Consider the following 54181-nt stretch of genomic DNA (forward strand, 5'->3'; position numbering starts at 1 on the left):
ATGAGGCTGGGACAAAAGTCCTAGCCTCTCAATTGTTTTTGGATTGTCGAGCAAGACGCAGTGGTTGAGTGGGCTCTACTACGCTGATTTCATCAGCTTTTACAGCCCTACTCAACTGTGCGGAGGTGGGACGACGAAATCGAATTCTAACGAATTACCGATTTCTGTCCCACTCTCTTTTCTTTTGGATTTTATGAAGTCGCCACTGAAAGAGAATGCCACTTGTAACCAAACTGGCAATTAGACCAATCCAATACCCATAGGGGCCTAAGCTGGTAAAATGATCCAAGAAGAGCCCCATAGGCAGTGAGACACCCCAATAAGCAATCAAGCCCAAGTAAAATGGCACTTGAGTATCCTTGTATCCCCGTAGAATGCCCTGCAAAGGAGCCGCAAAAGTATCTGCCAGTTGGAAAAAGAGGCTGTATGTCATAAAAATAGAAGTCAGTCGGATAAAATCTGGATTAGAGCCATACAAGGCTGCAACTCTACCTCGGAAAATATAGAGAAAGCTCAGCGTAAAAATAGCAAAAATCAAGGCTGCAACTCGGCCTAATTTACAGTATTTTTTCACATCCTCGTATCTCTTAGCGCCCAGCTCATAAGAAACAATAATCGCCATAGCGGTGGAGATACTCATAGGAAAGGCATACATTAAGTTTGAAAAATTCATGGCCGCCTGATGGCTGGCAATGATTAAAGAGGAGAATTTTGCCATGACCAAGCCAACAACTGAGAAAATCACAACTTCTGCAAAGACTGTTCCCCCTATTGGCAACCCTAAGAGAAAACCTTCAGCTAATCCTGCTTTGTTCAGGGGACGAGTTTTCCAGAGCTCATATGCACGGACTTTGGGATGTTTGACTGCTAAGAGCAAGGAAATGAACAATAAGGCCCAGTAGGACAAAGAAGTTCCTAGTCCAGATCCAGCTCCGCCCATTTCTGGAAAGCCAAAAGCTCCGTAAATCAAGACATAATTAAAGATACCATTTAAGGGCAAAAGTAAGAGTATGAGATACATAGAAAGCTTTGTCAGCCCCAAAGCATCAAAAAGCGAGCGAATAACGCTAAAGAGCAAAAGTGGGATGATACCTAGCCCCAGATACCAAAGGTAATGCTTGGCTACTCCTTCTACCAAAGGCTCTAATCCAAGGCGAGCCAAAACCAGAGGAGCCCCCAGAAATACTAAAGTAAATAAAACAAGTGACAGCCCCAAAGAAAGATAGATAAACTGATAAAAATCTGAGGCAATTTTTCCTGCTTTCCCCTGTCCCAAATGATGTCCGATTATCGGCACTAAGGCAGACACAATTCCCGTCAGCAAGTCGAAAAATGGGATCCAAAGACTGGTTGCCATGGACACTCCAGCCAAATGCAACGTATTATACTGCCCAGTCATGGTGGTATCGACAAAAGATGCTGAAAAATTTGCCAGCTGATAAATCAGGATAGGAACAAAAATTGAGACAAACAAGCGCAGCCGCTGCTTTAAATGATAAGTCTGATACATGATAATTCCCCTTTTATTATCTACTTTAACTATACTACAAGCTGGCTGAATAGTCAAAAAAAGCTGGAAAATCCAGCTCTTTTCTTATTTATTTTTGCGATTTAAGATAGCGTTTAGGACAATGGCAATCAGACTGGCCATGACAATTCCGTTTGAGAAGAACATCTGAAGACTGGTCGGTAAGCTGTTGAAAAGACTGCTACCATTGAGTCCGACACCTGCTGAAATAGAAACTGCTGCAATGAGGAAATTGTGTTCATTGTGCTCAAAGTCAACACGCGCTAAGATTTGCATCCCCTGAACGGACACAAAACCAAACATGACCAGCATGGCACCACCAAGAACTGGACTTGGGATAATCTGCGCCAAGGCTCCGAATTTTGGCAAAAGGCCGAGGAGAATCAGGAAACCAGCGGCATAATAAATCGGCAACCGCGTCTTGATACCAGATAATTTGACCAAGCCAACATTCTGAGAAAATCCTGTGTAAGGGAAAGTATTGAAGATACCACCCAACAAGACCGCAAGTCCTTCTGCTCGGTAGCCATTTCGTAAGCGGGTGCTGTCAATTTCATCTTTGGTAATGTCAGAAAGAGCTAAGTACACCCCTGTTGACTCTACTAAGGAAACCGTTGCGATGATACACATCATCACGATAGAAGAAAATTCAAATTTTGGCGCCCCGAAATAGAAAGGTGTTGGCACATGAACCAGCGGAGCCTGTGCGACTGGCGTCAGATCTACCAAGCCCATGGCACCGGCAATGCCCGTTCCGACAATCAAACCAATCAAAATAGAGATGGATTTGATAAAACCTTTGGTGAAAATGTTAATCAATAGAATAATCAGTACCGTCACAGCTGCTAGAATCAGACTTTGGGCGGTTGGTTTGTCTACGTTATTTCCCATATTACCAATAGCTACTGGAATCAAGGTCAACCCAATAGTCGTAATGACCGAACCAGTCACAACCGAAGGAAATAGATTGGCGATTTTTGAGAAAATCCCTGCAATGGCAACAACATAAATCCCTGATGCAATCAAGGCACCAAACATGGCACCACTACCGTGACTCTGCCCAATGATAATCAAGGGAGCAACGGACTGGAAGGCCACGCCCAGCACGACTGGCAAACCGATACCAAAATACTTATTTAGCTGTAGCTGCAAAAGGGTTGCAATACCACACATGAAAATATCGGTCGAAATCAGATAGGTCAATTGCTCAGCCGAATAGCCCAAAGCCCCAGCGATCATAATTGGCACCAGGATGGAGCCCGAATACATAGCCAACAAATGCTGCAAACCTAAAACGGCTGCCTGTGAATGTTTTTCTTCGTTGTAGTTCATCTTATAAGTCTGCCTCTCTAAATACAACTTTCCCATTTTCGAATCTGTCAATTCGAGCCAGCGAAAGAACTGTTTGTCCTTGCGCTTCTAGCAAGCTTCGACCATCTTGGAAGGATTTCTCAATCACGATTCCAACAGCTGCTACCTCAGCGCCCGCTTCTTCAATGATTTTAACCAGGCCTTTGGCGGCTTGGCCGTTTGCCAAGAAATCATCGATAACCAGAACCTTGTCTGCAGGGTTTAAGAATTTGCCTGCGATGGAGACCGTTGAAGTAACTTGCTTGGTAAAGGAATACACTTCTGCTGTTAAAATCCCTTCAGTCATGGTGATGTTCTTAGATTTTTTAGCAAAAATCATCGGAACACCCAAAGCTTCCGCCGTGTAGACAGCCGGTACAATCCCCGAAGCCTCAATCGTTACAACCTTTGTAATGCCTGTATCCCTGAAATGCTCAGCAAATACCTGACCAATTTCTTTCATGAGCGAAAAATCAACCTGATGGGTCAGGAAAGAGTCAACTTTGAGAATATTTTCTCCCAAAACGTTGCCGTCTTGCAGAATTCTCTCTTCTAATTTTTTCATATTTTCTCCTTTTTAATAGTCCCAATAAATCGAAAAAGGACCTACTATATAAGCAAGTCCCTCTTTTCAACGACAAACAGCCTGGCACTGAAAGTACCAGAAAGTCATTAGACTCACTTATTGTTAGATGTTTGGCATCTTGTAGAGACCTTGCCCCAATCATTAGCAAGATAAATAAGTTTCTTATATATTCAATTAATGGGCATCGCCATTCCAGATGGAATTTTTGACGATGACATAGTCCACGCGAGTTAGGCTATGCAAATCACGACCCCCCGCATAGGAAATCGAGCTCTGCAAATCCTGCTCCATTTCAGTTAATGTGTCTTGCAAATGTCCCTTGGCTGGCAGCAAAATTTTCTTGCCTTCGACATTTTTATAAGCACCCTTTTGATACTCGGATGCAGAACCATAGTATTCTTTAAACTTATCACCATCTACTTCAATGGTTTCACCTGGGCTTTCAATGTGGCCAGCAAAGAGCGAACCAATCATGACCATGCTGGCTCCAAAACGGATAGATTTGGCAATATCTCCATGCGTCCGAATTCCACCGTCCGCAATAATAGGCTTGCGGGCAACCTTTGAACACCAACGAAGCGCAGACAACTGCCAGCCGCCCGTACCAAAACCTGTCTTGACTTTGGTAATGCAGACCTTGCCTGGGCCGATGCCAACTTTAGTTGCATCCGCGCCAGCATTTTCCAGCTCCCGCACGGCTTCTGGAGTTCCAACATTTCCTGCAATGACAAAGGTATCTGGCAATTCTTTCTTGATGTGTTGAATCATTTGAATCACACTGTCTGAGTGCCCATGCGCAATATCAATCGTAATATATTCTGGCGCGTCATCTTTGAGGCTGCTAACGAAGTCATATTCATAGTCTTTCACACCGACTGAAATAGAAGCAATCAGGCCTTGCTCATGCATTCGTTTGACGAATGGTTTGCGACCTTCCTCATCGAAACGGTGCATGATGTAGAAATAGCCCCCTCGAGCAAGCTCTTCAGCGACAGATTCATCAATAATCGTCTGCATATTGGACGGTACGACCGGCATCCGAAACCTATGTTTACCGAATTTCACACTGGTGTCAGCTTCCGAACGGCTTTTCACAATACATTTCGCTGGGATTAGTTGAATATCTTCATAGTCAAAAACCTGAAAATCATTGAGCATGGAAAACTCCTTATCAATACTTAAAAATGACCTACCTATGCTATTCAGCATCGCTATATCTATCCAGACATTTCCAGAAAAAGTATATCACAAGGTCCAGGTTTTGTAAAACATTTTAGTCGAATTATAGAGTAACGTTCGTAAATTAAGAAAAAACACGGGTGCCCGTGTTTTAATCTTTCTTATCTGTATTTGAGTTGGAGTCTTCTGCTCCTCCATCGACTGCCTTTTTAAACTCTGAAAACATTTTTCCAATCGACTGCCCTAGCTCTGGCAGACGTTTTGGTCCAAAAATCAGCAAGGCTCCTAGAACGATAACGATAAGGCCCGGTAGTCCGATGTCTTTTAAAATTCCCATTACGATATTCTCCTTTTCTCAATCATTTTACTCAGTAGGATACTGACTTCATACAGCAAAATCAGCGGTACTGTCATTGACAAGTCACTGATAAAATCAGCCGGCGTCAAGATTACTGCTAATACCAATAAAATGAAATAAGCATAGCGTCTATATTTTATCAAAAATTGCGGTTTGAGCAAACCGATTGATGTCAGAAAGGTCACAATGACAGGCAATTCAAACAAGCAAGCAATCGGAATGGTCGTGTGAAATAGAAAGGATAGGTAGTTCTGCGCTGTCATCTGAACGACAAATAAACCATCTCCTAAAGAGAGCAGAACTTGCAAAATAGCAGGGCTGACAAAGTAAAAACCAAAGGCCAAGCCCAAGACAAAGCTGAAAAATGTAGCTGGTATATAAGCAAAAATCGCCTTGACCTCACTATTTCTAAGAGCAGGGCGGATAAATTCCCAAATCTGATAGACCATAAAAGGCAGGGTCAGTGAGAAAGCCACAAGACTAGCCAGGCTAATATAAATCCAAAGAATGTCGTCTGGTCCCAATACAATCAGCTTCTGCTCAAAAGAAGCGGTCAACCATTTGTAAATATTCGCTGCAAAAAGCAGACTGACCAGAAAAATCAAACCGAACCAGATTAAAACAGCTATAAAACGCCATCTAAATTCCGTCAAGTGCTCAACAACGGTCTGTTCCTTACTAGACATCTGCTCGCTCCTTTTGCTGATTTCTAAAGGTCACATAAAGGACAACGACAAGAAAGATGGCTTGACTTAGAAACACTTCTAGGCTCGGATAAATCCCCAGCCAATCAATGGTTGGAAGATGAGCAAGCAAGTGACTAGGGAAAATAGCTGTTAATTGCAGGGCATGAATGCTGACACCCAACATCTTAAAGGCCAAGGCATAGATCAACCAGGTCAGACCAAAGAAAATCCGATGAGGCCGAATGAAACTGCTGGCCTTGGTCATTAGAATTGCGAGCAAGACTAAAACCAAAATAGCAAGTCCCAGTCCTAAAAAGAAGTCTAGAGCAGTAATTCGTGGCAAAATGCCTGCATAGAACAAGATGGTCTCTGCTCCCTCACGGAAAACAGCGAGAAAGCTCAGGGCAAACATAGAAATAAAGCTACCACTGGCTGTCACTGCCTGCATCTGACTTTCCATGAATTCATTCCACTTCTTGACAGAGGACTTGCTGTGGAGCCAAATGCCGACCAAAATCATCATGACGACTGCAAAAATCCCCACTGCCCCCTCAATAATTTCACGATTGGAGCCAGAGGCGACAGCTGGAAAAAGAGTCTGCAGCAAAATAGCAATGGCCGCACTGGCTAGTACGCCCAAGCCAGCACCAGTATAGACCCATTTGAGGCCTTTTTTCATCTTGGAGGCCTTGAGCGTCGTGACAAGTGCCATCACAATCAGCAAAGCCTCAACGCCCTCGCGCAACAAAATCAGCATGGCATCAAAGAAAGTATAAGCTCCGCTAGTATCAATCTGCTCTAGCTCACCAATCAAGGCTTCGAGCTGGTCTTGATAGTCCTTATCCTTGCCCTTCACCATGATGACAGGCGACTGGCTTTCTACTTTTGTATAGAGGGAAGGATTTTTAGTGCTGACATCTCCTTCAACGCTTGGCCAAATCATGATAAATTTCTTCATCGCAGCCTTGCCCTGCTTTTCGTCTCCTTTTTGGAAAGCAAGCAGAGCTTTTTTCAAAAGACCAATACCATCTGCCAGTGTAAGATTTTCACTGCTAGCAGACGCTTCCTCTCCCTTGACAAAGCTATCAATCGCTGCCGTCAGGTCATCATAGGAAGTTTGAATGGCTTCAAAATCCGTTGGCTCTGTCTCGATGGCACTCCGTAAAAAGGAAATGGCCGTCTCCACTTTGCCATAATGAGCCGTACTATGATCCCGCACCACGCCTTCATTGGCGGTCCAAGTCGAATTCATTTTTTTATAGGCTTCACGAATCTTTTCAAGATCCTTGGTCTCAATCACTGCCTGAAGAGCTTGAAACTTTGATTCTAGTTTATTGACTAGCTTGGTTTTTTCCGCCTCAAGATCAACGGGATTCTGCTCCTTTTCAAAAGCTAAAAGAGCAGCTGAAACCTTGGTCAGCTTGTCCTCTGTTACATCGCCCGAGATAGTCAATGCCTTGCTGACTTCTTTCCCTGCAACTGAGTCATGATTGCTTAAAGTTGCAAATTCAGTCTGGATTTCCTCCAGCAATTGTTTGGCACTGGCTTGGTCACCCTTTTGAACAGCGGTGCTAGCATCCGTAATCTTGATAAAGAGATTGCTATAAGAATCCTCAGCTGATACAGGCTGAACTAGTAGCAAGAGAGTCAGGAGCAAAAACAGGAGTTTATTCAAATAATTTCTGACCAAGATATTCTCCTTTTTTGACACCGCCGAAGCAAGCAAACAAGCCACTGCCTACATGGGTGACATATTCATTCATCTTATCCTGTGCTCCAAGATTGGTCTGGACTTTGATAAAACTGTCGGGATCCTTTTGGAAAGAGATAAAAAGCAAACCTGTATCAAATTGACCGGTTGTTTCGTCAATACCATCTGAATAAGAATAGGAACGGCGATAGAGAGGCTTGTCGACTTCTTTGGCCAGTCGCACATGTGCATCAACTGGAAGCAAGTCCAAGTCTACCTCGTCAAATTCATTCGTCTTGCCAAAGGGCGCTCCGCTCTCCTTATAACGACCAAAGGTGTTTTCCTGCTCTTGCAAATTGGTCCGATCCCAAGTCTCAAGAAACATCTGGATTCGGCGGACAGCCATATAAGAGCCACCCTTCATCCAGTCCTTGCTGTCACACCAAACCACCTTGTCAAAATCTTTCTCCTTGGTTACATTGGCCGTGCCGTCTTTAAAACCAAATAGATTGCGGGGAGTGGACATACGATCGCCAATGGCAGCAAAGCCAGCCTGACTCCATTTCATGGTGACAGCATTTCGCGCTTTACGAACCAGATTGCGAACAGCATGAAAAGCCACCTGTTCATCATCCGCGCAAGCTTGAATAACAATGTCACCGCCAGTATATTTCTCTTTTAGTTGTTCCTTAGGGAAAGGAGGCATATCGCGAAATTCCTTGGGCTTTTTATCCTCCAAGCCCATTTTTTTCAGGAAAGAGGCGGAGACGCCAAAGGTCAAGGTCAGTCGATAAGGGTTGAGGCCGACCGTTTCTCCAGTATCCGTAGGAGGCAAGAGAGCATTGGCGCCGTCTTTTTTGACCAGCTCTCCATTGACCAACTTTTCACTGTAAGCGGTCCAGTCCTTGAACATCTGAATAATGGTCTCCCTATCCATCGTATGCAAATCCAGAATGACAAAATAGATATTCTTTTGCATAGCTGTCGTAATGCCAGCTTGATGTTCACCGTAAAAACTGATTTCTTCCCCACCATCAGCAAATTTCTTGTCTTCCTTCGCTTGATTAGCGAAAAAAGCAGATGCACTGGAGACACCCAGCGCTAAGCCTGCGCCTCCAATCCCTGCTTTTTTAAGAAATTCCCGACGATTCATTTTTTTATTAAACCATTTTTCGTCCTTGGTCATCTTCTTACTTCCCATCTAGGATGATTCCCATTTGCGAGAGAGGTTCGCCCAGTTTTGTGACAGCTTCTCCTAGCTCTTTGGTATCTTCCTTGCTCAATTCGGTATAAAGTTTATAATTTTCAGAGTCCGTCATCTGCTTGTCTAGTAGACTATTGACATTCTTGAACTCAGTTTCTATACTTTTTACCAGTTTTTCATCTTTCTTCGCAATCAAAGGTTTAAAGAGTTCAAAAATCTTTTCTGCCCCTTGGATATTGGCACGGAAATCATATAGATCCGTATGGGAAAAGATTTCTTCTTCACCAGTAATCTTGCTGGTCGCCACTTCGTTGAGCAGGTCAACTGCACCAGTCAGCATGATGTCTGGCGTAACCTCAACAGTCGCAATTTTAGCCTTTAATTCTTTAATGTCATTGACCAGCTGATCTGCATATTTCTCTGTCCCCGCCGTTGTGTTACTTTCCCACAGAATTTTTTCAATCCGGTGGAAACCCGACCAGCCTTCTTCGGTCTTGTTTTCATCCAGATAGTCAGCTAAGCGGAAGTCAATTTTCACATCAGACTCTCCGAAGCTCTCGGCAATCGGCTCTGAACGCTCGTAGCTCATACGAATCAGCGGATACATTTTCTTGGCTTCGTCAAGCTTGCCTTCTTTGAGCGTATCTCTGAACTTCTCCGTATCCGTCAGTAATTGGTCGATTTCTTTCTGTACAAAAGCCTTATACTCTGTTGTTGCCTTATCCAAAGCTTTCTGGTCAGAAGCCGAAAGACTCGTTTTAGCTTCCGAACTGCTGGCACTTGTAGTTGAGTTTTGATTGACAGTACAACCAGTCAGTAAAATAGCTATTGAAAATAGGGCAATTCCAAGTTTTTTCATCTTGACTCCTTTATTTTCCCTCAAGGGGGCGAATTCTTACAAATTATAACAGTTTTTTTCTCATATTTCAACAAATTGTCAGATAATTATAATAAAACTCATCTTTCTGAGTCAATAAACAATTATTTTAAAGCAAGATATCTTTAATTTTGCCAATTTCCGTTTTCTTAACGACTACATAAATCGTATCTCCTAAGTAAAGACGACTGGCTCCGTTGACCGTCTGGGTCTTGCCTTTATGGATATTCATGGTGATTAAAACGCCATGTGGCAGCTCCAATTCATGCACTTGTCGCCCTGCAATTTTTTCTGAAACAGGAATTTCAATCAGGGTTGTCTCACCGTCATCTTCAATCCGATGAGGCAGCATTTTTTCAAGCATAGCTTCATAAACAGGCGCTCCTTTTAGCAGATCCATGGCAATATAAGCCATCAGAGTGACCAAGCCCAGTGGCATAAGGTTACGGATATCTCCAACCATCTCCGTCACGAGAATCATAGCCGTTAGTGGAGCCTTAGAAATAGCACCAAAATACCCGCTCATTCCCAAGATGATAAAGATTGGAAATTGTTCCGACGTGATAAAGCCAGCCTCTACACAAAGGGCTCCAATTGCTGCGCCTAGTAAAGAACCCAAAGCCAGAATGGGCAGAAAAATACCGCCTGGTAGACCACTACCATAACTTATCATACTCCATACAAAACGGAGTAAGAAAAAGAGAAGCAAGGTTCCCACTGTATAATGAGCACTCGTCAGAGACAGAATCAGCTGATTGCCACCCCCCAGCAAATGAGGAAGAAAATAACCAATCGGAACGATCAAGACAAAGGCAAAAATCGAATAATAATTTTTCGGCAACCTAAAAAATTTTCCCAGAGCTTCATAAACCACATGAATATTAAGAACTGCTTTTTCATAGACAAAGCCAGCCAAGCCCAGAAATAAGCCCATTAAAATATAAATCCAGTACTGCTCCAAGCCCATGAATGGAATATTATCTGGCATATCCAAAACAGGAGTCAAGCCAAACATAGACAGCGAAATGAAATTTGCCACCAAACTTGCAGCCAAAGTTGAGACCCAAAAAACTCGAGAAAAATGATGGTAAACTTCCTCAACCACAAAGAGCAAACCTGCAATCGGTGCATTAAAAGCTGCGGCCAGACCCGCAGCTGCACCGCTGGCAATCAAGGCACGTTCTTCCAATGGACTCAACTTCAGCCACTTTGAAATACCTTTTCCGCTCATAGCACCCAGTTGAATACTTGGTCCCTCTCGTCCCAGCATCAAACCACTGGAAATCGCCAACGTACCAACCAAGAATTTTTTCCAGAGAATGCTCCACCAAGAAAGTGACATCAAGCCTTTCAGCTCAGCCTCAACCTGCGGAATCCCCGAACCTTTTATATCCCTTTCCGTACGTACTAATCTAGCATTTATGAAGACAATAAAAGCATACAAGAAAAGCAGTGCCATCAGCCAACCCCACTCGCTCCTGCCCTTTACATAAGCCGCCTGAACCAAGTGAAAACTTTTCTCAATCAAAAAACGAAATGCTCCCACTACTAATCCCGCAAAAATGCCCACCAGAATCCCCCTGGACACTTGGAAAATAATGGAGCTGGACATAAAATTAAATTCTTTTTTCGTATCAGAAATTTGTTCTTTTTGTTTTATCATCATTTCTCTCCCAAAGACCTTATAGCAACATTTTAGCACAAAATATAGCCCAGAAACAAGGTAATATCTATTATAGTTTTTCTTTCATCTCTTAAACTTTACAGACCAGCTATCAAAAACACGACCTTGAAGGTCGTGTTGCGTTTATATTGACAAATCTTCCTGCTCGATTTTCTGAGCTGTTCGGTAGGCTTGGCAAAAGATAAAGACAGCTACAGCAGTCATGGCTGGCGTGATGATCAGAATATCTGTTTCAATAGAAGTCAACGGAGAGTTCCATAGGAAATGGAGTACAAAAGCTGACAAGAAATAAAATAGTCCAGCTTTAAAGTAGGCCTTTTGTGTCTTGGCAAATCGGAACATCAGGGCTAAGCCGATAGTGGTCAAAGCAGTGTAGAGCCAGTGAGAAGCTACCCCACCAGTGATACGACCTAAGATACCAGAGATAGTGAAGGAAAAACCTTCAGGCAGATCAGAAAGGATATATGAGAAATCTTCACTGATTTGGAAGCCCATACCAGCTGTAATTCCTAGCAGTAAAAAGGCTCTCAGTTTCTTGACTGGCACTAGATAGACAGCGAAAGCAACTGCTAAGAGCTTGAGTGGTTCTTCAACCAGAGGAGCAGCGAGGGCATTCTCCAGATAACTAATCACAGTATTTGGAAAGCTCGTGCTGACCCACTCATGGATATAGGTATTGGCCAAGCCAGAAGTCCAGCCAGAAATGAAAAGACCACCCAGCAGAGCTACACCTAGGCTAAATGCAGGCGTCTGCCATTTTTTACCCAAACTGCGAATCAAAAGCAGAGCTGGGATGATATAAAGCAGCGCCAAGAGGGCTGACAGTCCGACAATTCCATAAGCAGTACCTGACATACTGCCAGTGGTATAAGCTTGTGTCTCGTATTCCAAGCCGATCGCGCTCAGAAGGAGAAAAGTGAAAAGAACAATATTTTTCTTCATATAGCAACTTTCTAAAATTTTATTTTCATCTTAGTATAACAGAAAAATACAAAAGATAGCTATTTTAGATACTAATTAGAACACTACTGCTGATCTATCTTCGTTCTGGAGACTTAAAGTGTTTATCGCTTATGTTGAAGTGGAAGAGAAAATGAAGCAAGTCAATTTCCGGTGCTCAAAAAATCAAGATGACACTAGAAAAAGAAGGACTAATTCTATATTCTTGTCGTATCATGGCATCATGATAAAATTTGGATTGATTGCTCTCTATCAAAAAGCATAATTCATGTTATTTCATCTGGGGCACAGAGATTTCGGAAAAAGAAAAGACAAAGCAACCGAAAAGGCTACTTTGTCTTCGATTTTGAACCCCCCTCATTGGGACTTTTCGAGAATTATTTTTCAGCTGTAAGTGCAGCCATTGTGATGTAGTTGTATGGTTTGTTGAAGTGTGGCAAGAAGAAGATATCTGTCAAAGCCAACTTATCAATGGTTACATGTTCTTGAATTGCCAGTGAGAACATGTGGATTCCCATACCGATTGCAGGATCATGAGATACCATTTGCGCACCAAGGATTTCACGGCTGTCTTTATCAAAGACAATCTTGATGGCTACTTCGTGGTTGTCATGTTTCATAAATTCTGGTTTTTGAAGGTCGTTAAAGCCAGTTTCAGTTGCGTTGTAGCCTGCTGCTTTTGCTTTTTCAAGAGTCAAACCAGTTGAAACCATGTGAAGGCCGTAGATAGAGATACCGTTTGAACCTTGCACACCGATGCCTTCAAGTTCATGACCGCAAGCGTTGTAAGCACCAACGATACCAGTACGTACAGCATTTGACGCAAGAGCGATGTAGCTTGTGTCTTTACGAGCGTTGTCATAAACAGTCGCACAGTCACCTACTGCGTAAACGCCAGGGATGGATGTTTCTTGTTTCTTGTCTACAAGGAAGGCACCGTTGCGGAAGAGTTCAATCTTACCATCAGCAAGAGCTGTGTTAGGACGGAAACCAACTGCAAGAACAACCATGTCCGCATCAAATGTTTCTTTGTCTGTTACCAAGCGTTCAACTTTGCCGTCACCTTGGATAGCTTTTACAGTTTGGCCAAGAGCCAAGCGGATGTTGTGGTCTTCCAAGTTCTTAGCCATCAATTGAGTGAAGTCCTTGTCATAGTAGCCATTCAAAACAGTATCTACGATATCAACAAGCACAACTTCTTTTCCAAGACGTTCAAAAGCTTCAGCAAGCTCAACACCGATGTAACCACCACCAACAACAGCGATACGCTCAAGGTGTTTGCTCTTGTCAGCAAGTTTGTTGATCACTTCTTCAGCATTTTGGTACAACTTAACAAATTGAACATTTTCAAGAGTTGTCTTGAATTCGCGGTTGCCTTCGACAATTTCAACACCTTCGATTGGTGGCAAGATTGGAGTAGATCCAGTCGCAAAGATCAATTTGTCGTAAGATTCTTTGTGTTCTTGACCTTCAACTTCTGCTGTAACAACCTTGTTGTCATAGTCGATTGAAAGAACAGGTGAATTCATGTAAATTCTAGCGCCTTTTTCTTCCAATTTTTCTTTGTTAGAGTAGAATAAGCCTTCAGGTCCGTCGATTTGTTCACCGATCCAAAGCGCCATTCCGCATCCTAGGAATGAGATGTTTGAGTTTTGGTCAAATACAACGATTTCATTTTCATGACCAAAGTTGTCCAACATAGTGTTGATACACGCAGTACCAGCGTGGTTAGCACCCACTACAACGATTTTACTCATAGAAATATTTCCTACCTTTTTCTAAATAAAGTTTTACCCGACTATTATAACAGAAGCTGGGAGCGTTTACAATCTATTTGCTCATAGATAGTAAAAAACGTGAAAGAAGAATGAAAATCTATGGAATCATGGTAGGAAACAACCTTTCTTTTACCTTAAATTTTCCGAAGTTATTTTCTGAAATTTAATAAAATAGAATTGCAAAAACGCTATCTTTTTGTTAAAATAAGATAGTCATAGAAAGAATAAGAAGGGTTACAACTATATGGATTTTACTTCTCGCTCGCTCCAACTGATGGGAAGCACAATCTGTATCTCACTTCTTCATGAAAGAGCTGAAACAATACTGGACGAGGCGATTAGTCTGCTTCATCTTTACAAAAATCGTTTTAGTGCAAACGATGATGATTCAGAATTGATGAAGATCAATCAAATGGCTGGAATTGGCTGGGTTCAGGTTCATCCTGATTTATTTGAATTAATTGAATTAGGAAAATTTCATAGTTTGAGTGAGACCAGTCATTTAAATATTACCATTGGTCCGCTTGTTCAGACTTGGCGAATTGGATTTTCCGATGCCCACCTTCCAAGCCCAGAGCAAATCAAACAAGGGCTCAGCCTGACAGATCCACATTTCATTCAACTGGATAAAACACGTTCCAGAGTGTTTCTGGAGAAGAAAGGCATGAAGCTTGATCTTGGTGCTTTGGCTAAGGGCTACATAGCTGACAAGATTAAACTCTATCTTCAAGGTGAAGGAGTCACCTCGGCTTTGATAAATCTGGGAGGGAATGTCCTCACTATCGGAGAAAACAAAGCTACCCATCGTGCTTGGAGAATTGGGATTCAGAATCCAAAACTTTCTAGAGGAAAACACTTGGCTGTCCTGTCGATTACTAATCAATCGGTCGTTACTTCTGGGACTTATGAGCGGACGCTAAAAGTTAAAGGCAAGACCTATCATCACATTTTAGATAGAAAAACAGGTTATCCGATTGAGAATCAGCTGGTCAGTCTCACGATCGTATCTGATAAGTCGGTAGACGGTGAAATCTGGACAACAAGACTCTTTGGAGAAACTCCTGCTTCTATCTTGGCGCAAGTTGAAAAACAAAGAGGAATCGAGTGCCTAATTGTTACTCGAGACGATCATATTTTTTACAGTTCAGGACTTGTAAAGAATCTATTGCAGTAATTAAAAATAAAAAAATATTTTAATTTAGGAAAGGAAATTCTATGTTAAAACTTATTGCGATTGTTGGAACAAATTCCAAACGTTCTACAAACCGTCAGCTTCTTCAATATATGCAGAAGCATTTTGCCGACAAGGCTGAAATCGAGCTGGTAGAGATTAAAGATATCCCTATGTTTAATAAACCTGCTGACAGGAACATCCCTGAGTTGGTATCAGAGATTGCGGAGAAAATCGATGCTGCTGATGGTGTACTCATTGGTACGCCTGAGTATGACCACTCTATCCCAGCTGTGCTTATGAACGCTCTGGCTTGGCTTTCTTATGGTATCTATCCACTGCTGAACAAGCCCGTTATGATTACCGGTGCTTCTTTCGGTACGCTTGGTTCCTCTCGTGCTCAACTGCAGCTCCGTCAAATTTTGAATGCTCCAGAACTCAAAGCAAACGTTCTTCCAGACGAGTTCCTACTTTCACATTCTCTCCAAGCCTTTGACCAAAATGGAGATTTAGTAGATCTTGATGTCATTAAAAAATTGGATGCAATTTTCGATGACTTCCGTATCTTTGTCAAAATTACAGATAAATTGCGTAACGCACAAGAGTTGCTTCGCAAAGATGCTGAAGAATTTGACTGGGAAAATTTGTAAGATAGGAGAGTAACAGAATGAAATTTATTGGACTTGTAGGATCAAACTACGAACAATCATATAACCGAAAATTATTGGAATTTATCCGTCGCCAATTCAAACTCAAATTTGAATTGGAAGTGCTAGAAATCGATGAAGTCCCAATGTTTAACCAAGATGAAAAATGGGATGAAAGTTTCCAATTGCGCCTTTTGTATAACAAAATTACACGGGCAGATGGTGTTATCATCGCTACTCCTGAGCACAACCATACTATCAGCGCCCCTTTGAAAAGTGTCTTAGAATGGCTTTCTTACGAAGTTCATCCTTTTGAAAACAAACCAGTTATGATTGTTGGCGCTTCTTACTACGATCAAGGAACTTCTCGTGCTCAAGTACATTTGCGTAAAATCTTAGATGCTCCAGGTGTCAATGCTTACACCCTTCCAGGAAATGAATTCCTGCTGGGCAAAGCCAAGGAAGCTTTTGACAATGATGGCAATATCACCAACGAAGGAACTGTGAATTTCCTTGAAACATGCTTAGATAACTTTATCAAATATGTAGAGGTCGTTTCAAAATTGAAAAAACCAAAACCAATTGAACCTGAAGACTTAGATGTGACAAACCCAATCGCTACAACCATTCAAGGTGTTGACCCTGATGATCCAGAGTGGGTTGAAAAAGCTGCAGAAATCGTTGGTGCTGTGTCTGGTGATACTTATGTCAAACTTGACCATGGTATCTTGACTGTTAACCAAATTGACATGTTCTTGAAGGCTATGCCATTTGAATTAACCTATGCAGATGACAACAATCAATTTCTTTACTACAACAATGCTCACCAAGATCCAGATACAATGTTTGCGAAACGTGTCCCATCTCAATCAGGTGGCCGTCTCTCAACGCTACACAACTCTCTTCCTGCTGCGCGCATGAAGAACGTTGAATGGGTAGTTGGAGTCCTTCGTAATGGTGACCAAGAGTACGTTCGTACAATCGTTCCAGGCTCACCTGCAGGTGTTATCAACACGCACAACTACCAAGCGATGTACTATCCTGATGGATCATACGCTGGTATCAATGAAATCGTCTTTAACTTCCAACCGTGGCTTAACTGGTATTTGCAAGCAACTGGCCAACGTTTGGTTGGAGGTAGCGGACCATTTGCTCCTGCTGCTGGAGGTCATGGAGATGCAGATGCTACTTCTGGTGCTTCAGATGCTGGTGGTCATGGAGGCGGAGACGCTGACGCGACTTCAGGTGCCAGTGCGTAAGAATACAATCTACATATAGGATTCTATTACACAGATTACTTCCCAATCTGTGATAAGAAAAAGGCTTAAAACCGTGGTTTTAAGCCTTTTATCCTGCTTTCTTTACGATTCAATAATTTCAATGATTTCCTGTGCTTCTGCTTCAGTACATGCTACCAAAGGCAGACGCAGTGGACCAACATGAAAGCCTTGATGATTAAGAACTGCTTTCAATGGAGCTGGGCTGCTGACGGAGAAGAGGGCATCAACTTTAGGTAAGAGCTGACGATGGATCCGTGCTGCTTCTTGGATATCCCCTTGATCCAAAGCAGTAAACATATTATAAAAATCATCTCCATTAGTATGAGCCGCTACTGAAATAACGCCTTGCGCACCGAGTGCTTTAGCATGAAAGGCTTGGCCATCTTCGCCTGTATAGACCAAGAAATCTTTTGGCGCATTTTCGACTAATCTAGCAATTGTATCTACTCCCGTGCAGTCTTTAATGGCAATGATATTGGGTAAATCAGCTAGACGTAAGGAGGTTTCTACAGTTAGTCCAGCAACCGTCCGACCGGGGATATTATAGACAATAATGGGGAGATTTGATGCTTCGGCAATCGCCTTATAATGCTGATAAAGTCCCTCTTGAGTAGGTTTGTTATAATAAGGTGTGACGGCTAAACCAGCAGCAAAGCCACCAAATTCATCTACTTCTCGAGCAAATTGAATTGAATCTCGCGTGTCATTGGTCCCAATTCCGGCAATCAAAGGCACACGTCCTGCTACAATACGCTGGACTTCTGAAAAGAGCTCAAGTTCTTCTTCGTGAGTCAAGGTTGGGCTTTCCCCTGTCGTTCCAGCTAGAAGAATTCCTTCTGTATGATGCGCTAACAGATGCTCAATCAGTTTTGGAAGAGCTTCAAAGTTGATACTTCCATCTTCTTTGAAGGGCGTGACTAGGGCAGTAATGATTCTTGCGTCTTTTAAATCTGTAATGGACATGTCTCTCCTCCTTTAGTTGCGAAGCTATAAGAAAATATAGGAAGAGCAGTAATCAGCTATAGGCTGCTCGTACCCCTTTCCTATATTTTTAGTAGATAAGTTTTATTTTAGTTCAAAAATAACTTCTGCCGTAGGACGAACCAAGCCGCGCTCGTGCAGAGTTTCTGCGATTTGGACAGAATTCCAAGCTGCTCCTTTAAGGAGATTATCTGAAACTACCCACATGTGAATCCCTTTTTCTGCATCTAGATCCTTGCGAATCCGGCCGATAAAGGTTTCTTTCTTACCAACTGCATTAACCGCTTGCGGATAGATTTGATGAGCCACATCATCCTCCAGAACAGCTCCTGGGAAGGCTGCGATAGCCGCCTTGACTTCTTCAATTGGTGCTACTTCTTTGGTCTCGATGTAAACAGACTCAGAGTGGGCAGAGAGAACAGGAATCCGGACGCAAGTCGCAGAAACAGCAATGGAATCGTCTTCCATGATTTTCTTAGTTTCCTTGGTCATCTTCATCTCTTCGTAAGTGTAGTCGTTGTCAGTGAAGAGATCGATTTGTGGAAGGGCATTAAAGGCAATCGGATAATGCTTCTTATCGCCACCAGATGGCAGGATATTAGCCTCTACATCTTTAGGATTAACACCATCATTGAGGATAGAGCGTAACTGCCCCTGAGTTTCAAGAATTGCCCCCATACCAGCACCAGAAACAGCTTGATAGGTGGACACGATGATACGCTCCAGTCCCCATTGTTGACGGACAGGCTCCAAAGCCACCATCATCTGAATAGTCGAACAGTTAGGGCAGGCAATAATTCCCTTGTGTTGATCCAGCGCGTGGGCATTGACCTCAGGAACGACCAGCGGCACATCAGGATTTTGACGGAAATAAGAGGTGTTGTCTACCACCACTGCGCCAGCCTTAACAGCGTATGGAGCGTATTTTGCTGAGGTAGAGCCACCAGCTGAGAAGAGAGCAATATCTACACCTTCAAAGGCTGTCTCAGTTGTCTCTTCGATGGTAATATCCTGTCCCTTGAACTGGAGAACTTTACCAGCTGAACGAGCAGAAGCCAAATAGCGTATTTTATCAATCGGAAGGCTAGATTCTTCCAGCATTTTAATCATTTGAGCGCCAACGGCACCAGTGGCACCAACAACAGCAACTGTATATCCCATGCGATAACCTCTCTGAATTTTCAAAAAATTTGTGTATTGTTAGTATTATACTATTTTTAAGGAAAAATGCAAATATTTCTGAAGAATATGATGTGCATTTTTAGGCAAAATGTTTCTGCTGTTCTAAGCTCAACTTTGACTATAGCGCTCACAACGCTGCGCCTATCAGTATCAATGCCTCTAAGCTCGGCTGCGACCAATGGGTTCGTCTCTCTAGGAGAACTTTCAAAGTTTACAGTTTTTGTCCTTGCGGACAAAACTGCATCCACTGCTCTACGACTCAACTGCCTTCTGCGAAGTTGTTTCATCAAGAGCACTAGCACTCACGACGCTGCGCCTATCAGTATCAATGCCTCTAAGCTCGGCTGAGACAAACCGTCTTGCCTCTCTAAGAGACATAGAAAAATCCCCAATCCGTAGACTGGGGATAAGGGCACTTTCGTGTGATCAGCAGGTTCACACAACTGATCAAGGTCCGCTCCTGCGTTATGACCTCCCATGCTTCAATTTGCAGAAAATCTGCATATCGACTCATCGCACTTATCTATCATAAGCTATCACATAGAAAATGTCAAGAGACAGATTATTAGAATTTTTATAAATACTTACTTCCCTCTCGAATACTAAGCGCAGCCATTTCTGCCCGATGTCGCTGGATAAAATCTCTGACCCAGTCTGGATTGGTTTTGGAATAATCTCTCAGCGCCCAACCGATGGCCTTGTTAATAAAGAATTCTGTTTGACCAAGATTATTCACTAAAATTTTCTCCAAGAGTTCTATGTCTGTTTCCTCTTTTCGAAGCAGCTGATGATCAATAGCCAAGCGCCGCAGCCAGATATCCTCATCGCAACTCCAGGATAAAATAATCTCTTTGGTTTCTGGAAATCGGGCAATGATTGATCCGACCAAGCGATCCAAAAAGTCAATAGTATCCCACCAAGATTTTGTTTGGGCTAACTTTTTCAAATGTGGCAAGTCAGATGGAGTCAAGAGTTTCTTGCGAATCTCCAGATAATCCAACGCAGCATACTGTAATTCTCGATAGGGATTATTCCAAGCTTCATTTATAAAATTCCAGTCAATGACTGAGTCCATCTGATGTTTGAAAAAAGCCTTTGCGAGTTTCCGCCTGGCCGGAGTCTTGACTCCTAGAAACTCAAATTTATTTTTCATATAGGCTTTCATAGCTACCGCATCATCAGGTTTGGCTACCATTTTTAACTCTTCTGCTAATTCTTCTACATTCATAACTTACTCCAGCAATTCGCGGTCATAAATAGTGTAGTCACAGCGGTAAATCACTAGCCGCTTACCGTCAATCAGCAATTCAGAAGTTTTGGGAGCATCGGATTTATCAAGAGAGACGCGGTCACCGGCATAGGCGGCCAGCGGAGTACCATTTTGCGAGCGAATCAGAATAACCTTTTTCTTACCAGTAAACTCGTTTTTAAAAGATGAAATCATGCGATTCAAAACGGGAACTGCATGGCTATTTTCCTCAACATCTGCCGTCTTTTGATATTGAGCAAACACATCTTTCAAGCCTTTTTCTTCTGCAATCAAGGAAGAACCCACATGATCAATCTCATACTTACCCAAGGTGATTTTTAGCACAGAAGAGTCCTCCTTGGAATTTCCTTCCGCATCAACTGAGTCAAACTCCTCGTTACGCGAGATGGACAAGGACTTGCCCGACATCTGGTCAATGAGCTGAGAATTTTCATCGTAGGTTCGAACTGTCATCTCCAGCCCCAGCCATTCTTCCTTGGCATTTTTAAACCAATTTTCAACGGCCTGACAGCCGGTCAAGGTCAAAAGCCCAATACTTAAAAGAGCTATTAACAAGTATTTCTTTTTCATCATTTCCACTCCATTTTTTTTAAAAGTTTAATAGGTTCAGTTACCTTGTCCAAGGACTTTTGCAGCCAAACAATGTCATGCCAACGTTCGAATTTATAGCCAATTTTAGGTAAATGCGCAACTTGCTGATAACCTCGCTTGGCATGAAAAGCTAGGCTATCTTGGTTAGGCAAAGAAATACAGGCTAGAAAATGGATATAACCCATCTGATCTAACATGTCTTCAAGTTTATCATAAAGCTTGCTGCCAACTCCTTTTCCTCTAGCATCTTGGCTGACATAGACGGATAATTCTACCGCCCAATCATAGGCTGCACGTGCATAATAAGTCGAAGCATAGGCATAACCTAAGACTACACCGTCTTCTTCCGCTACCAGATAAGGATATTTTTCCAATATTTTTTCGATCCGATTTGCGAAATCTTCTACGGTCGGAACATCATATTCAAAAGTGATGGCTGTATTCTCTACATAAGGCGCATAGATGGCTAGCAAGGCTGCTGCATCCAACGGCTTAGCTAGTCTAATATTCATAATACCTCCATATTCTTAGCATTTCCACTATTATACCAAAAAAGACTCGTAACGAGCCTTTTAAACCAAGATTAAAATAGACCAATCGCTGTGCCGTCTGCCGCAACATCCATATTGAGTGCCGCAGGACGTTTTGGCAGACCTGGCATGGTCATGACATCACCTGTCAGAGCCACGATAAAGCCTGCCCCAAGTTTTGGTACCAATTCACGAATTGTAATTTCAAAGTTTTCTGGTGCGCCCAGCGCAGCAGGATTGTCTGAGAAGCTATACTGTGTTTTGGCCATACAGATTGGCAGCTTGTCCCAGCCGTTCTTAACAATTTCCCGAATCTGAGTCTGCGCTTTTTTCTCAAAGTTCACTTTTGAACCACGATAGATTTCAGTGACAATCTTCTCGATCTTCTCTTCAATCGTTGAGTCATTATCATAAAGGCGAGTGTAGTGCGCTGGAGTTTCATCAATAGTTTTGACTACAGTCTCAGCCAGAGATACACCACCTTCGGCACCATCAGCCCAGACACTAGCTAACTCAACTGGAACCTTAATTTCTGCACAAAGGTCCTTAAGCGTAGCAATTTCAGCTTCCATATCTGAAATAAATTCATTGATGGCTACTACCACTGGAATACCGAACTTACGGATATTTTCAACGTGACGTTTGAGATTGGCAAAGCCAGCACGTACCGCCTCAACATTTTCTTCAGTAAGTGCATCCTTAGCCACACCACCATTCATCTTGAGCGCACGCAAGGTTGCCACAATCACGACTGCATCTGGAGAAGTTGGTAAGTTTGGAGTCTTGATATCCAAGAATTTCTCAGCACCTAGATCCGCACCGAAACCGGCTTCAGTCACTGTATAATCAGCCAAGCGCAGCGCTGTACTAGTCGCCAAGACCGAGTTACAGCCATGGGCGATATTGGCAAACGGTCCGCCATGAACAAAGGCTGGTGTGCCGTAAATAGTCTGAACTAGATTTGGCTTAATCGCATCTTTCAAGACTAAAGCCAAGGCTCCTTCTACCTCAAGGTCACGAACATAGACTGGTGTGCGGTCATAGCGATAACCGATGACAATGTTAGTCAAGCGCTTTTTCAAATCTTCAATGTCCGTAGCTAGGCAAAGAATCGCCATAATTTCAGATGCAACCGTAATGTCAAAACCATCTTCGCGCGGAATACCGTTCATCGGACTGCCCAGTCCAACTGTCACATGGCGCAGTGCTCGGTCATTTAAGTCAACCACCCGCTTCCAGATGATGCGACGCTGATCGATTCCCAGGACATTTCCTTGATGCAAATGATTATCGATAAGAGCAGACAGAGCATTATTAGCAGTCGTAATGGCGTGCATGTCACCAGTGAAATGCAGGTTGATGTCTTCCATCGGTAAAACTTGCGCGTGACCACCACCAGCTGCGCCTCCTTTGATTCCCATAACAGGCCCCAAAGACGGTTCGCGGATAGCAATCATGGTTTTCTTACCAATTTTGTTGAGTGCGTCAGCCAGCCCAATGGTAATCGTGGACTTGCCTTCTCCAGCTGGAGTTGGATTGATCGCTGTCACCAAAATCAGTTTGCCAACAGGATTTTTTTCAACCTCATGAATTTTATCAAAGCTGAGCTTAGCCTTATACTTACCATATAATTCCAAGTCGTCATAGTTGATGCCAACTTTTTTCACCGCATCAACAATAGGCTGTAATTCAATACTTTGAGCAATTTCGATATCTGTTTTCATTAGGAACTCCTCTATTACTTAATATAACGATTATAACAAAAAATACTTAAATCTGCACGATTAATTTCCATTACATGTATAATGTTCGGTAATTACGTCTTTTGAGTTCTATTGATTTATCATCGTCCATATTCTTTCAAAGAAAAAATTTTGTTCATACGAGACTATTTTGAATGAATTTTATTTTACTTAATTCTTTTTTTCTTGTAAAATAAGGCTATGAACATATTGATTACTTCTGGCGGAACTAGCGAAAAAATCGATCAAGTCCGCTCTATTACCAATCATTCGACAGGCCAGCTTGGAAAAATTATTGCTGAGCATTGTTTAGCTAACGGTGCCACAGTGACTTTACTAACGACTGAAAAAGCTGTCAAGCCTGCCCCACACGAACAATTAACGATTAGAATGATCGAAAATACCAACCAGTTGCTATTGGCTATGAGGGAGCTGGTGCCAGCCCATGATGTACTCATTCACTCCATGGCTGTTTCAGACTACAAGCCAATTTATATGGCAGGATTTGAAGAGGTTCTTGCTAGTTTAGATATGACAGAATTTCTGGATAAAAGCAACTCTCAAAGCAAGATTTCTTCCGCTGATGACTATCAGGTGCTTTTTCTCAAGAAAAATCCCAAAATCATTAGCAAAGTCAAAGAATGGAATCCTAACATTCGATTAATTGGCTTTAAACTATTGGTGGATGTTTCGCAAGAAGAACTGCTTACTACTGCAAGATCCAGCCTAATAAAAAATCAGGCTGAACTGATTGTCGCCAATGATTTGACTGAAATTTCAAGCGGTCTTCACCATGCCCATCTCGTAGGGCAAAACACTGTCACAGAAGCTTTTTCCAAGGAAGATATTGCTGAAAAGCTGCTAGACCATATCCAGAAAGGAGGCAGACTATGATTCAGATCACCCTCGCAGTCACAGGTAGCATTTCTGCCTATAAAGCTGCGGATATTACTAGTCAGCTTGGGAAGTTGGGCTATACCGTGTCTATTCTCATGACGGAAGCTGCCAGTCACTTCATCACCCCACTGACCCTGCAGGTACTATCAAAAAATCCTGTCACCCTTGACATTATGGAAGAACCTTGGCCAGACAAGGTGAACCATATTGAAATTGCCAAGAAGACGAATCTCTTCTTAGTCGCTCCTGCTACAGCCAATACCATCGCCAAACTGGCCAATGGCCTAGCGGACAACATGGTAACCGCTACTGCTCTTGCTCTACCCTCTCATGTCAAAAAAGTCATCGCCCCGGCTATGAATACCAAAATGTACGAAAATCCCTTGACCCAACACAATCTGGAAAGATTGAAACAATTTGGCTGGGAAATAATTGAACCACGTGAAGCTGTTCTAGCTTGTGGGGACCACGGGACAGGTGCTCTGGCCGATATAAATACGATTATAGAAAAAGTAAAGGAAATTATAAATGAGAAAACAATCTAGTGTTGCCCAAATTGCCATCTTTTTTGCCATTATGCTGGTACTCCATTTGCTGAGTTCCGTCATTTTCAATCTGCTGCCAGTTCCGATTAAGCCGACCATTATCCACATTCCGGTCATTATCGCCAGCATCATCTACGGACCGCGCATCGGAGCTATACTAGGAACCTTGATGGGATTGATCAGTGTCGTGACTAATACTCTGGTTCTTCTGCCGACTAGTTATCTTTTCAGCCCTTTTGTACCAAATGGGAATCTTAATTCCTTAATGATTGCTATGGTGCCACGAATTCTGATTGGGATTACCCCCTACTTCGTCTATAAATGGATGAAAAACAAGCCGGGGTTAGTGCTTGCTGGTGCAGTAGGCTCTATGACCAACACCGTCTTTGTTCTTGGTGGAATTTTCATCCTATTTTCAGCTGTTTACAATGGAGATATTCAAGCGATGCTCGCACTTGTTCTATCAGCCAATTCTATTTCTGAAATGGTCATTTCTGCCATTCTTACCGTCGCTATTGTGCCCGCACTTGAAAAGTTCAAAAAATAATCACCCAGTGTGGTTATTTTTCTTTTGCGCTACTATTCATTTTTCAAAAGTATTTCAGGATTTTTTAGGTCGACACTTTCAAAAACTATGAAAATATGTTATAATGAAAGCGATTAAATTAATCAGAAAATCCCTGTGCTCTATCTCAAATCTGAGAAAAGTCGCAAGTTGATTTTCTATCTTAAATATAAAGGAGACTCCACCTATGACTTATCAAGATAACTTCCAAAAATGGCTTGATTTCGCTGAACTTCCTGACTATCTTCGGGAAGATTTAGAAGGCATGGACGAAAAAACCAAGGAAGATGCATGTTATACAAACCTTGAGTTTGGTACTGCTGGGATGCGTGGCCTGATTGGAGCTGGTACAAATCGGATTAATATTTATGTTGTTCGTCAAGCAACTGAAGGATTGGCTCGCTTGATTGAAGAAAAAGGTGAAGAGTTTAAGAAACGCGGTGTAGCCATCGCCTACGATTCCCGTCATTTCTCACCAGAGTTCGCTTTTGAATCCGCTGCTGTTTTGGCCAAACACGGCATCAAGTCCTATGTCTTTGAAAGCCTACGCCCAACACCAGAGCTTTCATTTGCAGTGCGCCATTTGGGGACCTTTGCTGGTATTATGATTACAGCCAGCCATAACCCTGCTCCGTTTAATGGCTATAAAGTTTATGGCGAAGATGGTGGTCAAATGCCGCCTCATGATGCTGATGCTCTAACAACTTATATTCGTGCCATTGAAAATCCATTTACTATTGAAGTAGCTGATGTTGAAGCCGAAAAAGCATCTGGATTGATTGAAATCATCGGTGAAAACGTTGATACTGAATACCTTAAAGAAGTAAAAGACGTGAATATCAATCAACAATTGATTGATGAATATGGAAAAGACATGAAAATCGTCTACACTCCGCTTCACGGTACAGGTGAAATGTTAGCACGTCGAGCGTTTGCCCAAGCTGGTTTTGATTCTGTTCAGGTTGTTGAAGCTCAATGTGTGCCAGATCCAGACTTTTCTACTGTCAAATCACCAAACCCAGAAAACCAGGCGGCTTTCTCTCTCGCTGAAGAATTGGGACACAAAGTTGGTGCGGACGTCCTTGTCGCAACAGACCCAGATGCTGACCGTGTTGGTGTTGAAGTTCTCCAAAAAGATGGTAGCTATCGCAATCTTTCAGGAAATCAAATTGGTGCAATTATGGCTAAGTACATCTTGGAAGCTCACAAGACAGCTGGAACACTTCCTGCAAATGCAGCACTTTGCAAATCCATTGTCTCTACCGATCTTGTAACCAAGATTGCTGAAAGCTACGGCGCAACCATGTTCAATGTCTTAACTGGTTTCAAATTTATCGCCGAAAAGATTCAAGAATTTGAAGAAAAACACAATCACACTTACATGATGGGCTTTGAAGAAAGCTTTGGCTACTTGATTAAACCATTTGTACGTGACAAAGATGCGATCCAAGCGGTATTAGTTGTTGCAGAATTGGCTGCCTATTATCGTTCTCGCGGCTTGACTCTGGCTGACGGTATCGAAGAAATTTACAAAGAGTATGGTTACTTTGCTGAAAAGACTATCTCTGTGACCCTGTCTGGTGTTGACGGTGCTGAGCAAATCAAAGCTATCATGGGCAAATTCCGTGACAATGGTCCAAAAGACTTCAATGCTACTGCCATTTCTGTCACAGAAGACTTCAAGGCTCAGACTTCTACCGCCGCAGATGGTAGCGTTACAGCTTTGACAACTCCACCAAGTGATGTGCTTAAATACACCTTGGCTGATGGCTCATGGATTGCTGTCCGCCCATCTGGAACAGAACCAAAAATCAAGTTCTACATCGCTGTTGTCGGTGATTCAAATGAAGATGCTCATGCCAAAATTGCGGCTATCGAAGCAGAAATCAATGAGTTTATCAAATAAGACTATGCGATAACTAAATTAACCAGAGACCGGATTTTCCTTTCTCTGGTTTTTCATTTCCAAATCAAGCATTTTTTTGTATTTTATGGCATACTAATTCTATCAAAAGAAATGAGGATTTTTATGCAACAATTTGCTCAAAACATTAAAGATTTAGAACTTACAACTGTAGACCGAGCCCGTCAGGCGATTGCTGACAAAGAAACAGCCACCTTCTTCGTCGGTCGTAAAACTTGCCCTTACTGCCGTAAATTCGCTACTACTCTTGCTAGCGTTGTCGCTGATACTAAGGCGCATATTTTCTTCATCAACAGTGAAGAAAGCGGTGAGTTGGATAAACTGCAAGCCTTCCGCTCTGAATATAGCATTCCGACCGTACCAGGATTTCTCCACACTGAAGGCGGTCAAGTCACTGTGCGCTGTGATTCATCCATGACAGCTGAGGAGATTAAGGCTTTCGGCAACCTATAAAATGCTCAAAAAAACTGAGACCAAGTGGTTCTCAGTTTTTTAACTTCGTGTTTGTCTCTGCTCAAATGCTTGCCACATCTTCTGCTGAGGTTTGGCAAAGGGGTAATTGACAAAATCTTCTGGATGAAGCCATAAGAACTCCCCATCTGCTGCATATTGGCTTTCTTTGACCCGGCCATAAGCCAGCTGGATATGCCACTTGCGATGGCTAAACACATGTTGCACTTTTGGAAACGACTGCTGCTGCCAATCGACAGTCAAATCATAATCTTGTTCAAAACTTTCCTGGGGTGATAAACCCAGACTAGGCTGATTTTCAGCAACCTCAAAAAGTGACAGCTGATCTTCCGTTTGAAATTCCTCGACTTCAATCAAGGGAAAATGCCAAAAACCAGATAGCAAACCAGCCGCCTCATTCTTTTCAAGCAAGAATTGTCCCTGTTCATTTTCGATAATCAAGCCCTGCAGATAAACTGGAATCGGCTTCTTTTTAGGTGCCTTAATGGGATATTTGTCCATAGTTCCGTGCAAATAAGCTGCGCTGAATTCTTTAACTGGACTGTCTTCTGGATGAGGATTAACAGGAGATTCGATATCTGACCCCAGATCCATCAGAGCTTGATTAAAATCTCCAGGCCTGTCTGGTTCAATCAATATTTCCATCATCGCCTGAAAAACCTTACGATTGCTAGGTTGACCAATATCTAAGTCTACTTCAAACAATCGGCTCAGCACCCTCATGACATTGCCATCAACTGCGGGCTCAGGCAAACCAAAAGCGATGCTGGCAATCGCTCCCGCTGTATAAGGCCCGATTCCTTTGAGACTGCTGATTTCCTCATAGTTAGCTGGAAAAGTCCCACCAAAATCAGACATAATCTGCTGGGCGGCCACCTGCATATTGCGGACCCGGGAATAATAGCCCAGTCCCTCCCATGCTTTCAGAAGTCTGTCTTCCGGAGCCTGAGCCAGATCAGCTACTGTTGGAAAGCACTTAAGAAACCGCTTGTAGTAAGGGATGACTGTATCTACCCGAGTCTGCTGCAGCATAATCTCAGAAACCCAGATACGATATGGGTTGCTTGTCCGTCGCCAAGGCAAATCACGCTTATGCTCATCATACCAAGCTAATAATTTATGGCGGAAGGAAACAATCTTGTCTTCCTCCCACATCTCAATTCCGTATTTTTTCAAGTCTAACATATCATCTAGTATAGCATAAGAAATTGAAAAAAGGAGTGGAACAGAACTAAACTTTTTTAATTCAGTTCGTCGTTCCACCCCACAAGAGTCAAACAGTCTTTCAAACTGTTTGAGGTTAGAAATGTAGAAAATTTGTTTTCCTCTTTTTGATGCTTTTCCAAGATTGAAAAGCGACGGAAGAGCACCATCAGCACTGAATCATTAGTTTGTTAGATTACAAACTTTGAAGCAGCATATTTTTCCCAGAATCTTTTTCTTAATAGTGACCTACCGCTTGGCTAGCAGTGATCAAAGTCAATTTGTAAACATCATCTGAATTACAGCCACGAGAAAGATCGTTCACTGGATGATTGAGACCTTGAAGAATCGGTCCGACCGCAGAGAAGCCACCCAGACGCTCTGCCATCTTGTAGCTAATATTCCCAGCTTCAATATTTGGAAAGACAAAAACGGTTGCTTGACCAGCTACGGGGCTTCCTGGAGCTTTCAGATCAGCAGTTTCCGGCACAAAAGCTGCGTCAAATTGTAACTCACCATCAATAACTAAATCAGGACGCATTTCTCGGGCCAATTTCGTAGCTTCAACCACCTTGTCCACTTTTTCCCCGAAACCAGATCCTTTGGTAGAATAGCTAAGCATAGCTACCTTAGGATCAATGCCAAATATCTGAGCCGTCAGCGCTGAGTTAACTGCGATTTCAGCTAGAATACTAGCATCTGGATCAATATTGATAGCACAGTCACTGAAGACATAGCGCTCATCACCACGCACCATCAAAAAAGCACCAGATGTACGAGAAACCCACGGAAGAGTTTTTATAATTTGAAGAGCTGGACGGACAGTTGCAGCCGTAGAATGGACAGCACCTGAAACCATTCCATGTACTTTTCCAAGATAGACCAGCATAACACCAAAATAATTGACATCTTCCGTCAGCACTTTTCTAGCTTCTTCAGTTGTCATCTTGCCTTTACGGCGTTCCACCAAAGCAGCAACCATTTCTTCAAAACAAGAGCAGTTTGACGGATCGATAACTTCATAGCCTTCCGTAATTCCTTCGATTTCAAGATAAATGCTAATTTTATCAGGATTTCCCAAAAGGACTGGTGTAATGCTCGTTTCTTTCACAATCCGTTTTGTTGCCTGCAGAATACGAGGTTCTTCCCCTTCTGGTAAGACAATTCTCACTTCCTTGTTTTTTAATGCTTCACGAATAGACTCAAAAATTTTCATTATTTATTAAAACTCCTTTTTCTTCTTAATTTTTAAAATTCTGAATAACCTGTTTAAAATCTTCTGGCAAAGGACTGGAGCGACCGATCTGTTGTCCGGAAAATGGATTATAAAAGTTTAGTAAATGACAATGCAAGGCTTGCCGAGTAATCCCCGCTTCCAAAGTTCCACCATAGAGATCATCCCCTAACAACGGAAAGCCAAGATGAGCGAAGTGCACACGAATCTGATGGGTTCGTCCAGTATGCAGACAAATATCAACCAAATAGATATCACCAAACTGCTCTACAACTTTGTAGCTGGTATGAGCATATTTGCCATCCTTTGTCACACATCTGGTGATGATGCTATCAGGGTCGCGACCAATCGGCGCAATAATATCTCCTTCTGGTTCAAGCTTACCGCTTCCTTTGACCAGCGCATAATAACGCTTTTCAATCATTTTTTTCTGCGGTTGCTTATCTAGTCTTGCATGTGCATAGCCATGTTTCGCAAAGAGCATGAGACCACTAGTATCACGATCCAGCCGTGTCACGATGTGAACCTGCTGATTTTCGTAATGTTGCTGAATATAGTAAGCTTTGACAAAGTTTGCCATCGTATTGGAATGATTGACACTGGGAATACTGGCTAGCCCAGCAGGCTTATCCAAAACTAGAAAATGCTCATCTTCATAAATGATGGATAAATCGCGATTTACGGCTTCTAGAGTTTCAAAGCCTTTTTCAGACGGAATATCTACCGTCACCTTATCGCCAATATCTAGTAAATAGATAGCGTTTTGAGGCTGATCATTGACAAAGATATTACCACCTGCGAACTTCACCTTAGCCAGAAGGCTTTTGGAAATTTCTTGCTTTTTCAAAAATGTTTTAACTTTGACATGCTCATCAGCAATAAATTCAAATCTCATTCCTGACACTCCCCGATAAAGGAGTCTCTTACACGATTCCAGAAACTGGTGTGACTAGGTGAGGCGACAAAGTTGATCTTATGATTATCAATCTGGTATTCAATCCGGACGATATTGTTACAAGAAAATGTCTGGTTGTCAACCGCTACAGTATAGTAATCATTGCGCGTCGGCACCAGCTCAATCTTATCCTTTTTAGGAACGATGACCGAAGAGCCCAAGGTGCGGTAAACTCGATTATTAAGACTGGCAATCTCTGTTACTTGCAAGGCTTCAATCGTCGGGTGCAGGACTGCTCCTCCCAAAGATTTATTATAAGCTGTGCTTCCAGTCGGCGTTGAGACAGAAATCCCATCTCCTCTGAAACGCTCAAAATGAACATTATTAATAATCACATCAACTACCATGGTTCTGTCGGAGCGTTTAATCGTTACTTCATTGAGTGCGCGAATCGTCCGAGTTTCACCATTTTCAAAAGTAAGCTTGACATTTAAAATCGGATAAGAAACCTTTGCTCCTGTGTCCAATTTCAGATTTTCCACTAATTTATCCAGTTCAAAATCTCGATAATCAGTATAGAAACCCAGATGTCCTGTATGAACACCGACGAAGCGGACCTTATCCAGTTGATCTTCATATTTATGAAAAGCTGATAGCAGCATCCCATCTCCGCCGACAGAAATCACGATATCCGGATTTTTCGGTGTCAGGATAAAACCTGCCTTTCTCAACTTTTGCATCAGAGTTTGGAAAACTTCCTCACTCTGTCTTTTGCGATTGCGGATAAGTGCTATTTTTTTACCTGTATTCTTCATCTGTATCGTCACTATTTCCAACACCGTCATTTAGTTTGCGGTGCAGAGGGTCAAAAAGAGCTTGCGCTTCTTGAATGGCATCACGAATGGCTCCCATCTCTTCATCAAGCTGGTAAGCTAGATTGGCCGTTATCTCCAATCGTTTCTTTATTTCCTCTGGAAATTCTCCCTTGTACTTATAGTTTAAAGAGTGCTCAATCGTTGCCCAAAAGTTCATGGACAGGGTACGAATCTGAATTTCTGCTAGAATAACCTTGTTCCCACTAATCGTATCTACCGGATATTCAATAATGACATGATAGCTGCGATAGCCACTGGATTTTTTATGGGTGATATAATCTCTCTCTTGGATAATCCGCATATCTGTCCGCATTCGCAGAACATTTAAGACTTCATTCACATCATCAACAAATTGAACCATGATGCGCAACCCAGCTATATCCTGCATCTCCTGGGCTAGGTTTTCCTCCCGAATCCCGCGAGCAGTCATTTTTTCCTTGATGCTTTCAACATGCTTTACCCGACCAGTTACAAATTCAATCGGAGAATGGCGCTGCTGTTTGCGGTATTGCTTACGAATACCTCGAAGCTTGATTTTCAATTCTCCAACAGCCTGAATATAGGGATCCAGAAAATTTTCCCAATCTAATGTCATATACATACCTTGTCATATTATCATTTTTTGTATAAAATAAACACAATAGTAATTATATCATAAATCGCTTTCAAAAAAAAACGAAAAGGGACTGAAAATGGATTATTTAGAGATTGAATTTAAAACCATGCTGACCGAAGACGAGCATAAAAAATTACTCCCGTTTTTCAAATATATCGAACCTGTTACCCAAATCAATTATTACATTGATTCTGCCGATTTTGCACTTCGTGATGCACGCATAGCATTGCGAATCAGAACCACTCCTTCTGCTACCGAATTTACTTTAAAGATTCCTCAAGAAATCGGAAATCTGGAATACAATCAACTATTGACTAAGCAAGAGACGCAAAAAGTTTTACAAGAAAATCTTTTCCCAGATGGGAAAATTTTAGAATTACTTCGGAAGCAGCAGATTCCTATTGATAAATTGAGAATCTTGGGCTCGCTCAAAACCATCCGTTATGAAAAACAGCATGAAATTGGTCTTTTCGCCCTAGATGAGAACTATTATTTTGATAAAAATGACTTCGAATTAGAAGTCGAAGTCAAGGATTTTGTTGCTGGTAGACAGAAATTTGCAGATTTTTTACAAGAGAAGCAAATTGAATACAAAACAGGAAAAAGCAAAATCGCAAGATTTGCCGAAAACTTGTCAAATAGCTGAAATAATCCTATTTTTTTGGTAGAATAAGAGTTGTAAATCAAAAGAGTCAAAAAGAGGACGGTCAATCTAATGTCAGACAAAAAAAATATGAAGCTTTTTTCCCTCAATTCAAACCACGCAATCGCTGAAAAGATTGCTAAAGCAGTAGGAAAACCTTTAGGTAAGCTATCATCACAGCATTTCTCAGACGGTGAAATTCAGATTAATATTGAGGAGAGCGTGCGTGGCTATGATATCTACATCATTCAATCTACCAGCTTTCCGGTGAACAATCACTTGATGGAATTATTGATTATGGTGGACGCTTGTAAACGTGCCAGCGCCAATACTGTTAATGTCGTCATGCCCTACTTCGGTTATGCGCGTCAAGACAGAACAGCTGCCCCACGAGAACCGATTACTGCTAAGCTTGTAGCAAATATGCTGGTTGGTGCAGGCGTAGACAGGGTTGTTTCTCTGGATCTTCACGCAGTTCAAGTCCAAGGTTTCTTCGATATTCCAGTTGATAACCTTATTACCATTCCGCTCTTTGCCGACCGCTACTGCAGTATGGGATTGACTGGTGAAAATGTGGTTGTTGTCAGCCCTAAAAACTCAGGTGTAAAACGTGCCCGCAGCCTGGCGGAATACCTAGACGCTCCAATCGCCATCATTGACTATGGAGAGGATGAAGCAGGTCGTTCTGAAGGTTATATCATCGGTGATGTTGAAGGCAAAAAAGCTATTTTAATCGATGATATTTTGAATACTGGTCGAACTTTCTCAGAAGCTGCTAAAATTTTGAATCGTGAAGGCGCTATCGAAATCTATGCTGTAGCCAGCCATGGACTTTTTGTTAAAGGAGCTGCTGAATTGCTGGACAATGCTCCAATCAAGGAAATACTTGTTACCGATTCCGTTGACACAAAAGAAAGAATTCCTGAAAATACAAAATATATCACAGCAAGCGAATTGATTGGTGATGCTATCGTACTGATTCAGGAAAGAAAGCCAGTCAGCCCGTTGTTTGCTTATCAAAAAAAGTAGGGGAAAAACCTTGTGATTTATTTAGATAATGCTGCTACGACTGCCTTGTCGCCTGCTGCGATTGAGTCCATGACTAAGGCAATGGCGATCTTTGGTAATCCTTCCAGTACGCACAGCCACGGTCGGGAAGCCAATAAACTTCTCAGACAAGCCCGCGAAGATATTGCTAAAGTTCTGCATACTCAGAGCAAAAATATTCTCTTTACCTCAGGAGGAACCGAGAGTAATAATACCGCTATTAAAGGCTATGCTCTGCATCATCAGGCTCAAGGCAAACATATTGTCACCACTGCTATTGAACACCATGCCGTTTTAGAACCGGTTGAATATCTGGTTGAGCGCTTTGGATTTGAAGCAACGATTGTTCAGCCGGTGGATGGCCAAATCCGAATTGAAGATATAAAAAGTGCTCTCAGACCTGACACCATCCTTGTCTCTGTCATGGCTGTCAACAATGAAACAGGATATATCTTGCCAATTCAAGAAATTGGAGAAATGCTTAAGGATCATCCTGCTGCTTTTCACGTCGATGCTGTTCAAGCCATTGGTAAGCTCCCCGTCTATCCAGAAGAATGGGGAATCAATTTTCTGAGTGCATCAGCCCACAAATTCCATGGACCAAAGGGTGTCGGCTTTCTCTATGCTGACAAGATGGATTTTGATAATTTTATGCACGGCGGTGATCAGGAAACCAAACATCGGGCAGGCACAGAAAATCTTGTCTCCATCATCGGAATGGCAACTGCACTTTCTGAAAGTTTTAATCATTTAGCGGAAAACCTTGAACATGCCCAGCTGTTAAAAGATACTTTGTTGGACGACTTATCAGATATAGATTTTTACCTAAACGAAAGTCAGCCCAGCCTGCCTTATGTTATCAATATCGGATTTCCAAATCACAAGAATGATCTCCTTTTACTCCAAATGGATTTAAATGGATTTTCAATCTCAACTGGCTCTGCTTGTATGGCTGGGGCTGTTCAGCCTAGTCATGTTTTGCAAGCCATTTATGGACAAGACTCTGAACGCTTAAATGAATCCATCCGAATCAGTGTCTCAGACCAGACCACCATCGAAGAAATTAAAGATTTTAGCAAAAAACTGAAAGAAATACTAGGAGGATAAGATGGCTTTTCAAACATCTGTTAGTCTACCAAACTGCGACTTCAACTACTCGCTTCATCCCAATGTTAAGAAATTTACGCTACGCGACAATACATTTGCTGAAACAAAGGTCGGTAATTATGAGCTTTCTCGCTTACTTGAAGCTGTTCCTAACAGCGGTAATGGCTTCCTGCTCAAAATCATCGTAAACAAAGATTTAACTGGATTCAAAATCAACATTACAGACAAATCTGGTTTAAGATTGGTTAATATTTTCAAATCTGAAGACCATCACATTATTCAGCAAAAGTTTTATTTCCTGATGGATAGCTTAGTTGAAAGACAAATTTTTGAAAAAACGCCCCAATAAGCAAAATTCTCGCAATTTTGCTTTTTTCTATTCCGTTTAATTTCCTCATAAGTTAGCTTAATGTTTTACCTATCAAATTAGTTGCATTTTTCACAAACTTTCTATAGAATAGAGATAGAAAGGTCGTGATTTTGTGACAACTGAAAAAAGTAATCCTATTCCCCGTGCTACAGCTAAGCGGCTCTCGCTTTACTATCGGATTTTTAAACGATTTAATTCGGAAAATATTGAAAAGGCCAATTCAAAACAAATCGCAGAAGCTATCGGTATAGACGCTGCCACCGTTCGACGAGATTTTTCTTATTTTGGTGAATTAGGTCGCAGAGGTTTTGGCTATGATGTCAAAAAGCTGATGAATTTTTTTGCCGATCTCTTAAATGACACCTCTATCACCAACGTTATGATTGTCGGGGTCGGAAATATGGGAAAAGCACTTCTCCACTATCGTTTTCATGAACGAAATAAAATGAAAATCGTCATAGCCTTCGATACAGATGATCATCCTGATGTCGGTACAACCACCAGCGATGGTGTGCCAATTTACGGCATTTCAGAAATTAAAGAAAAAGTACAGTCAGGAGATGTACAAACAGCTATCCTAACTGTACCGAGTCTCAAAGCCCAAGAAGTTGCTTCTGTATTAGTCAAAGCAGGAATTAAGGGAATTCTCTGTTTTTCACCTGTTCATCTCACTCTTCCAAAGGAAGTTGTTGTTCAATACGTTGATTTAACAAGCGAATTACAAACTCTCCTTTATTTCATGAAAAAGAAAAAAAGTTGATGCTAATGCTAGAGTAACATAGATTATTTTACAAGTAGACCATTTATTGGAATAACAGGAAACAAAAGAGTGACTTCCAATGTGCAAGTTTTTCAAATAATTTTATCCTGCTTCTGTGCTTAGCTTCGTTTCTCTCAGTGCGAAGTCATCTCCTATAGTTTACGTGCCAAAGGGATTGATATCATTGAACCTCAATTGATGGGTGGCTATTTTTCCAGTGTTCCAAACATAGCTCCCCGAATCTCTGTTTGGAACAATTTGACTATATTTGATGATGCAGTTAATAAACTTTAGATCAAATCAGTTTCTTCACGGTAGCTATAATAATTATTTTTTGAGACAATTAAATGATCTAATAAAACCAAGCCCATCAGTTCGCATGCCTCCTTCATGTGTTTGGTGACCTCATCGTCATTCCTACTAGGCAGAGTCATTCCCGAAGGATGATTGTGCACAAGGATAATTGATGTCGCCAAATGTTTGAGAGCATAATGTAGAATCTCACGCGGCTCAGCGATACTTCTGGTCACCGTTCCCATAAAGATTGTCTGCTGATGGATAATCTGATTTTGACTATTAAGATAAATAGCAACCAAACATTCCTGCTTTTTATCCCCTAATTCGACCTGCATTTTTCGAGCCAGTTTTTGACTTCCAATAATTTGCTCCCTCTGCATCACTTCTGCTTTATTGATGCGGCACCCTAGCTCAATAATGGCCTGAAGCTCAACTGCTTTCACAGGGCCAATCCCTGAAATAGTCTGCAATTCTTGCAAAGTCATATACTTTAAATCATTCAAACTAGAAATAGATGATAAAATCCTTTGAGAAACTTGAAAGACAGTTTCTTTTTTGCTGCCTGTTCGTAAAAATATAGATAGCAATTCCTGATTACTGAGTTTATCCGCCCCTTCTCTTATCAGCCGTTCACGCGGCATGATGCTAATGTCATCCTGAAATGAAATACGATACATAGAAACCTCCTTATTTACTTATTCGAGATTTAATGAAAAAAGAACCCAAATAAATGAATTACATCCAAAAAGTTAGACACAAAATCTATCGATTGGGAGGAGTTCATTTATTTAGGCTATTTTATTCTTAATTGCTAAATGTTATCATATTTATCGCTTGCTGTTGTAACAGCCTCTCTAACGGATTTTGACCATTGTCCCTTAATGGCACTATCTAAGGTATCATTAATTCCATTAATCACCGACTTTCCCTCCTTTGCAATTCTACTAATTGCTCTCTTAGATTTGGACTTAATCGCATCTCGTTTACTAAGGGCATATGGAGCATAGATATTTGTTATCAGAGATTTTTCAATCTGTTTTTGAATAGCAAATAGGCGAGTTCCTAAATCATCGTAGCTTCCTACAGCAAGTACACCTGTAATATCCTCAGTTAATGTTGTTGTCATTTCATCATCACTTTCTTTTACTCTCTAGTTTAATTATTGTCATCTGCAGCTATTCTCCTACGCAGATAAGCCGCCTCTAACTCATCGTCTAGATATCTCCTTTCTCGTCGGAAATCATCATTCTCTTTTAAAAATTCTAGTTCTAATTTTTTTGCGTCCTCATCAAGGCATCTTCCGATAACATTTGATAAGATTCCATCTCTCTATTAAGAATCCCATAAAAATCCTGATCAGCATCCGTAGTTCTCAAATAATGCAATGTTTCTTCGTACTTTTCATCAAGAATATTTTGTATGGCACGACGTGCAGTTTGAAAATAATCATTTCTTTCCTCAAATTCTTGCAACTTTTCTCGATGCCGCTCTTCCAATTCTTCTAATTCTTTAGTTTTCTTTTCGACTTCACGTTGTGCTAATTCAAATTTCTCCATTGATTGAATTCCCCTGCCAAAGATATATCCTCTTCAAGTTTTTTGTTTATACCAGCTGCAATTTTATCTTTCAATTTAGTCATTTCATCTAATATTTGGCTCGCTTTGTTGAGCTTATTTTGTAGAGAGCTTTCTACATTTTCAACCACACTAGTATACGTGACACCACCAGCTTCAAAAGCCGACCTAATCTCATCAGGACTGAGGCTACTGACCATAAACGGAGACTTGGTCGTTTCAAATAGAGACTCTACTTCTTCTACTCCTCTTTGTTTCTCAATCTTAATCTGATCCAAAACTTGCTGAGCAGCATTAACAAGAGCATTTGCACCAATGGTAGCCTGCTCACTGTCTAAAAAAATTTGTTCGTTGCTATTTAAGCCACCTCCGCTTTCTGTGAGTAAGCTTTTCATGCCATAATACCGCAACATTCTAGTTTTTGTTTCTAGGATGAGGGTATTCGCATTTCCTTTTGCAGTATTGGTCACAACATTGCCATTTTCATCAATGAGCTGACCTTTATTATTAAATCTCCAAGTATTATAACTGTGATATTTATCCCCCAGACTATAGATCTTATCTGCCTTTTCTTTCCAAGAAAGTTTATCATCCTGTAAAATTCGTAAAGATTCATCAATAAAACTAGCATCTGTCATATTGACATAAATGCCAACGCCTGTTTTATTCCCCAAAATGTTCCCCAAAAACATATCATTTGGATTTCTAAAGTTACGAAATTGCTCTGGATGCGCCTGCATATATGCTATTTCTTCTTCCGAAAGGATATTATGAATATCTGGACCATTAAAGCCAACATTATTCCATCCCATTTTTAAGGCAGTATAAAGAGCCATAGACTCTCCCAAAGAATGACCATTCGTTGTTATAATGGCATTGGGATTTTCTTTACGAACCTTTTTTTCTACTCTTCGAGCAAACTCTACTGCTGTCTTTGACTGAACATCTACAATGTTTTCGACAAATTCCTTTTTAACACTATCGTTAAAATGTCCTTCTAGAATGCCTTTTCCCATCCCTGAAACCGAGGGGAGACCTGTTATCATTTTATTCGTAAAACCCATACCTAGATTTTCAAGGTCATTCAGAACATCTTTTTTATCTCCAAAATTGGTTCCAACATAAGAAACCACTACCTGACTGTAGTCTACGTTCCCTTTATCATCAATAGGAGCAACAGCCATAGCTTGCATACTATTATCCGTTGGTTCAGCAGAGTTCCCAATAGCATCAATGACTCGGAATTTTCGACCATTAATATTAAAAATATCTCCGATTACTCTTTGATCATCTAAATCTGTTTGTTCTTTGGGATTAAGTTTGTAGGCCTCTTTTGCTAATTTATTATAATCTTTATCTGAAATGGAGGTCATTCTTCTATCTCCTCATAATATTTAATCTTAATATTCTTTAGATTATTTAATTGAGTTGGAACATTCTTTTCATTCAGATGAAATTCCTCAGGATTATAGCTAATAATATACGCGCCACTTGGATCTCCTAAAGTAATTGGTTTTATATAATTATTTGAATTTACCTTAACAGATATAGAATCCCCCGTCCCAAAACCACCTTTATGAAAATTTACAAATTCTATTTTTTTCACATCTTGATAATGATTTACCAGATACAAAGCAATTTGCTCTTCTTCTGTACGAAGTTTCTTTTTATCTTCTGCTGTTAATGTGAAGTCATACTTTTTTTCTACTGTTTTGGACCGGCTATAGGCTGTGATAGTTCCTAAATATAAGAATCCTATCAAAAATATTAAAAGTGATTTATATACTTTCATGATAATTTCCTTTCCTGACTAAAAAAGTACCATACTAACACAAGTATAGCACAATCTAATAAAGAAGGAAGAATATTTGGAAGCCTTCTCATAGTTGTTTTGAATATTTTTATAACTATTATAATCAAAAACGAAGCAACCTTAGATTACTTCGTTTCAACATTTTATATTATATCTGCATTTGATTATATGATTTACTGAAAGCATCTAAAATATCTTTTGGCGCTTTGTCATAATCAATCGTACTTTCGAGGTTTCCTTTGACAATAGTCCGACTGGTTGCAGCTGCGTCTTCGCATGTGACTAAGGTAATTTCTGCTAGTCCTTCTGTATCATTAATTACATCAACACGATCAGGGGTGACATTTTCGATACTGGAAATGATATAAGTATAGATTTTTTCTTTATCTGTAATGTAAATCTTCATTCCTTCTTTAGCGCGATCAAGCGGTGAAAAGAGCATATCGCTGGCACCAGTGATACCAAAAACATGGTGGCTAGCCAAAGCATAGTTTCCTTCGCCCATCTGTTGCTCTGCTTTCATGGTGCCTGCTCCGTAGTAGAGACCAACATTGTCTAAACCTTTGAAAATTGGTAAATTCATGGATATTTCTGGGATAGCAATCCCCCCAATGACTGGCAATTGCTGCGCTTGCCATTGGGCATTGATAACTGCTTCAGTCGATAAAGATTCAACCCCTTTGAAATCAAAACTCGTTTTGGCATTTTTATTCTTTTCGATTGATTTTTGTGATACCTTGCTGATCTGATATTGATTGGTGTGCCAAACCATAATCATATTCCGAATAGACGAATTAAAGATAAGGGCCAGTGCGATAAGAATCAGAAGAGCGGAAATAATATTGATAATGAAATTCCTGATACTGAATTTCTTTTTTTCTTTAGGCAACTTCATTCTCCTTCTAATCTTCTTTACTTTCTTCAATCTCATCTTTTTCGTCTGGAGAAACCGTTGTAAATGTTACAATCTGTGCATTTTGGTCCAGACGCATAACCTTAACACCCATCGTCGCGCGGCCTGTCTGAGAAATATTAGCAACACTGGTCCGGATAATGACACCTGTATTGGTGATAATCATCAAATCTTCCTCACCAGTAACGGTCATCAGACCCGCCAACGGTCCGTTTTTATCCGTGATATTAGCTGTCTTAATCCCTTTACCACCACGGCCCTTGGTAGGATATTCGCTGGCAAGAGTTCGCTTCCCATACCCTTTTTCAGTAATGACAAGCACTTCATCTCCCTCAGCAATTACACTCGCCCCAACAACCTGGTCGCCATCTCGCAAATTAACCCCGCGGACACCAGTCGCAATACGGCTCATATTCCGCACAGCTGTTTCATTGAAACGAACAGAGTAACCAAATTTGGTACCGATAATAACATCTGCTGCACCGTCCGTCAGAAAGACGTTGATGAGTTCATCTTCATCCTTCAAGTTCAGAGCCTTCAGACCGTTCTGACGGATATTAGCAAATTCCGTTACGCTGGTCCGTTTAACCACACCAAGACGGGTTGTAAAGAAAAGGTAGGAATCATCACTGCGGTCCTGTTGGACATTGATAATAGTTTGGATCGTCTCACCTTCATCCAGCTTCAAGAGATTGACCACAGGCAAGCCCTTAGCTGTCCGACCGTACTCAGGGATTTCATATCCTTTGAGGCGATAGACTCGACCTTTATTGGTGAAGAAGAGCAATCTGTCGTGGGTGCTCGTTGAAACCAACTCTTTGACGAAGTCATCGTCTTTAACACCCGTTCCTTGAACACCGCGGCCACCACGTTTCTGAGCAGTAAATTCAGCCTGATTCAGACGTTTGATATAGCCTTTATTAGACAAAGTAATCAAAACGTCCGCTTCCTCAATCAAATCTTCATCTTCAAGAGAAAGGACTTCTCCCACCATCAGCTCAGTTCGACGGTCATCTGCAAATTTACGTTTGACCTCGTCTAACTCTTCTTTGATAATAGCACTGACCCGCTCTGGCTTAGCCAAGATATCAGCCAAGTCCGCAATCAAAGCAATCAATTCGTCATATTCTGATTGAATTTTATCGCGTTCCAAACCGGTCAGACGACGCAGACGCATGTCAAGTATAGCCTGACTCTGGCGCTCAGATAGCTCAAACTTAGCCATCAATTCAGCCTGTGCTTCTGCATCTGTCTCGCTATTACGGATAATGCGAATGACTTCATCAATGTGATCCAGCGCAATCAGCAAACCAGCTAAGATATGAGCTCGTGCTTCTGCCTTTTCTTTATCAAAAGCCGTCCGGCGAGTCACCACTTCTTTTTGGTGCTCAATGTAGGCCAACAAAATCTCACGCAGAGAGAGAATTTTCGGCACACCATTTTGAATAGCCAGCATATTGAAGCTGAAATTGGTCTGCATCTGAGTCAGTTTGAAAAGGTTATTTAGAATGACATGAGCAGAAGCATCACGACGAACCTCAATAACAAAACGCACTCCTTCTCGGTTGGACTCATCGCGAACAGCTGTGATACCGTCAATGCGTTTTTCCTGCACTAGACGAACAATATGCTCATGAACCTTCGTCTTATTAACCATGTATGGAAACTCGGTTACGACAATCCGCTCACGGCCATTTTTCATTTCTTCGATTTCAGTGCGAGAACGAAGAACAATCGATCCCTTACCTGTTTCATAAGCACGGTGAATACCGGATTTACCCATAACCAGTGCTCCAGTCGGAAAATCTGGGCCAGGCAGGACTTCCATGATGTCCCGAGTTGTTGCTTCTGGATTGTCCATAACCAGCTTAACTGCATCAATAGACTCGCCTAGATTATGCGGAGGGATATTGGTCGCCATCCCAACTGCAATCCCTGTCGCACCATTTACAAGCAAGTTAGGGAAGCGAGCAGGAAGAACGACAGGCTCTCTCTCGCTAGCATCATAGTTGTCAATATAATCAACAGTGTTTTTATTAATATCACGAAGCATCTCTAGAGCAATCTTGCTCATACGTGCTTCTGTATAACGCTGGGCAGCGGCTCCATCTCCATCCATAGAACCGAAGTTTCCATGGCCATCTACCAGCATATAGCGATAGCTCCACCACTGAGCCATCCGCACCATTGCTTCATAAATAGAGGAGTCTCCATGCGGGTGATACTTACCCATGACATCCCCTGTGATACGAGCTGATTTCTTATGAGGCTTATCAGGCGTAACACCCAGCTCATTCATGCCATAGAGAATCCGGCGATGAACCGGCTTGAGACCATCACGAACATCTGGAAGTGCCCGAGCCACGATAACACTCATTGCGTAATCGATGAAACTGGTCTTCATTTCACTGGTCAAATTGACATCTACTAAGTTTCTGTCTTGCATTAAAAAATGCCTCATTTCAATATTAAATCACTATCTCATTATACCACATTTTCCCCGTATTTTCAGCATTTTAAACCAAAGATAAAAACGTTTACATCAACCAATTAAGGGCTAAACCTGATTATTCTTCGTGACAAAATGTGTCAAAAGTGATAGAATGTAAATGTACTGGGAGAAAATCCCTAAAAAAAATAAGGAGATGTTTAGAAATGACTGCTACTAAACAACATAAAAAAGTCATCCTTGTTGGTGACGGTGCCGTAGGTTCATCTTACGCATTTGCTCTCGTTAACCAAGGTATCGCTCAAGAATTGGGTATTATCGAAATCCCTCAATTGTTTGACAAAGCTGTTGGTGACGCAGAAGACCTTAGCCACGCGCTTGCTTTTACTTCACCTAAAAAAATCTATGCAGCTAAATACGAAGACTGTGCGGATGCTGATCTTGTAGTCATCACTGCAGGTGCCCCTCAAAAACCAGGTGAAACACGTCTTGACCTTGTAGGTAAGAACCTTGCCATCAACAAATCAATCGTTGAACAAGTTGTTGCTTCAGGTTTCGATGGTATCTTTCTTGTGGCAGCTAACCCAGTTGACGTCTTGACATACTCTACATGGAAATTCTCAGGTTTCCCTAAAGAACGTGTCATCGGTTCAGGTACTTCACTTGACTCAGCTCGTTTCCGTCAAGCTTTGGCTGCTAAAATCGGTGTTGATGCACGTTCAGTCCATGCCTACATCATGGGTGAGCATGGTGACTCTGAGTTCGCTGTATGGTCACACGCTAACGTTGCCGGTGTTAAATTGGAACAATGGTTGCAGGCAAATCGTCATTTGAACGAAGCTGACCTTGTAGAACTTTTCATCTCCGTTCGTGATGCTGCATACTCTATCATCAACAAAAAAGGTGCAACTTACTATGGTATTGCTGTAGCCCTTGCTCGTATCACTCGAGCTATCCTTGACGATGAAAATGCAGTTCTTCCACTTTCTGTCTTCCAAGAAGGCCAATATGGGGTTGATAATGTCTTTATCGGTCAACCAGCTATCGTTGGTGCCCATGGTATCGTACGTCCAGTAAACATCCCATTGAACGATGCAGAAACTCAAAAAATGCAAGCATCTGCTAAAGAATTGCAAGCAATCATTGACGAAGCATGGAAGAATCCAGAATTCCAAGCAGCATCTAAAAACTAATCCTAAAAACAGCTCTCCTTTAACTAGGAAAGCTGTTTTTTGGTGTCTTGAATTTTATATTCTTCAAAAATAGATTGCAAATAAGGGACTCCTAACTGTCCCTCTATTTCAGAAAGTGAAGTTATCCAGCGATAATCTACATGTTCTTCTGGATCTAGGATAATTTCTCTCTCGTCCATGATTTCAGACTCATACACGATTCGTGTGTAGACCGTCTCCTTCTCCTCATCATAATGGCTATCTTCATGAATCACCTTCAAAATTGCAATCTGCTGATTCACTTCTTCCAAGGCTTCGCGAATAGCTCCATCTCTAGATAGCTCTCCGTTTTTTACCCCTCCACCAGGAATATCCCAATAATTCGGAAAAACATTCGGCCTCCCCCTTTTAATCTTGCTTCGTTTAATCAAAAGAAATGTTCCGTTTTTGCGAATCAAACTATGGGCAATTAGTTTAACCGGCATACTGACCTCCAAAAAAGGCTCCAATCAACTGGAGCCTTGCGTAAAATAATCTATCCACCCTGAGAGAATCGAACTCCCATCTCAAGAACCGGAATCTTGCGTGATATCCATTACACTAAGGGTGGTAACTTAATTATTATAACTAATTTCTAGAGAAAATACAAGTCAAAATGGATAATTCTAGCATAAAATTTACGTTTGTAAAAGTTTTCTTGAAGTGAGACTAGTTTGTTTTAAAGCAGTCCAAACATAAAATGTACTAAAATAGAAATGCTCCCCGATTTCTCTAAGAAAAGCATCTGGATATTCCGCTACATAGGCTTTCAATATTACAAGGACTTTTTAGCAACTCGCTTGTTAGGACTGAAATGTTCGTCTTTTCCTAATTTTCATTTCCATACAAAAAACAGCTAGTCTTATTCTATCCGTCATAAAACCAGTCTACCATATGTTTTATAAACCTTAAGTGATTGGTCAATCTAATTGTGAGAAAGAGACATGAAATTGATTATTTATGAAAATTATAAAAAGCTGCCTGGAGACAGCTAGAATATTCTACAATAATCCCTCAATCAACTCATCCACTTCATCCGCCTCAGCTTGTGGTGTGATTTCTGTAATCATGATACCTGCGACTGCGCGCTCAACCAAACCTTCAACATCTAGGTAAGCTTCGTACTTCTCGGCATTCTTGATTTTCGGATTGGTTTTAGGCCGGTCCGGCGCAAAAATAGTACAGCAATCTTCAAAAGGCTGGATAGAGATTTGGAAAGTATCGATTTTTTCAGCAATCTCAATGATTTCTAGTTTATCCATCGTCACGACTGGACGGATAACCGGTGTATTGGTCACAGCGTTGATAGCCTGCATACTCTCAATCGTTTGACTTGCCACCTGACCAAGACTTTCTCCGTTGATAATGACTTGAGCGCCCCGCTCCTCCCGAATCCGGTCTGTAATACGCATCATAAAGCGACGGGTCAGTGTCATGAGATAGGCTTCTGGAGCCTTGGCTTTGATTTCCTCTTGAATCTCTGTAAAAGGCACTTCGATAAACTTAATATTACCGCCAAACTTGGTCAGTTTCCGTGTCAAATCCTGAGCTTTTTTCAAAGCACCTGGACTGGTGTAAGGCGGACTGGCAAAATGAACTGCCTCAATATCTACACCCCGCTTGAGAGCTAGATAGCCTGCTACCGGTGAGTCAATCCCCCCTGACAGCATGAGCATACCCTTTCCTGAAGTGCCGACTGGCAGGCCTCCAGCACCACGAATCGTCTCATAAGAGATATAGGCTGCTTCTTCTCGGATCTCGACGCGCAGTTCAATATCTGGCGCTTTCATCTTGACCTGAACATTGGGAATGACCTCAAAAACAGCATCCCCAAGTGTCTGGTTAAGCTCGCGGCTATCCAAATCAAAGCTGTGGTCACTGCGCTTGCTGGTAATCTTAAAGGTCATCCCTTCCTGATAGACTTGCTTCATGATGGTTTGAACAGCTTTAATCAAGGCTGGTACAGACTTTTTAACCCTATAAGATGGCGAGAAATTCTGAATCCCAAAAATCTGCTTAAGCGATTCGGCGACTGGCTGATAGTCGGTTCCTTGCAGATAGATATGAGTGCGGTCACGGTCAGCCTTGACATGAACCCGCGGATAGATTGATAAGACTGATTGGATATTGCGTTTGAGTTTGTTGATAAAGCGCATGCGGTTCTTGCCCTTGGTGGACAGCTCACCGTAGCGTACCATAATTTCTGAATAATGCATTGTTTACCTTACTTTTCTTGTTTTTTCGTAAATAATCTTAAAAGTGGTCAGGAATTGTTCTACCTGACTCATATCGTTGTCTGCGTCCAGGCTGAGTCGGACGGCTGTGGTTGCTAGCTTTGACGGCACTCCCATAGCAATCAGCGTACCTGCTGGCTTACCGGCCTTGGAAGAGCAAGCACTAGTGGTTGAGATATAAATCTCGTAATCTTCAAAAGCATGGACAATCACTTCTCCTCGCACCCCCTTGATACCAAAGGTTAGGATATGAGGGGCGAAATCCTTTGTCCCCGAGAAGACCGTGACATCAGGATATTGAGACATTTCCTCTAGGATAATGGCCTTCATTTTTGAAGTTCGACTTTCAAAGTTTTTAAGATTTTCCATCGTCATGCGCAGAGCTTTGGCCGTAGCCGCAATTCCTGCAAGATTTTCCGTCGTTGAACGCTTATCTGACTCCTGACCGCCACCATTCAAGAGGGGACTGATCTTCTTACCAGACTTAATATAAACAAAGCCCACACCCCGAAGGCCGTGAAATTTATGACTAGAAAAAGTCGCGAAATCCACGCGATCAGTCAGATATGATGAGGTTGGGATTTTTGCAACAGCCTGCACAGCGTCCACGTGAAAGGAAATGGTCGGTTTGTCTGCTAGAAGTTCTGATATTTTCTGGATAGGCTGGATGCTGCCGATTTCATTATTGACAGCCATGACCGAGACAAGAGTCGTATCCGACCGAATCAGATCTGCTAGCTTATCTACGTCGACAAAGCCCGCCTTGTCAACCGGTGCAAAATCAACTTCAAATCCTTGACTCTGCAGCCAGAGGGCTGATTCCTTGACTGCGGGATGTTCAATGTTTGATACGATGATGTGGCGTCCATAAGCTGCTTTTTCAAAAGCAACGCCCTTAATGACCCAGTTGTCTCCTTCGGTTCCTCCGGACGTAAAAAAAATCTCCGACGAAGACTTGCCTAAAAGCGCTGCAATTTGCCGGCGAGACGCATCTAAGAGACGTGTCGCCTGACTGCCCAAACTGTGCAGACTGGATGGATTGCCCCAGATTTTGGAAGCAACTTCCGTATAAGTAGCCAAAACCTCTGGATAGGGCTTGGTCGTTGCTGAATTGTCAAAATAAATCATTTTTTTTTCCTCTAAATTTCAATACTCCTATTGTAACATGAAAGGTCAGTCGGAACAAGGAAAGGATACAGTTTATACAACAAAGACAACAAACAAATATTTCTATTTTTTGTATAAACTATAGGATTAAATACTGAAATATAGATAATCCCCGCTAAAATTTAGATAAAGCGATTTTTATGGTCGAATTTTAGAAAGCTATAGCAAGCATTTGTTAGAAAGCTATAGCAAGCATTTGAAGGTCTTTATATCTAAAATTGTTTAAATACGACCTCAAAAGCAACATAGTTATTCTCATAATTATTTTCCTTCATCAACTAGGCTAGTTAAAAATGTGATTCACTTCAACTTTTTCATATAATCCTCAATCAAGAAAGCTGTTTCTTCGATTGATTTATCGGTAATATTGATGACATGAGCCTGATATTTTTTAAAAACTTCTTTCGAGTAATCCAATTCCTGATAAATCTTTTCCAAATCGGTATAGCTGGTCGAGTTGGTCAAGCCAAGGGAATGAAGACGGTTGCTACGGATTTTTGCTAGTTTTTCAGGCTCACAAATCAAACCAATTATTCGTTTTGTGTCCACTTTATCTAACGTCTGAGGCAAGGGAACTTGGGGAATTAGAGGCAGATTGGCCACTCGATAGCCTTTGTTAGCCAAAAAAATACTAAGAGGAGTTTTTGACGTACGGGACACTCCCAAAAGGATTAAATCAGCTTCTAAAAAGCCTTGAGGAGCCTTGCCGTCATCGTATTTGACTGCAAACTCAATCGCCGATATTTTATTAAAATACTCACTGTCTAGCCGGTGCAAGGTGCCCGGTACCTCAATCGGGCTAGTCCCTGTTTTTTGCTCAATCAACTGAAAGAATGGATACATAAGATCCAGATAGGCTAAGTTATGGGTCTGACTGAAGTCTCTTGCTAATGCTGCCAGCTTTCCATTGACTAGGGTACTGATGACCAGAGCATCATCCTTGACTGCATCTTTGAGAATATCCAGCAACTCCTCTTCTTGACTAACAAAAGGGAAGCGATAGCTGTTGTTAAAAATCAAATCGGGATATTGAGCAGTGACCGCTGACAAGAGTCTCTGCGAGGTGCCGCCCAAAGAATCTGAAACGCTATAGACAATAATCTCTTTTTTCATGTTTATTGCTCCTATCTATCTATTTACTGCTGCTTGACGCGCTTCTTGGATGATATAGTCGAACAGGGCCGACTTGGTCACTGTTCCCAATATCTTGCGGTCATTTTCCTCTGCCACTACCGGTAGGGAGTCAATCGCAAAATCCTGCAAGATTGCCGCTGCCTCCAGAATGTCCATATCCTTGTAGCAGGTTTTGATATGGGGCATACGGGTCATGCAGACAGCCACAGGTGTGCTCGCAATACTGCTGGACAGAGCTGCTCTTAGCAAGTCTTTACGTGAGACAATTCCCTGCAATAGCTTCTTTTCATCAATCACATAGAGAACATCTGCATCATACATAAAAAGGGTGATGACTGCATCTTGGATAAAGGTATCCTGAGACACTAAGACTGGAGAGATCATAATATCCTGAACTTTCTTTTGGAAAGTATCAAAGAAAAATAAGGTCTCCAAATCCGAACCCGAATAAGTATAACCAATCTTGGGTGTAGCTTTTAATATCCCTACTAAGGTCAGAAAAGACAGGTCTGAACGTAAAGTAGCTCTGGAAATTCCCATGATTTCAGAGATTTTTTCTCCACTGACTGGCTGCTCTTTCTTAACAATCTCAACAAGTTGCTTTTGACGTTTACTTAATTTCACATACAGCTCCTTCTTAACTCAATCTGGTAATAATTGTTACTCCTATTGTTAGTGTAAAGAAACAATATTCCTCATAATAAGAAGATTAAACACAATTAATCATCACTTTAAACAATATTTTAGCAGAATACTCCCAGATGTCAACTTAAATTTCAGTTAATTTTTCCTTGACAAGCATATGTGATGTATATTAAAATGTAAAGAAGAATAAATATGTCTCACATTTAATAAATTGGAGGTAATATATGACTCAATTCATTTACTCCTTCGAAGAAGGAAATGCTAATCAGAATGCTCTCTTGGGTGGTAAGGGAGCCAATCTTGCCGAAATGACGAACCTTGGACTGCCTGTCCCACCTGGCTTTACTATTACCACCGAAAGCTGCATCCGCTTTTTGAATGAGCCATATTTTTTTGAGTCTTATTTGAAAACAGGGATTTTGGAAGCGATTGATCAACTAGAAAAGAAAACCCAAAAATACTTTAGCGGCAATGATCAGGCCTTACTACTGGTCTCGGTCCGCAGCGGTGCAAAATTTTCTATGCCAGGTATGATGGATACCATACTAAACCTAGGCCTTAACGACCTGCGGACTCAAACTCTAGCCCAAGCTACAAATCTAGACTTTGCCTACAACTGCTACCGTCGCTTGATGCAGATGTTTGCTGATGTAGTCTATGGTATCCCCAAGGAAGATTTTGACCAGCTCCTGCTCTTTTTTGAAAAGAATGCTGGCAAGTCGGTGAAAGACTTTACCTTAGAAGAGCATCAGGCTTTGATTGATCAATACAAGCAGCTCTACTATGAACACCATCAAACCTTTCCTCAAAGCCCTAAAGAGCAGCTCTTTACTGCTATCAAAGCCGTTTTTCGCTCCTGGAATAATCCACGAGCTCAGGTCTACAGGGAGCTAAATCAAATACCCGATGATTTAGGCACAGCTGTCAATGTTCAGGCTATGGTATTTGGTAATAGCGACCAACAAAGCGGTACAGGTGTCGTTTTTACCCGAAATCCAGCCAACGGTCAGAAAGGTCTTTTTGGAGAATTTCTCATTCAAGCCCAGGGTGAGGATGTAGTGGCAGGCATTCGGACTCCTGAACCCATTCAAGCGCTAGAAGAGAAAATGCCACAAGCTTATGCAGACTTTTTGTCCTATGCGCAGAAGCTGGAAGAACATTATAAAGATATGCAGGATATCGAATTCACTATTGAAAAAGGAATGCTCTATATTCTGCAGACACGAAATGGTAAGCGGACAGCCAAAGCGGCTCTCAAAATCGCTTTAGATTTGGTTGAAGAAGGAATTATTAGTCAAAATACGGCTCTTCTACGGATTCAGCCCGCAGCTATCAATCAGCTAATTCATCCTATTTTTGACGAGGAGCAACTGCAAACTGCCTCTGTCCTAGCTCAAGGCCTTCCAGCCAGCCCTGGTGCTGCTACCGGACAAATCGTCTTTTCTGCTAAGGAAGCCAAGCGCATGCACGAAGCAGGAATTAAGGTAATCCTCGTTCGCCACGAAACATCGCCTGAAGACATAGAGGGCATGATAGTCAGTCAAGCTATCGTAACCAGTCACGGCGGAATGACTTCTCACGCTGCTGTGGTAGCCCGAGGAATGGGTACCTGCTGTGTCGCAGGCTGCGAGGCCCTTCGTATCGATGAGGAAGCTAAGACCTTGCAATGCGGAGAGATTATCTTGGGGCAAGGTGATATCCTGTCTGTTGACGGCAGCACCGGCATGATCTATTTAGGTCAACTTTCCACTGTCTTGGTAGAAAACGATCAAGAATTAGAGCAGCTGCTTACTTGGGCAGATCAAGTGGCCCAACTCAAAGTCCGAGCCAATGCAGAGACCATTTCTGATCTCCAAACAGCCATTCAATTTGGTGTTCAAGGTATCGGATTAGCACGGACAGAACACATGTTCTTTGGTCAGGAAAGAATTCTTGAAATGCGGCGACTGATACTGGCAGAAAATCCTCTAGAAGTCAAGGCTGCTCTGAAGAAACTACTGGAATTCCAATCACAGGACTTCTACCAAATGTTTCAAACTGTTGGCCAGCTACCTATGATTATTCGGCTGCTCGATCCACCGATGCACGAATTCTTGCCAAAAGAAGAACAAGAAATTCAAATCTTAGCTCAAACTCTGCAAAAGAATCCAGTTAAGCTAACTCATCAAATCAAACAGCTTCAGGAAAGTAATCCTATGCTGGGTCATCGAGGCTGCCGCCTTGGCATTACACAGCCTGATATCTACAAAATGCAGGTAGAGGCCATCTTCAGCAGCGCAATTCGCCTACAGCAAGAAGGCCTGACAATCCGGCCGGAGATTATGATTCCTTTGATTGCTGAAAAAGCAGAGCTGACTTATATTAAGGATTATCTTGTCAATTTTATTGACCAGCTGTTTACTAAATATCAGACCCAGCCTTTTCCTTATGATATTGGCACTATGATTGAGCTTCCACGTGCGTGTCTGATTGCTGATCAGTTGGCGCAAGATGCTGATTTCTTTAGCTTTGGTACCAATGATTTGACACAGATGACTTATGGTTTCTCCCGTGATGACATCGGTAAGTTTATCCCAGCTTACACAGATAAAAATATCCTGGCAGTTGATCCTTTCCAAAGCGTTGACAGACAGGGAGTTGGAATCTTGATGAACTTGGCTGTTCAAAAAGCCAGACAAATCAAGCCAGACCTTACGATTGGCATTTGTGGAGAGGTCGGCGGTGACCCAGATTCTATTCCATTCTTCCAAGAAATAGGCGTCAACTACGTTTCCTGCTCTCCTTATCGAGTACCAGCTGCCCGACTCGCAGTAGCACAAGCCAATATTCTGAAGCAAGAAGAGACAAAGTAATTTTCTTTAACTATTTCTAAGAAGCAGTCCTTGAAGTCCGCCCATTGTACTTTTGGGGCTGGCTTCTTTTCTTGTGTACGTTTTCATTGTAAAATAAGAAACTTTTTAAAGACATTTTCAGCTAAAAGACGTATAATAAAAAGTAAGGGATGATTGCTGGATTGATATAAATGTAATTTTAGCACAGTTCAGCCATTCATACATCGAAAATAAAGGAGACTCCCTTTCAATGGAAAACTATTCACGTAAAAATAAACATCAAAATGAACAAAAGCCAAGTAGAAAAACAACTACTCATCATATTAAAAAAGGGTTTTCTGCCCTTCAAAAAACAATCGCAACTATCGCCAGTATTTTGTCGATTATCATTGCTAGTCTGACCATTATGAATCTTTTGAACAACAATGACAGCAAATCTAAGTCAGATACCAGTAATTCTACAACGACAACAACCATCGTTAAGGAAATCGAAAAAGAGACTGTCACTTCTAGTTCAGCAGATAACCAATCTAGTGCTGCTAGTGATACAGCAATCGAAACGAGCTCTTCTACGGTCGATACAGCCTCTACTACTGCTGCCGATAGTAACAACGGTACGACTGCCAGCTCAAGCGCAACAACAGACACGACGACGGACGCTCACACTGAGGCCTCAAACTAACCTTCTTTTAAAAAGCTAAAAATAAAGCCAAGACACACAGTCTGGCTTCATTTTTTGGCTCTATAATTTCTGTAGTGGGTAAATCCACCGCAGGGATTATGGAGCCTCTTTTGTTGTAGAAAAAAAGTCCCATAAGACCTATAATGAAAAGCAACGAAACCATCATTAGAAAGAATCTTATGGAACAATTAAATTTTATCACAAACCTACTCGAAATTAAAGACAAAAATATCATCATTCTAGATTACAAGGACTCGGGAACACATAAAGACATCATCGCCAAGCTAGATTATCCCGCACCTAAATGCCCTCACTGCCAAGGAAAAATGGCTAAATATGACTCCCAAAAAGAATCGAAAATTCCTTACCTAGAATGTGCGGGATACAAAACGCTGATTCGATTGAGAAAACGGCGCTTCCGCTGTAAAGACTGTAGAAAAATGGCTGTATCTGAGACTTCTCTGGTCAAGAAGAATCACCAAATTGCAACCATCGTCAACCAGAAAATCGCTCAAAAATTGATCGAGAAAGTCTCTATGACGGCCATCGCTGAAAGCTTAGCAGTTTCCACGTCAACCGTCATTCGTAAACTGAAAGAGTTTAAATTCAAGACAGATTTATCTTATCTTCCAACTCACATGTCTTGGGATGAATACAGCTTCAAGAAAGGCAAGATGAGCTTCATTGCACAGGATTTTGATTCCAGAAAAATCGTAGCTATCTTAGATGGACGGACCCAAGCAACGATTCGCAATCACTTTCTGCGCTATTCCAGACAGGTCCGAAACGGCGTTAAAGTCATTAC

The 54181-nt window shown here is 41.7% G+C and carries 52 protein-coding genes, 1 tRNA gene and 1 riboswitch; of the genes, 17 read left to right on the top strand and 36 right to left on the bottom strand.

The features are described 5' to 3' along the window. Positions 1 to 154 precede the first annotated feature (154 nt). From FZ952_RS07620 to nox, 12 genes are all read right to left on the bottom strand, one after another. Positions 155 to 1510 carry an MATE family efflux transporter gene (locus tag FZ952_RS07620; protein ID WP_148881215.1) on the bottom strand — a complete coding sequence of 452 codons (1356 nt, stop codon included), beginning with the start codon at positions 1508 to 1510 and terminating at the stop codon, positions 155 to 157. 84 nt (positions 1511 to 1594) lie between these two features. Further along, positions 1595 to 2860: a nucleobase:cation symporter-2 family protein gene (locus tag FZ952_RS07625; protein WP_148881216.1), complete on the bottom strand. Its 1266-nt coding sequence runs from the start codon at positions 2858 to 2860 to the stop codon at positions 1595 to 1597. Position 2861: 1 nt separating this feature from the next. Next, positions 2862 to 3443 (bottom strand): xanthine phosphoribosyltransferase, encoded by a 582-nt coding sequence (locus FZ952_RS07630; RefSeq protein ID WP_148881217.1) that lies wholly within the window; start codon positions 3441 to 3443, stop codon positions 2862 to 2864. Positions 3444 to 3543: 100 nt separating this feature from the next. Beyond that, a riboswitch (purine riboswitch) is annotated at positions 3544 to 3641 on the bottom strand. Next, positions 3639 to 4622 carry a GMP reductase gene (gene guaC / locus FZ952_RS07635; RefSeq protein ID WP_148881218.1) on the bottom strand — a complete coding sequence of 328 codons (984 nt, stop codon included), beginning with the start codon at positions 4620 to 4622 and terminating at the stop codon, positions 3639 to 3641. It overlaps the preceding riboswitch by 3 nt. Positions 4623 to 4794: 172 nt before the next feature. Then, positions 4795 to 4980, bottom strand: coding sequence for a twin-arginine translocase TatA/TatE family subunit (locus tag FZ952_RS07640; protein ID WP_148881219.1), 186 nt, complete (start codon positions 4978 to 4980; stop codon positions 4795 to 4797). Continuing rightward, on the bottom strand, positions 4980 to 5687 hold the full coding sequence (gene tatC, locus FZ952_RS07645) for a twin-arginine translocase subunit TatC (protein ID WP_148881220.1): 708 nt from the start codon (positions 5685 to 5687) through the stop codon (positions 4980 to 4982). The genes FZ952_RS07640 and tatC overlap by 1 nt, the downstream gene beginning before the upstream one ends. Then, a complete protein-coding gene (locus FZ952_RS07650; RefSeq protein ID WP_148881221.1) occupies positions 5680 to 7377 on the bottom strand; it encodes an FTR1 family protein in 1698 nt (565 codons plus the stop codon). The genes tatC and FZ952_RS07650 overlap by 8 nt, the downstream gene beginning before the upstream one ends. Then, on the bottom strand, positions 7355 to 8563 hold the full coding sequence (gene efeB, locus FZ952_RS07655) for an iron uptake transporter deferrochelatase/peroxidase subunit (RefSeq protein ID WP_148881222.1): 1209 nt from the start codon (positions 8561 to 8563) through the stop codon (positions 7355 to 7357). Before efeB ends, FZ952_RS07650 begins: the two co-directional genes overlap by 23 nt. 4 nt (positions 8564 to 8567) lie before the next feature. Continuing rightward, the gene (gene efeO / locus FZ952_RS07660) at positions 8568 to 9440 is read right to left on the bottom strand and encodes an iron uptake system protein EfeO (protein WP_148881223.1); all 873 of its coding nucleotides are present in this window, start codon (positions 9438 to 9440) and stop codon (positions 8568 to 8570) included. Positions 9441 to 9567: 127 nt separating this feature from the next. Then, the gene (locus tag FZ952_RS07665) at positions 9568 to 11121 is read right to left on the bottom strand and encodes a chloride channel protein (RefSeq protein ID WP_148881224.1); all 1554 of its coding nucleotides are present in this window, start codon (positions 11119 to 11121) and stop codon (positions 9568 to 9570) included. A 144-nt stretch (positions 11122 to 11265) separates the two neighbouring features. Next, entirely contained in the window at positions 11266 to 12084 is an 819-nt protein-coding gene (locus FZ952_RS07670) for a PrsW family intramembrane metalloprotease (protein WP_148881225.1), read from the bottom strand. A gap of 395 nt (positions 12085 to 12479) precedes the next feature. Then, on the bottom strand, positions 12480 to 13859 hold the full coding sequence (gene nox, locus FZ952_RS07675) for a H2O-forming NADH oxidase (protein ID WP_148881226.1): 1380 nt from the start codon (positions 13857 to 13859) through the stop codon (positions 12480 to 12482). A 265-nt stretch (positions 13860 to 14124) separates the two neighbouring features. On the opposite strand from nox, the gene FZ952_RS07680 reads away from it, so the two are divergent. From FZ952_RS07680 to FZ952_RS07690, 3 genes are read left to right on the top strand one after another with little or no spacing between them, the layout of a single operon-like run. Further along, complete coding sequence (locus FZ952_RS07680) at positions 14125 to 15054, top strand: FAD:protein FMN transferase (RefSeq protein WP_148881227.1); 930 nt, start codon at positions 14125 to 14127, stop codon at positions 15052 to 15054. 41 nt (positions 15055 to 15095) lie between these two features. Further along, positions 15096 to 15701 carry an NADPH-dependent FMN reductase gene (locus tag FZ952_RS07685; protein ID WP_062198296.1) on the top strand — a complete coding sequence of 202 codons (606 nt, stop codon included), beginning with the start codon at positions 15096 to 15098 and terminating at the stop codon, positions 15699 to 15701. A gap of 17 nt (positions 15702 to 15718) precedes the next feature. Next, positions 15719 to 16957: an NAD(P)H-dependent oxidoreductase gene (locus FZ952_RS07690; RefSeq protein ID WP_148881228.1), complete on the top strand. Its 1239-nt coding sequence runs from the start codon at positions 15719 to 15721 to the stop codon at positions 16955 to 16957. A gap of 102 nt (positions 16958 to 17059) precedes the next feature. On the opposite strand, the gene dapA is transcribed toward FZ952_RS07690, so the two are convergent. The 6 genes from dapA to FZ952_RS07730 all read right to left on the bottom strand — a co-directional run bounded on the left by dapA (position 17060) and on the right by FZ952_RS07730 (position 23256). Continuing rightward, positions 17060 to 17941 carry a 4-hydroxy-tetrahydrodipicolinate synthase gene (gene dapA / locus FZ952_RS07695; protein ID WP_148881229.1) on the bottom strand — a complete coding sequence of 294 codons (882 nt, stop codon included), beginning with the start codon at positions 17939 to 17941 and terminating at the stop codon, positions 17060 to 17062. 102 nt (positions 17942 to 18043) lie between these two features. Then, entirely contained in the window at positions 18044 to 19120 is a 1077-nt protein-coding gene (locus FZ952_RS07700) for an aspartate-semialdehyde dehydrogenase (RefSeq protein WP_148881230.1), read from the bottom strand. Positions 19121 to 19715: 595 nt separating this feature from the next. Next, positions 19716 to 20369: a DNA alkylation repair protein gene (locus FZ952_RS07715; RefSeq protein ID WP_148881232.1), complete on the bottom strand. Its 654-nt coding sequence runs from the start codon at positions 20367 to 20369 to the stop codon at positions 19716 to 19718. A gap of 3 nt (positions 20370 to 20372) precedes the next feature. Continuing rightward, positions 20373 to 20984: a DUF5052 family protein gene (locus FZ952_RS07720; protein WP_148881233.1), complete on the bottom strand. Its 612-nt coding sequence runs from the start codon at positions 20982 to 20984 to the stop codon at positions 20373 to 20375. Then, on the bottom strand, positions 20981 to 21514 hold the full coding sequence (locus FZ952_RS07725) for a GNAT family N-acetyltransferase (protein ID WP_062198304.1): 534 nt from the start codon (positions 21512 to 21514) through the stop codon (positions 20981 to 20983). Before FZ952_RS07725 ends, FZ952_RS07720 begins: the two co-directional genes overlap by 4 nt. A 71-nt stretch (positions 21515 to 21585) precedes the next feature. Continuing rightward, the gene (locus FZ952_RS07730; RefSeq protein WP_148881234.1) at positions 21586 to 23256 is read right to left on the bottom strand and encodes a formate--tetrahydrofolate ligase; all 1671 of its coding nucleotides are present in this window, start codon (positions 23254 to 23256) and stop codon (positions 21586 to 21588) included. A gap of 219 nt (positions 23257 to 23475) precedes the next feature. Between FZ952_RS07730 and FZ952_RS07735 the strand changes: the two genes are divergently transcribed. The 5 genes from FZ952_RS07735 to FZ952_RS07755 all read left to right on the top strand — a co-directional run bounded on the left by FZ952_RS07735 (position 23476) and on the right by FZ952_RS07755 (position 27658). Further along, entirely contained in the window at positions 23476 to 24168 is a 693-nt protein-coding gene (locus FZ952_RS07735; RefSeq protein WP_148881235.1) for a phosphopantothenate--cysteine ligase, read from the top strand. After that, positions 24165 to 24716, top strand: a complete 552-nt coding sequence (gene coaC / locus FZ952_RS07740) for a phosphopantothenoylcysteine decarboxylase (RefSeq protein ID WP_037616942.1) — start codon at positions 24165 to 24167, stop codon at positions 24714 to 24716. Before FZ952_RS07735 ends, coaC begins: the two co-directional genes overlap by 4 nt. Next, complete coding sequence (locus tag FZ952_RS07745; RefSeq protein WP_037616939.1) at positions 24700 to 25263, top strand: ECF transporter S component; 564 nt, start codon at positions 24700 to 24702, stop codon at positions 25261 to 25263. Before coaC ends, FZ952_RS07745 begins: the two co-directional genes overlap by 17 nt. Positions 25264 to 25468: 205 nt before the next feature. After that, complete coding sequence (locus FZ952_RS07750) at positions 25469 to 27187, top strand: phospho-sugar mutase (protein WP_148881236.1); 1719 nt, start codon at positions 25469 to 25471, stop codon at positions 27185 to 27187. Positions 27188 to 27310: 123 nt separating this feature from the next. Beyond that, positions 27311 to 27658, top strand: coding sequence for a PedC/BrcD family bacteriocin maturation disulfide isomerase (locus FZ952_RS07755; RefSeq protein WP_062198329.1), 348 nt, complete (start codon positions 27311 to 27313; stop codon positions 27656 to 27658). A 39-nt stretch (positions 27659 to 27697) separates the two neighbouring features. Here the strand turns inward: FZ952_RS07755 and mutY are convergent, their stop codons facing one another. The 5 genes from mutY to FZ952_RS07780 form a co-directional block, all read right to left on the bottom strand. Further along, a complete protein-coding gene (mutY, locus tag FZ952_RS07760) occupies positions 27698 to 28861 on the bottom strand; it encodes an A/G-specific adenine glycosylase (protein WP_148881237.1) in 1164 nt (387 codons plus the stop codon). Positions 28862 to 29117: 256 nt separating this feature from the next. After that, the gene (pta, locus tag FZ952_RS07765) at positions 29118 to 30095 is read right to left on the bottom strand and encodes a phosphate acetyltransferase (RefSeq protein ID WP_062198333.1); all 978 of its coding nucleotides are present in this window, start codon (positions 30093 to 30095) and stop codon (positions 29118 to 29120) included. 25 nt (positions 30096 to 30120) lie between these two features. Continuing rightward, complete coding sequence (locus FZ952_RS07770; RefSeq protein WP_148881238.1) at positions 30121 to 31008, bottom strand: RluA family pseudouridine synthase; 888 nt, start codon at positions 31006 to 31008, stop codon at positions 30121 to 30123. After that, a complete protein-coding gene (locus tag FZ952_RS07775) occupies positions 31005 to 31823 on the bottom strand; it encodes an NAD kinase (RefSeq protein WP_187423894.1) in 819 nt (272 codons plus the stop codon). The genes FZ952_RS07770 and FZ952_RS07775 overlap by 4 nt, the downstream gene beginning before the upstream one ends. Beyond that, entirely contained in the window at positions 31807 to 32478 is a 672-nt protein-coding gene (locus tag FZ952_RS07780) for a GTP pyrophosphokinase family protein (RefSeq protein ID WP_062198339.1), read from the bottom strand. The genes FZ952_RS07775 and FZ952_RS07780 overlap by 17 nt, the downstream gene beginning before the upstream one ends. A gap of 97 nt (positions 32479 to 32575) precedes the next feature. On the opposite strand from FZ952_RS07780, the gene FZ952_RS07785 reads away from it, so the two are divergent. The 5 genes from FZ952_RS07785 to FZ952_RS07805 all read left to right on the top strand — a co-directional run bounded on the left by FZ952_RS07785 (position 32576) and on the right by FZ952_RS07805 (position 36426). Next, entirely contained in the window at positions 32576 to 33145 is a 570-nt protein-coding gene (locus FZ952_RS07785) for a CYTH domain-containing protein (protein ID WP_148881240.1), read from the top strand. 69 nt (positions 33146 to 33214) lie between these two features. Continuing rightward, complete coding sequence (locus FZ952_RS07790) at positions 33215 to 34171, top strand: ribose-phosphate diphosphokinase (protein WP_062198343.1); 957 nt, start codon at positions 33215 to 33217, stop codon at positions 34169 to 34171. Between the two features lie 12 nt (positions 34172 to 34183). After that, entirely contained in the window at positions 34184 to 35296 is a 1113-nt protein-coding gene (locus FZ952_RS07795; RefSeq protein ID WP_148881241.1) for a cysteine desulfurase family protein, read from the top strand. Position 35297: 1 nt separating this feature from the next. Continuing rightward, positions 35298 to 35645 (top strand): DUF1831 domain-containing protein, encoded by a 348-nt coding sequence (locus FZ952_RS07800; RefSeq protein ID WP_037616915.1) that lies wholly within the window; start codon positions 35298 to 35300, stop codon positions 35643 to 35645. A 133-nt stretch (positions 35646 to 35778) separates the two neighbouring features. After that, positions 35779 to 36426, top strand: a complete 648-nt coding sequence (locus tag FZ952_RS07805) for a redox-sensing transcriptional repressor Rex (protein WP_148881242.1) — start codon at positions 35779 to 35781, stop codon at positions 36424 to 36426. A gap of 290 nt (positions 36427 to 36716) precedes the next feature. Here FZ952_RS07805 and radC read toward each other — a convergent pair whose 3' ends face one another. The 7 genes from radC to gyrA form a co-directional block, all read right to left on the bottom strand. Next, complete coding sequence (gene radC / locus FZ952_RS07810; RefSeq protein ID WP_148881243.1) at positions 36717 to 37400, bottom strand: RadC family protein; 684 nt, start codon at positions 37398 to 37400, stop codon at positions 36717 to 36719. A 134-nt stretch (positions 37401 to 37534) separates the two neighbouring features. Then, complete coding sequence (locus tag FZ952_RS07815; RefSeq protein WP_148881244.1) at positions 37535 to 37849, bottom strand: hypothetical protein; 315 nt, start codon at positions 37847 to 37849, stop codon at positions 37535 to 37537. Between the two features lie 142 nt (positions 37850 to 37991). Then, positions 37992 to 38279, bottom strand: a complete 288-nt coding sequence (locus FZ952_RS07820) for a hypothetical protein (protein ID WP_262366348.1) — start codon at positions 38277 to 38279, stop codon at positions 37992 to 37994. Further along, the gene (locus tag FZ952_RS07825) at positions 38261 to 39670 is read right to left on the bottom strand and encodes a lipase (protein ID WP_148881245.1); all 1410 of its coding nucleotides are present in this window, start codon (positions 39668 to 39670) and stop codon (positions 38261 to 38263) included. The genes FZ952_RS07820 and FZ952_RS07825 overlap by 19 nt, the downstream gene beginning before the upstream one ends. Next, positions 39667 to 40089: a ubiquitin carboxyl-hydrolase gene (locus tag FZ952_RS07830; protein ID WP_148881246.1), complete on the bottom strand. Its 423-nt coding sequence runs from the start codon at positions 40087 to 40089 to the stop codon at positions 39667 to 39669. The genes FZ952_RS07825 and FZ952_RS07830 overlap by 4 nt, the downstream gene beginning before the upstream one ends. A 169-nt stretch (positions 40090 to 40258) precedes the next feature. Beyond that, on the bottom strand, positions 40259 to 41005 hold the full coding sequence (locus tag FZ952_RS07835; RefSeq protein WP_148881247.1) for a class A sortase: 747 nt from the start codon (positions 41003 to 41005) through the stop codon (positions 40259 to 40261). A 7-nt stretch (positions 41006 to 41012) separates the two neighbouring features. Next, on the bottom strand, positions 41013 to 43469 hold the full coding sequence (gene gyrA / locus FZ952_RS07840; protein WP_222861961.1) for a DNA gyrase subunit A: 2457 nt from the start codon (positions 43467 to 43469) through the stop codon (positions 41013 to 41015). Between the two features lie 209 nt (positions 43470 to 43678). Between gyrA and FZ952_RS07845 the strand changes: the two genes are divergently transcribed. After that, entirely contained in the window at positions 43679 to 44665 is a 987-nt protein-coding gene (locus FZ952_RS07845) for an L-lactate dehydrogenase (protein WP_062198356.1), read from the top strand. Between the two features lie 23 nt (positions 44666 to 44688). Here FZ952_RS07845 and FZ952_RS07850 read toward each other — a convergent pair whose 3' ends face one another. The 6 genes from FZ952_RS07850 to FZ952_RS07875 form a co-directional block, all read right to left on the bottom strand. After that, positions 44689 to 45129 carry an NUDIX hydrolase gene (locus FZ952_RS07850; protein ID WP_148881249.1) on the bottom strand — a complete coding sequence of 147 codons (441 nt, stop codon included), beginning with the start codon at positions 45127 to 45129 and terminating at the stop codon, positions 44689 to 44691. A gap of 53 nt (positions 45130 to 45182) precedes the next feature. Next, positions 45183 to 45254 (bottom strand) — tRNA-Arg (locus FZ952_RS07855). A gap of 430 nt (positions 45255 to 45684) precedes the next feature. Then, positions 45685 to 46899, bottom strand: coding sequence for a tRNA uracil 4-sulfurtransferase ThiI (gene thiI / locus FZ952_RS07860; RefSeq protein ID WP_148881250.1), 1215 nt, complete (start codon positions 46897 to 46899; stop codon positions 45685 to 45687). 3 nt (positions 46900 to 46902) lie between these two features. Then, on the bottom strand, positions 46903 to 48045 hold the full coding sequence (locus FZ952_RS07865) for a cysteine desulfurase family protein (protein WP_148881251.1): 1143 nt from the start codon (positions 48043 to 48045) through the stop codon (positions 46903 to 46905). A gap of 339 nt (positions 48046 to 48384) precedes the next feature. After that, positions 48385 to 49197, bottom strand: a complete 813-nt coding sequence (locus tag FZ952_RS07870; RefSeq protein ID WP_187423895.1) for a pyruvate, water dikinase regulatory protein — start codon at positions 49195 to 49197, stop codon at positions 48385 to 48387. A gap of 15 nt (positions 49198 to 49212) precedes the next feature. Next, the gene (locus FZ952_RS07875; protein ID WP_148881253.1) at positions 49213 to 49842 is read right to left on the bottom strand and encodes a CBS domain-containing protein; all 630 of its coding nucleotides are present in this window, start codon (positions 49840 to 49842) and stop codon (positions 49213 to 49215) included. A gap of 245 nt (positions 49843 to 50087) precedes the next feature. On the opposite strand from FZ952_RS07875, the gene ppdK reads away from it, so the two are divergent. From ppdK to FZ952_RS07890, 3 genes are all read left to right on the top strand, one after another. Beyond that, positions 50088 to 52715, top strand: a complete 2628-nt coding sequence (gene ppdK / locus FZ952_RS07880; protein WP_148881254.1) for a pyruvate, phosphate dikinase — start codon at positions 50088 to 50090, stop codon at positions 52713 to 52715. Positions 52716 to 52944: 229 nt separating this feature from the next. Further along, positions 52945 to 53376 carry a DUF6556 family protein gene (locus FZ952_RS07885; RefSeq protein ID WP_148881255.1) on the top strand — a complete coding sequence of 144 codons (432 nt, stop codon included), beginning with the start codon at positions 52945 to 52947 and terminating at the stop codon, positions 53374 to 53376. Between the two features lie 179 nt (positions 53377 to 53555). After that, on the top strand, positions 53556 to 54181 hold a 626-nt coding region (locus FZ952_RS07890), incomplete at its 3' end, for a transposase family protein (protein WP_148881256.1).

This window comes from Streptococcus sp. Marseille-P7376 (assembly GCF_902460385.1).
GTDB classification, from domain to species: domain Bacteria; phylum Bacillota; class Bacilli; order Lactobacillales; family Streptococcaceae; genus Streptococcus; species Streptococcus sinensis.

What these genes read in the sequence shown, in the direction of transcription:
- FZ952_RS07835 (WP_148881247.1), bottom strand. Translation starts at nt 41,005, where the DNA reads ATGAAGTTGCCTAAAGAAAAAAAGAAATTCAGTATCAGGAATTTCATT.
- FZ952_RS07685 (WP_062198296.1), top strand. Translation starts at nt 15,096, where the DNA reads ATGTTAAAACTTATTGCGATTGTTGGAACAAATTCCAAACGTTCTACA.
- thiI (WP_148881250.1), bottom strand. Translation starts at nt 46,899, where the DNA reads ATGCATTATTCAGAAATTATGGTACGCTACGGTGAGCTGTCCACCAAG.
- FZ952_RS07770 (WP_148881238.1), bottom strand. Translation starts at nt 31,008, where the DNA reads ATGAGATTTGAATTTATTGCTGATGAGCATGTCAAAGTTAAAACATTT.
- FZ952_RS07785 (WP_148881240.1), top strand. Translation starts at nt 32,576, where the DNA reads ATGGATTATTTAGAGATTGAATTTAAAACCATGCTGACCGAAGACGAG.
- FZ952_RS07775 (WP_187423894.1), bottom strand. Translation starts at nt 31,823, where the DNA reads ATGAAGAATACAGGTAAAAAAATAGCACTTATCCGCAATCGCAAAAGA.
- FZ952_RS07885 (WP_148881255.1), top strand. Translation starts at nt 52,945, where the DNA reads ATGGAAAACTATTCACGTAAAAATAAACATCAAAATGAACAAAAGCCA.
- dapA (WP_148881229.1), bottom strand. Translation starts at nt 17,941, where the DNA reads ATGTCCATTACAGATTTAAAAGACGCAAGAATCATTACTGCCCTAGTC.
- FZ952_RS07755 (WP_062198329.1), top strand. Translation starts at nt 27,311, where the DNA reads ATGCAACAATTTGCTCAAAACATTAAAGATTTAGAACTTACAACTGTA.
- FZ952_RS07700 (WP_148881230.1), bottom strand. Translation starts at nt 19,120, where the DNA reads ATGGGATATACAGTTGCTGTTGTTGGTGCCACTGGTGCCGTTGGCGCT.
- FZ952_RS07845 (WP_062198356.1), top strand. Translation starts at nt 43,679, where the DNA reads ATGACTGCTACTAAACAACATAAAAAAGTCATCCTTGTTGGTGACGGT.
- FZ952_RS07825 (WP_148881245.1), bottom strand. Translation starts at nt 39,670, where the DNA reads ATGACCTCCATTTCAGATAAAGATTATAATAAATTAGCAAAAGAGGCC.
- FZ952_RS07820 (WP_262366348.1), bottom strand. Translation starts at nt 38,279, where the DNA reads ATGGAGAAATTTGAATTAGCACAACGTGAAGTCGAAAAGAAAACTAAA.
- FZ952_RS07725 (WP_062198304.1), bottom strand. Translation starts at nt 21,514, where the DNA reads ATGAATATTAGACTAGCTAAGCCGTTGGATGCAGCAGCCTTGCTAGCC.
- gyrA (WP_222861961.1), bottom strand. Translation starts at nt 43,469, where the DNA reads ATGCAAGACAGAAACTTAGTAGATGTCAATTTGACCAGTGAAATGAAG.
- efeB (WP_148881222.1), bottom strand. Translation starts at nt 8,563, where the DNA reads ATGACCAAGGACGAAAAATGGTTTAATAAAAAAATGAATCGTCGGGAA.
- FZ952_RS07815 (WP_148881244.1), bottom strand. Translation starts at nt 37,849, where the DNA reads ATGACAACAACATTAACTGAGGATATTACAGGTGTACTTGCTGTAGGA.
- FZ952_RS07800 (WP_037616915.1), top strand. Translation starts at nt 35,298, where the DNA reads ATGGCTTTTCAAACATCTGTTAGTCTACCAAACTGCGACTTCAACTAC.
- FZ952_RS07730 (WP_148881234.1), bottom strand. Translation starts at nt 23,256, where the DNA reads ATGAAAACAGATATCGAAATTGCTCAAAGTATTGAATTACAGCCTATT.
- FZ952_RS07630 (WP_148881217.1), bottom strand. Translation starts at nt 3,443, where the DNA reads ATGAAAAAATTAGAAGAGAGAATTCTGCAAGACGGCAACGTTTTGGGA.
- FZ952_RS07620 (WP_148881215.1), bottom strand. Translation starts at nt 1,510, where the DNA reads ATGTATCAGACTTATCATTTAAAGCAGCGGCTGCGCTTGTTTGTCTCA.
- FZ952_RS07745 (WP_037616939.1), top strand. Translation starts at nt 24,700, where the DNA reads ATGAGAAAACAATCTAGTGTTGCCCAAATTGCCATCTTTTTTGCCATT.
- FZ952_RS07850 (WP_148881249.1), bottom strand. Translation starts at nt 45,129, where the DNA reads ATGCCGGTTAAACTAATTGCCCATAGTTTGATTCGCAAAAACGGAACA.
- tatC (WP_148881220.1), bottom strand. Translation starts at nt 5,687, where the DNA reads ATGTCTAGTAAGGAACAGACCGTTGTTGAGCACTTGACGGAATTTAGA.
- efeO (WP_148881223.1), bottom strand. Translation starts at nt 9,440, where the DNA reads ATGAAAAAACTTGGAATTGCCCTATTTTCAATAGCTATTTTACTGACT.
- FZ952_RS07865 (WP_148881251.1), bottom strand. Translation starts at nt 48,045, where the DNA reads ATGATTTATTTTGACAATTCAGCAACGACCAAGCCCTATCCAGAGGTT.
- nox (WP_148881226.1), bottom strand. Translation starts at nt 13,859, where the DNA reads ATGAGTAAAATCGTTGTAGTGGGTGCTAACCACGCTGGTACTGCGTGT.
- FZ952_RS07640 (WP_148881219.1), bottom strand. Translation starts at nt 4,980, where the DNA reads ATGGGAATTTTAAAAGACATCGGACTACCGGGCCTTATCGTTATCGTT.
- FZ952_RS07665 (WP_148881224.1), bottom strand. Translation starts at nt 11,121, where the DNA reads ATGATAAAACAAAAAGAACAAATTTCTGATACGAAAAAAGAATTTAAT.
- FZ952_RS07690 (WP_148881228.1), top strand. Translation starts at nt 15,719, where the DNA reads ATGAAATTTATTGGACTTGTAGGATCAAACTACGAACAATCATATAAC.
- FZ952_RS07625 (WP_148881216.1), bottom strand. Translation starts at nt 2,860, where the DNA reads ATGAACTACAACGAAGAAAAACATTCACAGGCAGCCGTTTTAGGTTTG.
- FZ952_RS07680 (WP_148881227.1), top strand. Translation starts at nt 14,125, where the DNA reads ATGGATTTTACTTCTCGCTCGCTCCAACTGATGGGAAGCACAATCTGT.
- FZ952_RS07670 (WP_148881225.1), bottom strand. Translation starts at nt 12,084, where the DNA reads ATGAAGAAAAATATTGTTCTTTTCACTTTTCTCCTTCTGAGCGCGATC.
- mutY (WP_148881237.1), bottom strand. Translation starts at nt 28,861, where the DNA reads ATGTTAGACTTGAAAAAATACGGAATTGAGATGTGGGAGGAAGACAAG.
- ppdK (WP_148881254.1), top strand. Translation starts at nt 50,088, where the DNA reads ATGACTCAATTCATTTACTCCTTCGAAGAAGGAAATGCTAATCAGAAT.
- FZ952_RS07750 (WP_148881236.1), top strand. Translation starts at nt 25,469, where the DNA reads ATGACTTATCAAGATAACTTCCAAAAATGGCTTGATTTCGCTGAACTT.
- coaC (WP_037616942.1), top strand. Translation starts at nt 24,165, where the DNA reads ATGATTCAGATCACCCTCGCAGTCACAGGTAGCATTTCTGCCTATAAA.
- FZ952_RS07790 (WP_062198343.1), top strand. Translation starts at nt 33,215, where the DNA reads ATGTCAGACAAAAAAAATATGAAGCTTTTTTCCCTCAATTCAAACCAC.
- guaC (WP_148881218.1), bottom strand. Translation starts at nt 4,622, where the DNA reads ATGCTCAATGATTTTCAGGTTTTTGACTATGAAGATATTCAACTAATC.
- FZ952_RS07735 (WP_148881235.1), top strand. Translation starts at nt 23,476, where the DNA reads ATGAACATATTGATTACTTCTGGCGGAACTAGCGAAAAAATCGATCAA.
- FZ952_RS07715 (WP_148881232.1), bottom strand. Translation starts at nt 20,369, where the DNA reads ATGAATGTAGAAGAATTAGCAGAAGAGTTAAAAATGGTAGCCAAACCT.
- FZ952_RS07830 (WP_148881246.1), bottom strand. Translation starts at nt 40,089, where the DNA reads ATGAAAGTATATAAATCACTTTTAATATTTTTGATAGGATTCTTATAT.
- FZ952_RS07780 (WP_062198339.1), bottom strand. Translation starts at nt 32,478, where the DNA reads ATGACATTAGATTGGGAAAATTTTCTGGATCCCTATATTCAGGCTGTT.
- FZ952_RS07870 (WP_187423895.1), bottom strand. Translation starts at nt 49,197, where the DNA reads ATGAAAAAAGAGATTATTGTCTATAGCGTTTCAGATTCTTTGGGCGGC.
- FZ952_RS07720 (WP_148881233.1), bottom strand. Translation starts at nt 20,984, where the DNA reads ATGATGAAAAAGAAATACTTGTTAATAGCTCTTTTAAGTATTGGGCTT.
- radC (WP_148881243.1), bottom strand. Translation starts at nt 37,400, where the DNA reads ATGTATCGTATTTCATTTCAGGATGACATTAGCATCATGCCGCGTGAA.
- pta (WP_062198333.1), bottom strand. Translation starts at nt 30,095, where the DNA reads ATGAAAATTTTTGAGTCTATTCGTGAAGCATTAAAAAACAAGGAAGTG.